This window comes from Mycobacterium sp. NGS61, assembly GCF_059812325.1.
Genome location: NZ_JCALCL010000010.1, coordinates 110,103 through 167,479, shown reverse-complemented (window position 1 = coordinate 167,479; position 57,377 = coordinate 110,103). Strand labels below are relative to the sequence as shown.

53 protein-coding genes (2 of these 53 cut by a window edge) are annotated in these 57,377 nt (G+C 67.3%); 20 read left to right on the top strand and 33 right to left on the bottom strand.

Translation table 11 applies throughout. The features are described from left to right. Both kstR2 and AC5Y3Z_RS19965 read right to left on the bottom strand, forming a co-directional pair. Positions 1–511 carry the 5' portion of a TetR family transcriptional regulator KstR2 gene (kstR2, locus tag AC5Y3Z_RS19970; RefSeq protein WP_463828605.1) on the bottom strand. The gene continues 92 nt to the left of window position 1, outside the view, so only the first 511 of its 603 coding nucleotides appear in the window; the start codon lies at positions 509–511; the stop codon falls past the left edge of the window. 56 nt (positions 512–567) lie between these two features. Next, positions 568–1,704 carry a hypothetical protein gene (locus AC5Y3Z_RS19965; protein WP_473139820.1) on the bottom strand — a complete coding sequence of 379 codons (1,137 nt, stop codon included), beginning with the start codon at positions 1,702–1,704 and terminating at the stop codon, positions 568–570. A gap of 341 nt (positions 1,705–2,045) precedes the next feature. On the opposite strand from AC5Y3Z_RS19965, the gene AC5Y3Z_RS19960 reads away from it, so the two are divergent. Further along, positions 2,046–3,659, top strand: coding sequence for a PPE family protein (locus tag AC5Y3Z_RS19960; protein WP_499919319.1), 1,614 nt, complete (start codon positions 2,046–2,048; stop codon positions 3,657–3,659). A 25-nt stretch (positions 3,660–3,684) separates the two neighbouring features. On the opposite strand, the gene ipdF is transcribed toward AC5Y3Z_RS19960, so the two are convergent. Both ipdF and ipdE1 read right to left on the bottom strand, forming a co-directional pair. Further along, positions 3,685–4,473 carry a (5R,7aS)-5-hydroxy-7a-methyl-1-oxo-2,3,5,6,7,7a-hexahydro-1H-indene-carboxyl-CoA reductase gene (gene ipdF, locus AC5Y3Z_RS19955; RefSeq protein WP_463828603.1) on the bottom strand — a complete coding sequence of 263 codons (789 nt, stop codon included), beginning with the start codon at positions 4,471–4,473 and terminating at the stop codon, positions 3,685–3,687. Further along, the gene (gene ipdE1, locus AC5Y3Z_RS19950) at positions 4,470–5,618 is read right to left on the bottom strand and encodes an acyl-CoA dehydrogenase IpdE1 (protein ID WP_473139821.1); all 1,149 of its coding nucleotides are present in this window, start codon (positions 5,616–5,618) and stop codon (positions 4,470–4,472) included. Before ipdE1 ends, ipdF begins: the two co-directional genes overlap by 4 nt. A 103-nt stretch (positions 5,619–5,721) precedes the next feature. On the opposite strand from ipdE1, the gene fadD3 reads away from it, so the two are divergent. From fadD3 to AC5Y3Z_RS19925, 5 genes are read left to right on the top strand one after another with little or no spacing between them, the layout of a single operon-like run. Further along, complete coding sequence (gene fadD3 / locus AC5Y3Z_RS19945; RefSeq protein WP_473139822.1) at positions 5,722–7,251, top strand: 3-((3aS,4S,7aS)-7a-methyl-1,5-dioxo-octahydro-1H-inden-4-yl)propanoate--CoA ligase FadD3; 1,530 nt, start codon at positions 5,722–5,724, stop codon at positions 7,249–7,251. Then, positions 7,251–8,387 (top strand): acyl-CoA dehydrogenase family protein, encoded by a 1,137-nt coding sequence (locus tag AC5Y3Z_RS19940; RefSeq protein ID WP_463828600.1) that lies wholly within the window; start codon positions 7,251–7,253, stop codon positions 8,385–8,387. Before fadD3 ends, AC5Y3Z_RS19940 begins: the two co-directional genes overlap by 1 nt. 8 nt (positions 8,388–8,395) lie before the next feature. Next, positions 8,396–9,337, top strand: coding sequence for an acyl-CoA dehydrogenase family protein (locus tag AC5Y3Z_RS19935; protein ID WP_473139823.1), 942 nt, complete (start codon positions 8,396–8,398; stop codon positions 9,335–9,337). Further along, positions 9,334–10,284 carry an acyl-CoA dehydrogenase IpdE2 gene (ipdE2, locus tag AC5Y3Z_RS19930; RefSeq protein WP_473139824.1) on the top strand — a complete coding sequence of 317 codons (951 nt, stop codon included), beginning with the start codon at positions 9,334–9,336 and terminating at the stop codon, positions 10,282–10,284. Before AC5Y3Z_RS19935 ends, ipdE2 begins: the two co-directional genes overlap by 4 nt. Then, positions 10,281–11,447 carry a pyridoxal phosphate-dependent aminotransferase gene (locus tag AC5Y3Z_RS19925; protein ID WP_473139825.1) on the top strand — a complete coding sequence of 389 codons (1,167 nt, stop codon included), beginning with the start codon at positions 10,281–10,283 and terminating at the stop codon, positions 11,445–11,447. Before ipdE2 ends, AC5Y3Z_RS19925 begins: the two co-directional genes overlap by 4 nt. On the opposite strand, the gene AC5Y3Z_RS19920 is transcribed toward AC5Y3Z_RS19925, so the two are convergent. Then, on the bottom strand, positions 11,412–12,260 hold the full coding sequence (locus AC5Y3Z_RS19920; RefSeq protein WP_473139826.1) for an arylamine N-acetyltransferase family protein: 849 nt from the start codon (positions 12,258–12,260) through the stop codon (positions 11,412–11,414). The two genes, AC5Y3Z_RS19925 and AC5Y3Z_RS19920, sit on opposite strands and share 36 nt — an antisense overlap. A 125-nt stretch (positions 12,261–12,385) precedes the next feature. On the opposite strand from AC5Y3Z_RS19920, the gene AC5Y3Z_RS19915 reads away from it, so the two are divergent. Both AC5Y3Z_RS19915 and AC5Y3Z_RS19910 read left to right on the top strand, forming a co-directional pair. Beyond that, a complete protein-coding gene (locus tag AC5Y3Z_RS19915; RefSeq protein WP_473139827.1) occupies positions 12,386–15,490 on the top strand; it encodes a Kelch repeat-containing protein in 3,105 nt (1,034 codons plus the stop codon). A gap of 107 nt (positions 15,491–15,597) precedes the next feature. Then, a complete protein-coding gene (locus AC5Y3Z_RS19910) occupies positions 15,598–16,062 on the top strand; it encodes a hypothetical protein (RefSeq protein ID WP_463828594.1) in 465 nt (154 codons plus the stop codon). 59 nt (positions 16,063–16,121) lie between these two features. Here AC5Y3Z_RS19910 and AC5Y3Z_RS19905 read toward each other — a convergent pair whose 3' ends face one another. The 10 genes from AC5Y3Z_RS19905 to AC5Y3Z_RS19860 are packed head-to-tail and all read right to left on the bottom strand — an operon-like array spanning position 16,122 to position 25,468. Beyond that, complete coding sequence (locus AC5Y3Z_RS19905; RefSeq protein ID WP_473139828.1) at positions 16,122–16,949, bottom strand: CHAD domain-containing protein; 828 nt, start codon at positions 16,947–16,949, stop codon at positions 16,122–16,124. 52 nt (positions 16,950–17,001) lie between these two features. Continuing rightward, complete coding sequence (locus AC5Y3Z_RS19900) at positions 17,002–17,676, bottom strand: hypothetical protein (protein ID WP_463828592.1); 675 nt, start codon at positions 17,674–17,676, stop codon at positions 17,002–17,004. Beyond that, complete coding sequence (locus AC5Y3Z_RS19895; protein ID WP_463828591.1) at positions 17,673–18,638, bottom strand: MlaD family protein; 966 nt, start codon at positions 18,636–18,638, stop codon at positions 17,673–17,675. Before AC5Y3Z_RS19895 ends, AC5Y3Z_RS19900 begins: the two co-directional genes overlap by 4 nt. Continuing rightward, complete coding sequence (locus AC5Y3Z_RS19890) at positions 18,635–19,639, bottom strand: MlaD family protein (RefSeq protein ID WP_473139829.1); 1,005 nt, start codon at positions 19,637–19,639, stop codon at positions 18,635–18,637. The genes AC5Y3Z_RS19895 and AC5Y3Z_RS19890 overlap by 4 nt, the downstream gene beginning before the upstream one ends. Next, entirely contained in the window at positions 19,636–20,763 is a 1,128-nt protein-coding gene (locus AC5Y3Z_RS19885; RefSeq protein WP_473139830.1) for an MCE family protein, read from the bottom strand. Before AC5Y3Z_RS19885 ends, AC5Y3Z_RS19890 begins: the two co-directional genes overlap by 4 nt. A 1-nt stretch (position 20,764) precedes the next feature. Next, positions 20,765–21,775, bottom strand: coding sequence for an MlaD family protein (locus AC5Y3Z_RS19880; RefSeq protein WP_473139831.1), 1,011 nt, complete (start codon positions 21,773–21,775; stop codon positions 20,765–20,767). After that, a complete protein-coding gene (locus AC5Y3Z_RS19875; protein ID WP_473139832.1) occupies positions 21,775–22,791 on the bottom strand; it encodes an MlaD family protein in 1,017 nt (338 codons plus the stop codon). Before AC5Y3Z_RS19875 ends, AC5Y3Z_RS19880 begins: the two co-directional genes overlap by 1 nt. Beyond that, positions 22,788–23,774 carry an MlaD family protein gene (locus tag AC5Y3Z_RS19870; protein ID WP_473139833.1) on the bottom strand — a complete coding sequence of 329 codons (987 nt, stop codon included), beginning with the start codon at positions 23,772–23,774 and terminating at the stop codon, positions 22,788–22,790. Before AC5Y3Z_RS19870 ends, AC5Y3Z_RS19875 begins: the two co-directional genes overlap by 4 nt. 3 nt (positions 23,775–23,777) lie before the next feature. Next, positions 23,778–24,650, bottom strand: a complete 873-nt coding sequence (locus AC5Y3Z_RS19865) for an MlaE family ABC transporter permease (RefSeq protein ID WP_463828585.1) — start codon at positions 24,648–24,650, stop codon at positions 23,778–23,780. Beyond that, entirely contained in the window at positions 24,650–25,468 is an 819-nt protein-coding gene (locus AC5Y3Z_RS19860; protein ID WP_473139913.1) for an MlaE family ABC transporter permease, read from the bottom strand. Before AC5Y3Z_RS19860 ends, AC5Y3Z_RS19865 begins: the two co-directional genes overlap by 1 nt. Before the next feature lie 441 nt (positions 25,469–25,909). Here AC5Y3Z_RS19860 and AC5Y3Z_RS19855 point away from each other — a divergent pair, with 441 nt between their 5' ends. Beyond that, complete coding sequence (locus AC5Y3Z_RS19855; protein ID WP_473139834.1) at positions 25,910–27,643, top strand: GMC oxidoreductase; 1,734 nt, start codon at positions 25,910–25,912, stop codon at positions 27,641–27,643. A gap of 12 nt (positions 27,644–27,655) precedes the next feature. Here AC5Y3Z_RS19855 and AC5Y3Z_RS19850 read toward each other — a convergent pair whose 3' ends face one another. The 5 genes from AC5Y3Z_RS19850 to hsaA form a co-directional block, all read right to left on the bottom strand. After that, entirely contained in the window at positions 27,656–28,264 is a 609-nt protein-coding gene (locus AC5Y3Z_RS19850) for a hypothetical protein (protein ID WP_473139835.1), read from the bottom strand. Between the two features lie 203 nt (positions 28,265–28,467). Beyond that, positions 28,468–29,034 (bottom strand): 3-hydroxy-9,10-secoandrosta-1,3,5(10)-triene-9,17-dione monooxygenase reductase subunit, encoded by a 567-nt coding sequence (gene hsaB, locus AC5Y3Z_RS19845; protein ID WP_463828582.1) that lies wholly within the window; start codon positions 29,032–29,034, stop codon positions 28,468–28,470. 2 nt (positions 29,035–29,036) lie between these two features. Continuing rightward, positions 29,037–29,939 carry an iron-dependent extradiol dioxygenase HsaC gene (hsaC, locus tag AC5Y3Z_RS19840; RefSeq protein WP_473139836.1) on the bottom strand — a complete coding sequence of 301 codons (903 nt, stop codon included), beginning with the start codon at positions 29,937–29,939 and terminating at the stop codon, positions 29,037–29,039. Beyond that, positions 29,936–30,811 carry a 4,5:9,10-diseco-3-hydroxy-5,9,17-trioxoandrosta-1(10),2-diene-4-oate hydrolase gene (hsaD, locus tag AC5Y3Z_RS19835; protein ID WP_473139837.1) on the bottom strand — a complete coding sequence of 292 codons (876 nt, stop codon included), beginning with the start codon at positions 30,809–30,811 and terminating at the stop codon, positions 29,936–29,938. Before hsaD ends, hsaC begins: the two co-directional genes overlap by 4 nt. Then, a complete protein-coding gene (gene hsaA, locus AC5Y3Z_RS19830; RefSeq protein ID WP_463828579.1) occupies positions 30,808–31,992 on the bottom strand; it encodes a 3-hydroxy-9,10-secoandrosta-1,3,5(10)-triene-9,17-dione monooxygenase oxygenase subunit in 1,185 nt (394 codons plus the stop codon). Before hsaA ends, hsaD begins: the two co-directional genes overlap by 4 nt. 172 nt (positions 31,993–32,164) lie before the next feature. Here hsaA and AC5Y3Z_RS19825 point away from each other — a divergent pair, with 172 nt between their 5' ends. Then, on the top strand, positions 32,165–33,235 hold the full coding sequence (locus tag AC5Y3Z_RS19825) for a 2Fe-2S iron-sulfur cluster-binding protein (protein ID WP_473139914.1): 1,071 nt from the start codon (positions 32,165–32,167) through the stop codon (positions 33,233–33,235). Positions 33,236–33,308: 73 nt separating this feature from the next. Then, the gene (locus tag AC5Y3Z_RS19820) at positions 33,309–33,842 is read left to right on the top strand and encodes a hypothetical protein (protein ID WP_463828578.1); all 534 of its coding nucleotides are present in this window, start codon (positions 33,309–33,311) and stop codon (positions 33,840–33,842) included. 15 nt (positions 33,843–33,857) lie between these two features. On the opposite strand, the gene AC5Y3Z_RS19815 is transcribed toward AC5Y3Z_RS19820, so the two are convergent. Then, positions 33,858–35,975 (bottom strand): acyl-CoA dehydrogenase family protein, encoded by a 2,118-nt coding sequence (locus AC5Y3Z_RS19815; RefSeq protein ID WP_473139838.1) that lies wholly within the window; start codon positions 35,973–35,975, stop codon positions 33,858–33,860. A 262-nt stretch (positions 35,976–36,237) separates the two neighbouring features. Here AC5Y3Z_RS19815 and kstR point away from each other — a divergent pair, with 262 nt between their 5' ends. Beyond that, positions 36,238–36,837, top strand: coding sequence for a cholesterol catabolism transcriptional regulator KstR (kstR, locus tag AC5Y3Z_RS19810; protein ID WP_463828576.1), 600 nt, complete (start codon positions 36,238–36,240; stop codon positions 36,835–36,837). Between the two features lie 17 nt (positions 36,838–36,854). Here kstR and AC5Y3Z_RS19805 read toward each other — a convergent pair whose 3' ends face one another. Then, entirely contained in the window at positions 36,855–37,934 is a 1,080-nt protein-coding gene (locus AC5Y3Z_RS19805) for an Rv3575c family transcriptional regulator (RefSeq protein WP_473139839.1), read from the bottom strand. Between the two features lie 351 nt (positions 37,935–38,285). Between AC5Y3Z_RS19805 and AC5Y3Z_RS19800 the strand changes: the two genes are divergently transcribed. Genes AC5Y3Z_RS19800 through AC5Y3Z_RS19785 form a run of 4 tightly spaced genes read left to right on the top strand, consistent with a single transcriptional unit; the run spans position 38,286 to position 41,948 of the window. After that, positions 38,286–38,999 (top strand): sensor domain-containing protein, encoded by a 714-nt coding sequence (locus AC5Y3Z_RS19800; protein WP_463828574.1) that lies wholly within the window; start codon positions 38,286–38,288, stop codon positions 38,997–38,999. A 24-nt stretch (positions 39,000–39,023) separates the two neighbouring features. Beyond that, positions 39,024–39,782 carry a LamB/YcsF family protein gene (locus tag AC5Y3Z_RS19795; protein ID WP_463828573.1) on the top strand — a complete coding sequence of 253 codons (759 nt, stop codon included), beginning with the start codon at positions 39,024–39,026 and terminating at the stop codon, positions 39,780–39,782. Continuing rightward, complete coding sequence (locus tag AC5Y3Z_RS19790) at positions 39,782–40,702, top strand: MBL fold metallo-hydrolase (protein ID WP_473139840.1); 921 nt, start codon at positions 39,782–39,784, stop codon at positions 40,700–40,702. The genes AC5Y3Z_RS19795 and AC5Y3Z_RS19790 overlap by 1 nt, the downstream gene beginning before the upstream one ends. Before the next feature lie 4 nt (positions 40,703–40,706). Continuing rightward, on the top strand, positions 40,707–41,948 hold the full coding sequence (locus tag AC5Y3Z_RS19785) for an SLC13 family permease (protein WP_473139841.1): 1,242 nt from the start codon (positions 40,707–40,709) through the stop codon (positions 41,946–41,948). Here AC5Y3Z_RS19785 and AC5Y3Z_RS19780 read toward each other — a convergent pair. The 8 genes from AC5Y3Z_RS19780 to carD all read right to left on the bottom strand — a co-directional run bounded on the left by AC5Y3Z_RS19780 (position 41,945) and on the right by carD (position 50,966). Further along, positions 41,945–44,566: a helix-turn-helix transcriptional regulator gene (locus AC5Y3Z_RS19780; protein WP_473139842.1), complete on the bottom strand. Its 2,622-nt coding sequence runs from the start codon at positions 44,564–44,566 to the stop codon at positions 41,945–41,947. The genes AC5Y3Z_RS19785 and AC5Y3Z_RS19780 overlap by 4 nt on opposite strands. Before the next feature lie 19 nt (positions 44,567–44,585). Then, a complete protein-coding gene (locus AC5Y3Z_RS19775; protein ID WP_473139843.1) occupies positions 44,586–45,848 on the bottom strand; it encodes a TetR/AcrR family transcriptional regulator in 1,263 nt (420 codons plus the stop codon). A 70-nt stretch (positions 45,849–45,918) separates the two neighbouring features. Further along, a complete protein-coding gene (locus AC5Y3Z_RS19770) occupies positions 45,919–46,839 on the bottom strand; it encodes a glycerophosphodiester phosphodiesterase family protein (RefSeq protein ID WP_473139844.1) in 921 nt (306 codons plus the stop codon). A gap of 90 nt (positions 46,840–46,929) precedes the next feature. Continuing rightward, a complete protein-coding gene (gene rlmB, locus AC5Y3Z_RS19765) occupies positions 46,930–47,859 on the bottom strand; it encodes a 23S rRNA (guanosine(2251)-2'-O)-methyltransferase RlmB (protein WP_463828567.1) in 930 nt (309 codons plus the stop codon). Continuing rightward, positions 47,859–49,265: a cysteine--tRNA ligase gene (cysS, locus tag AC5Y3Z_RS19760; protein ID WP_473139845.1), complete on the bottom strand. Its 1,407-nt coding sequence runs from the start codon at positions 49,263–49,265 to the stop codon at positions 47,859–47,861. Before cysS ends, rlmB begins: the two co-directional genes overlap by 1 nt. Positions 49,266–49,311: 46 nt before the next feature. Next, a complete protein-coding gene (gene ispF, locus AC5Y3Z_RS19755) occupies positions 49,312–49,791 on the bottom strand; it encodes a 2-C-methyl-D-erythritol 2,4-cyclodiphosphate synthase (RefSeq protein ID WP_463828565.1) in 480 nt (159 codons plus the stop codon). Beyond that, entirely contained in the window at positions 49,788–50,459 is a 672-nt protein-coding gene (gene ispD / locus AC5Y3Z_RS19750) for a 2-C-methyl-D-erythritol 4-phosphate cytidylyltransferase (protein ID WP_473139846.1), read from the bottom strand. Before ispD ends, ispF begins: the two co-directional genes overlap by 4 nt. Before the next feature lie 18 nt (positions 50,460–50,477). Beyond that, positions 50,478–50,966, bottom strand: coding sequence for an RNA polymerase-binding transcription factor CarD (gene carD / locus AC5Y3Z_RS19745; protein WP_065132069.1), 489 nt, complete (start codon positions 50,964–50,966; stop codon positions 50,478–50,480). A gap of 324 nt (positions 50,967–51,290) precedes the next feature. On the opposite strand from carD, the gene AC5Y3Z_RS19740 reads away from it, so the two are divergent. The 3 genes from AC5Y3Z_RS19740 to disA are packed head-to-tail and all read left to right on the top strand — an operon-like array spanning position 51,291 to position 54,437. Further along, positions 51,291–51,863 (top strand): copper chaperone PCu(A)C domain-containing protein, encoded by a 573-nt coding sequence (locus tag AC5Y3Z_RS19740; RefSeq protein WP_473139847.1) that lies wholly within the window; start codon positions 51,291–51,293, stop codon positions 51,861–51,863. A gap of 51 nt (positions 51,864–51,914) precedes the next feature. Next, complete coding sequence (gene radA / locus AC5Y3Z_RS19735) at positions 51,915–53,330, top strand: DNA repair protein RadA (RefSeq protein ID WP_473139848.1); 1,416 nt, start codon at positions 51,915–51,917, stop codon at positions 53,328–53,330. 30 nt (positions 53,331–53,360) lie between these two features. Then, positions 53,361–54,437 carry a DNA integrity scanning diadenylate cyclase DisA gene (disA, locus tag AC5Y3Z_RS19730; protein ID WP_473139849.1) on the top strand — a complete coding sequence of 359 codons (1,077 nt, stop codon included), beginning with the start codon at positions 53,361–53,363 and terminating at the stop codon, positions 54,435–54,437. Between the two features lie 21 nt (positions 54,438–54,458). Here the strand turns inward: disA and AC5Y3Z_RS19725 are convergent, their stop codons facing one another. Both AC5Y3Z_RS19725 and AC5Y3Z_RS19720 read right to left on the bottom strand, forming a co-directional pair. Continuing rightward, the gene (locus AC5Y3Z_RS19725; RefSeq protein ID WP_473139850.1) at positions 54,459–55,259 is read right to left on the bottom strand and encodes a hypothetical protein; all 801 of its coding nucleotides are present in this window, start codon (positions 55,257–55,259) and stop codon (positions 54,459–54,461) included. Positions 55,260–55,364: 105 nt separating this feature from the next. After that, positions 55,365–55,994 (bottom strand): carbonic anhydrase, encoded by a 630-nt coding sequence (locus AC5Y3Z_RS19720; protein ID WP_463828560.1) that lies wholly within the window; start codon positions 55,992–55,994, stop codon positions 55,365–55,367. Between AC5Y3Z_RS19720 and AC5Y3Z_RS19715 the strand changes: the two genes are divergently transcribed. After that, entirely contained in the window at positions 55,993–56,904 is a 912-nt protein-coding gene (locus tag AC5Y3Z_RS19715) for an iron-sulfur binding domain-containing protein (protein ID WP_473139851.1), read from the top strand. The two genes, AC5Y3Z_RS19720 and AC5Y3Z_RS19715, sit on opposite strands and share 2 nt — an antisense overlap. 4 nt (positions 56,905–56,908) lie before the next feature. On the opposite strand, the gene AC5Y3Z_RS19710 is transcribed toward AC5Y3Z_RS19715, so the two are convergent. Further along, positions 56,909–57,377: the 3' portion of an alpha/beta fold hydrolase gene (locus tag AC5Y3Z_RS19710; RefSeq protein ID WP_473139852.1), read on the bottom strand. 293 nt of this gene lie beyond the right edge of the window; only the last 469 of its 762 coding nucleotides appear in the window; the start codon falls outside the window, past its right edge; its stop codon occupies positions 56,909–56,911.

Sequence of the window (57,377 nt, the reverse complement as noted above, 5' to 3'; positions counted from 1 at the left end):
AGCGCACCGACACCCAGGTCGTGTCGCGGATGAAGCGGTAGACCAGGTCGACGTCGAGATCGGGCCGGAAGTAACCCTCCTCGATGCCCTGGTGCAGCACGTCGACCCACATCTTGCGCTGCTGTTTGTTGCGGTCCTCGAGGTAGGAGAACCGCGGCTGCGACGACAGCCGTTGCGCTTCGTCCTGGTAGATGACCACCTGGGCGTGGCGGTGCTCGATCGCCTCGAAGGATGCCATGAACAGGCCCTTGAGCCGCTCCAGCGGGTTGGGTTCGCTGTCGACGATTTCCCGGTAACGCAGAAAGAGCCAGTCCAGGAAGCCGCGCAGCAGTTCGTCGACCATTTCCTCTTTCGAGGCGAAGTGGTGATACAGGCTGCCGGACAGGATGCCCGCGCCGTCGGCGATGTCGCGCACCGTGGTGGCACGCAACCCGCGCTCGGCGAACATCACCGCAGCGAGTTCCAACAACTCGTCGCGGCGGCTGTTAGCCTGGCCGGCCACGCGCTCCACCGGGTCAGCGTATCAACCAAGCGCTTGCTCGGCCAACGGGCCTCCCCGCGAGGGGGTCAGCGCATCGTCACCACGGGTGGGCTCTGCGACACGTCAGCTTTCGCGCTCACGTAGGAGCGCACCTGACCTGACTTGGTCCCGCCGGCCTTGGTCTGGGCGGTCAGCGGAAAGATGACGTCCCCGGAAACCCGTGCGTCCAAATGATATTGGTCGAAGAACGCTACGCTCAGACCACTCACGTCCGGCTTACCCCAGACCACGGTGCCGTCGACCAGGTCGTAATCGCGTGCCCGCTGTGGGCAGCCGGGCGGCGCCAATTGCGCGGACCGCGTGCACTGAGTCAATTGCGCCGATATGGCTGACATGATCGCCGACTGCCCGGAATCGCTCAGCTCGAAATCCAAGCTGCCGAAACTGCCGGTGGACAGACTGTCGAGCAGGTACGGCTTCTTCAGCTTGACTGCCACATTCGCGTTGGTGCTGCCCGCATTCACCCAGCCTGGGAACACATACGCCGGCGACTTGCCGACCGCGGTTCCGAAGAACGTCAAGGTCTCGAACGCCTTGTTGTCGACGGAACTGACCGTGTCGATCTTGATCGCCGCTTGATCGATCTTCCATTCCTTGCCGGACCTCTTGGTCGACAACGTCACATCGGAGATGTTCTCGCCGAACTTCGCGCTCACGTGAACCTGGCCGAAACTCAGCGCGCCGGAGTCGCCGAGGATCTTGATGTCGGTGATGGGCCAATGCGCGATCTGCTTCTTGAGGATTTCGTCGGTGAGGAATTCCTTCGACCCCGGCTGATCGCTGCCGTAGCTCAGGGCCGTCTCCGCGTCGCCCCGCGCCAGTGCCTCGAGATATCCCTTCACCGCGTCCCCGGCGCTGCCCGATCTGCCGTCACTTCCGGACGACACCACCGCGATCACGACGAACACGACAACCACGACGACGACGGCGGCGGCGACACTCAGGGCGATGATGAGCGGCTTTCGGTTGCGCGGGCCCGGTGGTCCGAACTGGCCGAAATGCTGGGGACCCGACGGCCACTGCTGGTAGCCCGACTGCGGCTGCCCCGGCCACGCCGGAGGGGGCGGCACCGGCGGCGCGGACCCGGGCTGCGGCAGCTGCCAACCGGCCTGGGTCGCACCGTCAGCGGGATTTGGGGCCTGGCCCCATGGACCCGTAGTCACCACAAACCTTCTTTCCCAGCGTTGCTCATCAGCTATGTGCATCCCCCCCGTTGAACGGCCCGTAACCGATGCCAGGCCTCGGCTGATCCTAAGTCGTCTCGTTGCGGTTATTCCGCGCTCGATCCGGCCGCCGGTGGCCGGCCGTCACGGTGCGAGGCGACGTTCGGTCGCGCATTGTCGACCGGGCGGCGCCAATTCCGCGAAACACCACACAATCCGTTCGTCGCGTCGTATGTTCTCCCGGGTCGAATTTTGCTCAGTCAGTCCACAGTTGCTCCGACACAGGAAGGGCCGGAATCGTGTTGTACCTGACGTTGCCGCCGGAGATCAATTCACTGCGGATGTTCGCCGGAGCGGGAGCGGCGCCGATGCTGGAAGCGGCCACCGCATGGTGCGGACTGGCCGACGAACTGGGCTCCGCCGCGGAATCTTTCGGCTCGGTGACCGCCAACCTGGCCGGACAGGTATGGCACGGTCCGGCAGCTATCGCCATGGCCGCCAAGGCGGCTCAGTACACGACGCTCCTGAACTCGGCATCGGCACAGGCGACCGTCGCGGCCGCCCAAGCTACCGCGGTGGCAAGTGCTTTCGAAGCGGCCAAGGCGGCCACCGTCGATCCCCAGCTGATCGCAGCAAATCGCAACACCATGCTGAACCTGTTCCGCTCCAACATCTTCGGGCTCAACGCTCCGGCCATCGCGGCAGTCGAGGGAATCTACCAGGAGTTCTGGGCCGCCGACGTCACCGCGATGCTCGGCTACCACGGCGCTGCGTCCGCGGCGGTCGCACAGCTGTCGTCCTGGCAGCAGACGCTGTCGGAACTGCCCGGTATCGGCCGGCTTGTGGCCAGTGCGCAGGATTTCAACCTGGGCGTCGGCAATCGAGGCAGCGGCAACGTCGGCAGCGGCAACACCGGTGCCGGCAACTTCGGCAACGGCAATCGAGGCAACTCGAACGTCGGCGGGGGCAACAACGGCAACGCGAACATCGGCGGCGGAAACTACAGCGACCGCAACGTCGGCTTCGGGAACACCGGCGCGGGCAATTTCGGACTCGGGAATCTCAGTGTCGGTTTTGACAAAGGCGGCAACGCCGGCGCCGGTAACTGGGGCAACTTCAATTTCGGTTTCGGCAACAACGGCACCGCCAACATCGGCGCCGGTAACAACGGCGAGTACAACATCGGTTTCGGCCTCGACGGCAACAGACTGATCGGCATCGGCAATGCGTACTACAACCTGTCCACCGGACAGTTCACCTTCCACGGCCTGAACTCCGGCAGCGGCAACATCGGCTTCGGCAACTCAGGATCCAACAACATCGGCTTCTTCAATTCCGGCAGCGGCAACGTCGGCCTGTTCAACACGGGCAGCAACCCTTACGCCCCGGGCAGTCTGAGCAACCTGGGCATCGGCAATTCCGGCTTCGGCAACATCGGTTTCGGAAACTCGGCGAGCGGAAACTTCGGCATCGGCAACTCAGGCGTATTGAATACGGGCTTCGGTAACTCCGGCGGATTGAACACCGGTTTCGCGAACGCGGGCGTACTCAACACGGGGATGGACAATTCCGGCGACTACAACACCTTCGACGGAAACTCGGGCAACACCAACACCGGATTCTTCAATGCCGGCAACGCCAACACCGGCGTCGGGGTTATCACCGATAGTGGCGCAGCCACCTCGGGATTCGGTAATACGGGTCTGAACGTCAGTGGCTTCAACAACAGGGCCTCCGGCGGATTGGTGAACGGCAGCATGTCGGGCTTCTTCAACTCGGCGGGCGGAGCAGACCCCATGCTGGGTGAGAACGGCCGCGTCTCCGGCTTCTTCAATGCCGCGGTACCCGAACCGAACTCGGACCTCGTCAGCGGCTTCACCACCGGGTTATGGAATATGGGTTCGCAAATGGCGGGCCTGTTCAGCATCGCCGGACTGCTGAACACCCCGTTCTGACGACGCCCGAGAGCGGCGCCACGGTTCAGGGGTGCTGACTGGAGACCGAAATCACTTCCCCGGTCAGGTAACTCGAGTAGTCGCTGGCCAGGAATGCGATGGTGGCGGCCACCTCCCACGGCTCCGCAGCGCGCCCGAATGCCTCCCCGGCGGACAGCCGGTCCAGCAGTTCCACAGACGACGTCCTGTCCAGGAACTTGTGCCGCGCAATGCTGGGCGAGACCGCATTGATCCGCACTCCGTACTCGGCGGCTTCGATTGCGCTGCAACGGGTTAACGCCATGACACCGGCTTTCGCGGCGGCGTAGTGCGACTGCGAGTGCTGCGCCCGCCAGCCCAACACGCTGGCATTGTTGACGATCACGCCACCGTGGTCCGCGTCGCGGAAGTACCGCAACGCCGCCCGGGTGGCGCGGAACACCGACGTCAGCGATACGTCCAGGACGCGGTCCCATTCCTCGTCGGTCATATCGGCCACCGGCGTCTGACCACCCAGTCCGGCGTTGTTCACCAGCACATCGAGCCGACCGAATCGCGCTGTCGCCGTGGTGATCAGCGCGTCGACCTGCGCGGTGGACGTCACGTCGCACACGACATGCTCGACCCGGCCCAGCCCCAGCGCCGTCAACTCGTCCGCTGTCTCACCCAGGCGCCGTTCGTGGTGATCGGAGACCAGCACGTCGGCGCCCTCGACGAGTGCCCGGCGCGCGGTGGACGATCCGATGCCGGTGCCGGCAGCGGCGGTCACCACCACGACCTTGCCGTCCAGCAGTCCGTGTCCGGCAATCTCTTTCGGCGCTTCGGCCAAGCTCACCCTTTAACCTCCCGAGGCAGGCCGAGCACCCGCTCGGCGATGATGTTGCGCTGGATCTCGTTGGATCCGCCGTAAATGGTGTCGGCGCGGGTGAACAGATACAACCGCTGCCACTCGTCGAAATCACCGTCGGCCAGGGTCAGTCCCGGCTTGCCCAGCACATCCATCGCCAGCTCACCCAGGCTGCGATGCCAGTTGGCCCACAACAACTTCGACACGTTGTCCTGACCGGGCTGCTCCACATCCATGGTGGCCAGGGCGTAGGAACGCATGGCCCGCAGCCCGGTCCAGGCCCGGGTCAGCCGTTCCCGGATGAACGGGTCGTCCACCGCACCGGTGCGCTGTGCGAGCTCCGCCACATTCGAAAGCTCTCGGGCATAGACGATCTGCTGACCCAGCGTGGAAACGCCACGCTCGAAAGTGAGCGTTCCCATCGCGACCCGCCACCCGTCGCCGGGCTTACCAACCACCAGCGACGCCTCGGTGCGGGCGTCGTCGAAGAACACTTCGTTGAACTCCGCGGTGCCGGTGATCTGGATGATTGGCCGCACCTCCACACCGGGCTGATCCAACGGCACCAGCAGATACGACAACCCGGCGTGGCGTTTGGAGCCTTTCTCGGTGCGGGCCACCACGAAACACCACTGCGACAAGTGCGCCAGTGAGGTCCAGACCTTCTGGCCGTTGATCACCCAGTGGTCGCCGTCCAGCTCGGCGGTGGTCGCGACGTTGGCGAGATCGCTGCCGGCGCCCGGCTCGGAGTAACCCTGACACCACAATTCGGTGACGTCGAGGATGCGCGGCAGGAAGCGTTGCTGCTGCTCGGGAGTGCCGAACGCGATCAGGGTCGGACCCAGCAGTTCCTCGCCGAAGTGATTGACCTTGTCCGGGGCGTTGGCCAGCGCGTACTCCTCGTAGAACGCCACCCGGTGCGCGGTCGACAGTCCCCGGCCCCCGTGTTCGACCGGCCAGCCCAGACATGTCAGGCCCGCCGCGGCCAGATGCTGGTTCCAGGCTCGGCGTTCCTCGAACGCTTCGTGTTCGCGTCCCGGACCGCCGAGTCCCTTGAGTGCTGCGAATTCGCCGACCAGATTGTCGGCGAGCCACTGCCGTGCCTCGGCCCGGAACTCTTCGACGTCCTGCATAACCTGTAGGCTAACCTACCAAGCACTTGCTTTGTTAGCCTGGCGACGCAGCCCGCGATGCGGCCGTGTGCTGAGCAGGCGGGCAATCGATACAGGAGCGTCGATGACCAGCGATCCCCGGACCATACCGGCGGCGCTGGACGACCTTGCCCGCCGCTACCCCGATCACGACGCGCTGATCACCGACGACCGCAGCTTCACCGCGACCGCCCTGCGGGACGAAGTGCGCCGGGCGGCCGCGGCACTGGTGACCCTGGGTGTGGCACCGAAGGACCGGGTAGCCATCTGGTCGCCCAATACCTGGCACTGGGTGGTGGCCTGCCTGGCCATTCACCACGTCGGCGCCGCGATGGTGCCGCTGAACACGCGCTACACCGCCGAGGAAGCCACCGACATACTGGCCCGCACCGACGCTCCGGTGTTGTTCGCCGCCGGCCGCTTCCTGGGCACTGACCGAACCGCGGATCTCGATCGTGCGGCACTGCCCGCGCTGCGTCACATCGTGCGCATCGGGATCGACGAGTCCGACGGCACCTGGGCGGAATTCGTCGCCCACGGTGACGACCCCGCGGCGGTCCGCGAGGCAGCCGGGCGTGCCTCGGCCGTCACACCCGACGACGTCAGCGACATCCTGTTCACCTCCGGGACCACCGGCCGCAGCAAAGGTGTGCTGTGCGCGCACCGGCAGTCGCTGGCGGCATCGGCAGCGTGGGCGGCCAACGGCAAGATCACCAGCGCGGACCGCTATCTGTGCATCAACCCGTTCTTCCACAACTTCGGCTACAAGGCGGGCATCCTGGCCTGTCTGCAGACCGGCGCGACGCTGATCCCGCACCTGACCTTCGATCCGCTGCGCACGCTGCAGGCCATCGAGCGGCACCGCATCACCGTGTTGCCCGGGCCGCCGACCATCTATCAGGTGCTGCTCGACCACCCGGCCCGCGCCGACTACGACCTGAGTTCGCTGCGGTTCGCGGTGACCGGCGCGGCGACCGTTCCGGTGGTGCTGGTGGAACGCATGCAGTCCGAACTCGACATCGACATCGTGCTGACCGCGTACGGCCTGACCGAAGCCAACGGCATGGGCACCGCCTGCCGGCCTGAGGACGACGCGGTGACCGTGGCGACCACCTGTGGGCGCCCGTTCGCCGACTTCGAGCTACGCATCGACGACAGCGGTGAAGTGTTGCTGCGCGGTCCCAACGTGATGCTGGGCTACCTCGACGATCCGACGGCGACCGCGGCCGCGATCGACGCCGACGGCTGGCTGCACACCGGCGACATCGGCACCGTTGATGACGCCGGCAACCTGCGCATCACCGACCGGCTCAAGGACATGTACATCTGTGGCGGGTTCAACGTCTATCCGGCCGAAGTCGAACAGGTGTTGGCCCGCATGGACGGGATCGCCGACGCCGCCGTCATCGGGATCCCTGACCGGCGACTCGGTGAGGTGGGCCGCGCCTTCGTTGTGACGCGGCCCGGTGCCGATCTGGATGAGGAGTCGGTAATCGCCTACACCCGTGCGCATTTGGCGAATTTCAAAATACCGCGCTCGGTGCGGTTCGTCGACGCGTTGCCGCGCAACCCAGGCGGCAAGGTGGTCAAACCACAACTGCGAGAGATGACGTGATGGATCTAGAACTGGACGAACAGACCCAGGAGTTTCAGGCCGAGGTGCGCGATTTCCTGGCCGCCAACCGCGACTCGATCCCGACGAAGTCCTACGACAACGCCGAAGGCTTTGCCCAACATCGCATTTGGGACAAAGTGCTGTTCGATGCCGGTTTGTCGGTGATCACCTGGCCGGAGAAGTACGGCGGCCGCGACGCCCCACTGCTGCACTGGGTCGTCTACGAGGAAGAGTACTTCCGGGCCGGAGCACCCGGCCGGGCCAGCGCCAACGGCACCTCGATGCTGGCACCCACGCTGTTCTCGCACGGCACCGCAGCGCAGCTGGACCGCATTCTGCCGAAAATGGCCAGCGGCGAACAGATCTGGGCACAAGCCTGGTCCGAGCCCGAGTCCGGCAGCGACCTCGCGTCGTTGCGGTCGACCGCGACGCGGACCGACGGCGGCTGGTTGCTCAACGGGCAGAAGATCTGGAGCTCCCGCGCGCCGTTCGCCGAGATGGGATTCGGATTGTTCCGCTCCGATCCGCAATCCCAGCGCCATCAAGGGCTGACCTACTTCATGTTCGACCTCAAGGCCGCGGGCGTGACGGTACGCCCGATCGTCCAACTGGGTGGTGACACCGGATTCGGCGAGATCTTCCTCGACGACGTTTTCGTTGCCGACGAGGACGTGATCGGCACGCCCAACGACGGCTGGCGCGTCGCGATGAGCACCTCGAGCAACGAACGGGGCATGTCGCTGCGCAGCCCGGCCCGGTTCCTGGCCGCCGCCGAACGGCTGGTGCAGCTGTGGAAGGAGAGCGGCGCACCACCGGAGTTCGCCGACCGGGTCGCCGACGGCTGGATCAAGGCGCAGGCCTACCGGCTGCAGACTTTCGGCACCGTCACCCGGCTGGCCGCGGGAGGCGAACTGGGCGCGGAGTCGTCTGTCACCAAGGTGTTCTGGTCCGACCTGGACGTGCAACTGCACCAGACCGCACTCGATCTGCGCGCCGCCGACGGCGAACTGGCCGGACCGTGGACCGAAGGCCTGTTGTTCGCCCTCGGCGGCCCGATCTACGCCGGCACCAACGAGATTCAGCGCAACATCATCTCCGAACGCCTGCTCGGCCTGCCTCGAGAAAAGAAGGGGTAGAAACGCCAATGGAATTCATCCTCGACGAACAGCAGCGTGACTTCGCCGCGAGCATCGACGCCGCCCTGGGCGCCGCGGACCTCCCGGGCGCGGTGCGCGCCTGGGCCGCAGGCGATGCCAAACCCGGCTTGAAGGTGTGGGAGCAACTGGCCAACATCGGCGTCACCGCGCTGATGGTGCCGGAGAAGTACGACGGCATCGACGCATCGCCGGTCGATCTGGTGGTGGCGTGTGAGCGCCTCGGACGCTGGTGTGTGCCCGGCCCGGTCACCGAATCCATCGCCGTCGCACCGGTATTGCTTGCCTGCGATGCTCAAGCCGAGCGCTCCGCCCGGCTGGCCGCCGGCGAGTTGATCGCCACCGTCGCGCTGCCGCCACAGGTGCCGCGGGCGGTCGACGCCGACGTCGCCGAGCTGGTGCTGATGGTGGACCAAGACGTCAGCGAAGCGACCCCCGGCGGACGCCACGAGTCCGTGGACCCCAGCCGTCGCTTGTTCGACGTCACGGCCACCGGGGACGCCTGGCCGGCGGATGTCGACCGGGCCTTCGAGTTCGGCGCGCTGGCCACCGCGGCGCAGCTGGTCGGTGCGGCTGAGGCGTTGCTGGCCGGCAGCGTGGACTACGCCAAACAGCGGTCCCAGTTCGGCCGTGTGATCGGCTCGTATCAGGCGATCAAGCACAAGCTTGCCGACGTGCACATCGCGGTCGAACTGGCCCGGCCGCTGGTGTACGGCGCGGCGCTGTCGATGCAGCCCCGCGACGTCAGCGCGGCCAAAGCGGCAGCGGCCGAGGCTGGTCTGCTGGCCGCACGCTCGGCGTTGCAGACCCACGGTGCCATCGGTTTCACTCAGGAGCACGACCTATCGCTGTTGTTGTTGCGGGTGCAGGCGTTGCGATCGGCCTGGGGTACACCGCGATCGCACCGGCGACGAGTGCTGGAGGCGTTATGACCGAAGAACGCGAGATGTTGCGCGACACCGTCGCCGCACTGGTGGGCAAGCACGCCGGCCCGGCCGCCGTGCGGGCGGCGATCGAGTCCGAACGAGGTTACGACGAGTCGCTGTGGCAGTTGTTGTGCGAGCAGGTCGGCGCAGCCGCGCTGGTCGTCCCGGACGAACTCGGCGGCGCGGGCGGCGAACTGGCGGATGCCGCCACGGTGCTGCAGGAGCTGGGCCGCGCGCTGGTGCCGTCCCCGCTGTGGGGTACCACCCTGGCCGAGCTCGCGCTGCTGGCCGCGGCAGAACCCGATGCCGAGACGCTGGCGGCGCTGGCCGACGGCAGCTCGATCGGGGCGCTGGTGCTCGACCCGGACTACGTGGTCAACGGTGACGTCGCCGACGTCGTCGTGGCCGCCGCCGACGGCCGGGTGAGCAGGTGGACCGAGTTCAGCGCGGAACCGGTGACGACCATGGATCTGACTCGCCGACTGGCGCGCCTGACCCCCACGGACACCGCCGACCTGGGTGCCGATCCGGGTCTGGCGGACTTCGCGGCCATTCTGCTGGCGGCCGAGCAGATCGGTGCTGCCGAGCGGTGTCTGGACCTGACCGTCGAATATGCCAAGAGCCGCGTGCAATTCGGCCGCCCGATCGGCAGCTTCCAGGCGCTCAAGCACCGGATGGCGGACCTGTACGTCACCGTCGCCGCCGCGAAGGCCGTCGTCAACGAGGCATGCGACCAGCCCACACCCGTCAATGCCGCCACGGCCAGACTGGCCGCGACCGAGGCGCTGAACATGGTGGCGGCCGAGGCTATTCAGCTGCACGGTGGGATCGCGATCACCTGGGAACACGATATGCATCTGTACTTCAAACGCGCCCACGGCAGTGCGCAGTTGCTGAGCACTACGCGAGACATTCTGCGCGGCTTGGAATCCGAAGTTCTGCCGGCATCGTGACCCGGCACGTCGCGCTGCGCGCAGGCATCCCACCGTTCTACGTGATGGATGTCTGGCTGGCGGCCGCCGAGCGCCAGCGCACGCACGGCGACCTGGTGAATCTGTCGGCCGGCCAACCCAGCGTGGGTGCCCCGGAACCGGTGCGCGCCGCGGCCGCCGCGGCCTTGCATCGCAACCAGTTGGGTTACACCGTTGCGCTGGGCATTCCCGAGCTGCGGGCCGCGATAGCGGCAGATTATCAAGTGCGTCACGGTATTTCGGTTGAGCCGGATGCGGTGATCGTCACCACGGGATCCTCGGGTGGCTTCCTGCTGGCGTTTCTGGCCTGCTTCGACGTGGGCGACCGGGTCGCGATGGCCGGTCCCGGGTACCCTTGCTACCGAAACATCCTGTCGGCGTTGGGATGTGAAGTGGTCGAGATCCCGTGCGGACCCGAGACCCGGTTCCAGCCCACTGCCCAGATGCTGGCCGCGCTGGACCCGCCGGTGCAGGGCGTCATCGTCGCCAGTCCGGCCAACCCGACCGGCACCGTGATCCCGCCGGAGGAACTCGCGGCGATCGCATCCTGGTGTGACGACACCGGCGTGCGGTTGATCAGTGACGAGGTCTACCACGGGTTGGTGTACGACGGGGCGCCGCAGACCAGTTCGGCCTGGCAGACCTCGCGAAATGCCGTGGTGGTCAACAGTTTCTCCAAGTACTACGCGATGACGGGCTGGCGGTTGGGCTGGCTGCTGGTGCCGGCCGAACTGCGCCGCGCAGTCGACTGTCTGACCGGCAACTTCAGCATCTGCCCGCCGGTGTTGTCGCAGACCGCCGCGGTGTCGGCGTTCACCCCGGAATCGACCGCTGAGGCCGAGACGAATCTGCAGCACTATGCGGTGAACCGCGCGCTGCTGCTCGACGGACTGCGCGGCATCGGCCTCGACCGGCTGGCCCCGACCGACGGTGCGTTCTACGTCTACGCCGACGTCTCCGACTTCACTGCCGACTCGCTGCGGTTCTGTTCGAAATTGTTGAGCGACACCGGTGTTGCGATCGCACCGGGTATCGACTTCGACCCGGCACGGGGCAGCTCCTTCGTCCGGCTGTCGTTCGCCGGACCGACCGGCGACGTCGAAGAGGCGTTACGCCGGCTCGGTTCGTGGCTCCCGCGCCAGTAGCGCGTCGATGCGGGCCTCGAGAGCGGCCCGGTCCAGGTCGCCGAGGTTGATCCCGAAATCGGCGGCGAGGGTGTCCACCACCGCTGCCGCGTCGTCGAGGTCGATCTTCTCGGTGCCGCCGGGCCGGTGGATGACCAGCGTGCGCCCGCCCAGGTTCATCCGCCCCTCCTCGGTGACTCGGGCCGCCATCAAGTCGGTGACGAAGTGCGACGACGGATGCGTCGAGACATACCAGCTTCCGACCGTCAGATCGATCGGCGGCCGGGTCTTCGTGGCGAACTCGTACAACGGCTGCCACTCGTCGCGCAGCCGGGCCGCCAGGACGAGTCCGTCGCCGCCGTCCTGCAGACGGTACGGCTCGTGCCTGGTCTGCTGCGCACCGCCGGTCAGCAACCGCAGCGGCGAGGTGGGCGTCTGGCCACCGAAGCCGACATCGACGAGGTAGGGGCCGGCGCAGCCGGGGAAGGTCACCGCCAGGACGGTGTGGGACTGCGCCGGGATCGGGGCGTCCGGAGCCCTCATCCAAATCACCCGTCCGGTCAGGCGGCGCACCTTGAAACCCAGGTCGGCCAACACATATCCCAGCAAGCCGTTGTGCTCGTAGCAGTAACCGCCGCGACGCCGGTGGACGAGCTTGTCAGCCAGTGCCGCGGGGCTCAGGTCGTCCACGGGCACACCCAGGAACGGATCCAGGTTCTCGAACGGGATTGCCCGGGTGTGGGAGGCGATCAACCGTTCGAGGACCTCCAGGGTCGGCTCAGCAGCGCCGCGGTAGTCGATGCGCTCGAAGTACGCGGTCAGATCCAGTGCCATGCCGCCATTGTGGCCCCCACGACCCTCCCGGGCGATAGTTGCCGGAACGGTACCTACGCAAGGAACTGGTTCGCTACTGTTGACCTCGCGCATCATCCAACGCCGCGAAGGGGAAACGCCGAGATATGCCTGAAGACTCCCCTACCGAGGGCGCGGCAGCCAGCGGGATCGTTGCGGAGTTGGCAGCGGCCGGCTTCGAAGACGCGCAGCAGGTCGGACGCGGCGGCGCCGGTGTCATCTACCGCTGTTCGGAGACGGCGTTGGGAAGAAGCGTTGCGGTCAAAGTGCTGCCGTCTTCCTTCGACCAGGAGAGTCAGGAACGCTTCCTGCGCGAGGGCTACGCGATGGGCGGATTGTCCGGCCACCCGAATATCGTCCACATCCTGCGGGTAGGGGTCACCACCAGCAACCGGCCCTACATCGTAATGCCCTATCACGCCGCGGATTCCCTGGCGGTACGTTTGCACAACGAGGGTGCGACTCCGTGGCCCGAGGCGCTGCGGATCGGTGTAAAGCTCTGCGGGGCACTGGAAACCGCCCACCGCAACGGCACGTTGCACCGCGACATCAAGCCGGCGAACGTGCTGATCAACGATTACGGCGAACCGCAACTGAGCGATTTCGGCATCGCCCGTATCGAGGGTGGCTACGAGACCGCAACGGGATTCTTCTCCGGCACCATCGACTACACCGCGCCAGAGGTGATGACCGGCAACCAGGCGACCGTCGTCTCCGATGTCTATTCGCTCGGCGCCACCATCTTCGCGCTGATCGCAGGCAATGCCGCACACGAGCGCAGGAAGGGCGAAGACCTCATCGCCCAGTATCTGCGCATCAGTTCCAGCGGCGTCCCGGATCTGCGCCCCGAAGGAATCCCCGACTCGGTGTGCGCGGCGATAGAGCACGCAATGTCGATCGAGCCCGCGAAACGCCCGTCGTCGGCGGAGGCGTTCGGACGCGAGTTGCAAGCCGCGCAGCGCGCCAACGGCCTGAAGCCCGACGCGATGGCCATCACCAGCGCGCCGGACGGTACCGGGCGCACCGCAATACTGACCCCGGGCGTGTCGGTGACCCCGCCGGGCGCGACCGGCGATACCCGGCAGACTCCGCCGCCCAGCCCGGACACGTCGAACATGCATTCGCCGACCCGGCAGATCCCACGCCAGGACGGGCCGACGTCGTTCATCGGTCAGCCCCCCACATCCCAGGGCGACCCTGGCCGGGACGAGTTTTCCGAGGCCGCGCAGGTGCTGCGGACCGCGAACGCCGCACCTGCCCAACCGCCGGCCGGCACCGGCGGCACGCCGCCACCACACCGCCCTGAACCGGCCGGCACGGCGGGACGATTCGGGCCGCCGGGTTCCAACAAGCGCCGCCTGCTGATAGCGGCCGCGGTTGCCGCGGCGTTGCTGTTGGTCGCCGGCATCGTCCTGATCGCGCTTCCCCAGGCCGAGAAACACGAGAACGCGTCGTCCCACCCGCCGACCCAGGCGCCGGTGCAGTGGAAATCGATCACCAATGCGCGCATCGCGCGCGATGCCGCAGCGACCACGCAGTCCGACGGCACGATATGGATCTTCGGCGGCGTCGGCAGCAACGGCACGGTCACCGCCCGGCACGAGGGTTACGACCCGGCCGTCGACGAATGGAAGGGTGGCGACGACCTTCCCGTCCCGATTCAGCGTGCCTCGGCAGTGACCTGGCAGGGCAATCCGGTGATACTTGGCGGCTGGAAGACGACGGGCGCGAAACCCGTTGCCAGCGACCAGGTTTGGCGTGTAGTCAACAGCCACTGGGTGGAGCTGCCGCGGATGTTGCAGCCCAGGGCGGCCGCGGCCGCGGTAGTGATCGGCGACCGCATCATCGTCGCCGGCGGTGTGGACGCCAACGGCGCACTGGTGAGCACCACCGAGATTTTCGACGGCAACTCCTGGATCCTGGGCACCCCCCTTCCGACGCCGCGGCAGCTGCCCGCCGCCGCCTCGGACGGCAAGCTGATGTACGTGGTCGGCGGAGCCAGTGCAGGCACCGATTCGGCCGCCGTCGAGGCCTACGACCCGGATGCCAAGACCTGGACCACGCTGCCGTCGCTGCCGCAGCCGCGGAGTGACCTGGGGGTGGCCATCGCCGATGGACGTCTGGTGGCCGCCGGCGGTTTGTCCGGTGGTCAGGTGCTCAAGAGCGTGTCCGTGTTCGACCTGACCGCCAAGTCTTGGGACAACCTGCCCGACATGGCGTCGGCCCGGCACGGCATGGCGGTCGCGGCGGTGGCCAAGACGGTGTACGCGATCGGCGGGTCGACCGACGCCACAGATCAGCAGGTGGTGTCCACGGCGGAGTCGCTGACCTTGCCGGCTCGCAAGACGCAACCCGCGGCCCAATGGCGCACCCTGCCCCCGGCCAAGAGCCCCCGGCTGATGATGGCGTGGACGGTGCTCAACGACAAGATCTGGCTGATGGGCGGCCTGTACAACGGCGGCGTGCTGACCACCGTCGAGAGTTACCAACCGAGCACCGGCGTCTGGGAAACCGGACCTCCGTTGCCGATACCGCTGCACCATGCGGCTGCGGCCACGTATCGGGGTGAGGTGATCGTGCTGGGCGGCGCGAGCGACAACATCGCGGACGCATCCAATAAGGTCTTCGCGTTGCGCGGCAACAACTGGGTCGAGTTACCCAGCCTGACCCATTCGCGGGCGGCACCGGCGGCCGCGGTGGTCGGCGACAAGCTCGTCGTGATGGGCGGGCAGAGCGCCAAGCAGTTGGTGCCCCAGACCGAGGTCTTCGACGGTACGTCGTGGAAAGACTCCGCCAACATGCTGACCCCGCGCGAGCACCTGGCCGCGGTGTCGGACGGCACCTACGTCTACGCCGTCGGTGGGCGGTTCCTGTCTGCCGACAAGAATTCCGCGGCGTTGGAGCGGTTCGACCCGGCAGCCGGGAGCTGGGCCAAGCTGGTCGAGATGCCGACACCGCGCGGAAGCTACGGCGCCACGTTCATCGACGGGCGGGTGGTCGCCGTGGGCGGCGAAGAACCGACCCAGGTGCTGGCCGTCGTCGAGGCCTATGACGTGGCCGAGGCGAAATGGTCGACGCTGACCCCGATGCCGACCCCGCGGCACGGTGAGGCGGTGGCCGCGGTGGGCCACACCATCTACGTCATCGGTGGGGCGAATCGCCCCTCCCACGAAGGCGGCACCGCGACCGTCGAGGCCCTCGACTTCAATTAGCACCATTCCGGGTGCGGCGTTCGCTTGTTTTAGCTCTGTGGAATATGGGGACTCGTTACAGACGTTCGCCCACACCACCGCAGATCGATCGAGCAACGGAGCTGATCATGAGTGACAACACCGTCCGGATTGTGATCGCCGCACTGGTAATCATCGCTTTGATCGCGCTGATCGCCGCCCTCGCGGCCAGGGCCAGACGCCGCCGCCGCGTGCAGCAGGCCGAGGAGATCCGCGAGCAGGCCCGGGTGGAGACTTCGCGGGTGGAGCGGCGCGAGGCGCTCGCCGAAGAGACTGCGGCCAAGGCGCGCGCGGCGCAGGCCGAGGCGGAGGCGAAAGCCGCCGAGGCGGCCCGACTGCAGGACCGCGCCGCCGCCCACCAGAGCGAAGCGGCCACCTCGCGCGAGAAACTCGACGAGCAGTGGCAGCGCGCCGAGCAGCTGCACCCGACCGGCGGCGTAGAGCAGCCGGACGCAGCCCGCACCGATCGCACCGCGGCGACCGGTGCAGAGGCGTGGGCCGGCGAATCCGGAAATTACCAGGACGACGAGCATTTCCGTGGGGCCCGCAACTGAACTCCCCGGTCAAGTAACGCTGCTGCGAAAACTCCCTCCAAACTCCTTTCGCAGCAGCGTTACCCATGCGGCTTGACCGCCCGCCGGGACTCGGCGGCGACCTGCCGCTCGCGCGCGTACAACAACCCGTAGGTGAAGCCGTTCTCGCCGGCGGTGGTCCCTGCCGAGACCGCCATTCGACGCAGCACCCCGGTGGCCACCTCCGCGTCCTGATGATCGCCCAGTATCGACTGAATGCGCTTGTAGCGCTTGACGGTGCGCTTCGCCGACTTGTCCAACGGCCGGCACAGTTCAGCGGCGTACCGGGCCCGCTTGGCGGCCTTGCGCGCTCGGTGCAACGACTCCCCCGACCCCTGTCGCACCGCAGATGCCAGCCGGCGGTTCGCTTTACGCTGTGCCCGGCGCGCCCGCTGCTGCAGCGTCTTTGATGAAATATCTTGTGCTAGAGGTGGTTTGGCCCGCATATCGAGCAACGCCGACAGCAGGGCCGCATACCGGTCGGATTCCATCGCCTCGCGCACCCGGGTGCGGGCGGGTAGCTCGACGGCCTTGAGGTCATTGCGGATCCGTGACTTGACCGGACCCAGCACCAGCTCTGCGGGAAGCTCGTCGATTGCCGCGGCAAACCGGCCGAGCTGAACCTGGCAGTCGCGGACCTCGCCGAGCAGGCCCGCGAACCACTTCAGTTCCCCGTCCAGCTCGCCGATCGCGGAACCGTCCAGCACCTTGCTGAAGACGCGCAACGTGCTGCGCAGCCGCCGGATCGCCACCCGGGTGTCGTGGATGGGATCTGCCCCGCTGCGCAGACCGGTGTCACCGGCCAGCACCGCGTCGATCTGGGTGCTCAGATATCCGACAAGGGCGTTGGTGGCATGTTTTCCGGGCATACCCCACCGCATTTCCAGTCGCGCACCGGTCAAACCTGCGGCCGGACCGACCTCACCGACCCGGCATCGGACCCGGACCCGGACCCGGACCCACCGGACCCGCCGGGTCAGCGGCAAGGTGAGTGCCGGTCTTCGGGCCGATATCGGATACCTGCCACTTGTCGCCGGCTTTGTTGACCGTGACCTGCAGCAGGATGACCGATACCCGCGCCTTCGGATTCTGCACGTTGCGGGTGGTCTGCGCAGCGGACACCACCACCTGGTAGACCTGCCCGGGCTGGGCCACGGCGTCGGTGGCGAGTACCTCGCCGGACGATGTGACCTGCGCCTGCGTCATGATCCCCCTGAGCAGTTCGCTCGCGTTGACGTACTTGTCCTTCAACGACTGCGACACCCCATCCTCGACCGAGCGGAAGAAGGCGTCGGGGTCCTCGAAGGTGTACGTCAGCGATTTCAGCGCATAGTCCCGGGCCAGGTTGGCCGCGGCATCCCGATCGGCCGCGCTGTGCCGCATCCCGGCCAGCTGAGCGGACACCGCTCGGTACTTGTCGAAGCAGAGCCATCCGGCCACCGCCACCGCAGCGACCGCGACGACCAGCATCCACCTGCGCACTCTTCTCTGCTGCGGCTGCGGCCGCGGCCGCGCGGCGGGCACCCCCGACTCCTCGACCTCATCGGCCGTGGTGTCAGCGACGTCCTCGACGATCTCCTCGGTCACGGTACTCATCGGTGTCCTTCCGGGACGGTCACCTGAACGCGGACCGCGCCCGCATCGGTGAAAGTGGATTCCCAAATGTCGACGAAATGCCCAGCGTCGACCTTGAATCCGCGCAACGGCGCGGTCGCCGGCTCCAATGCCGCAGCGAAGGTACTCAACGGCCCCGACAACATCTCGAGGTACTGCTTGAGGTTGGCCACCAGGGTGGGAATGGGAGCGCCCGGGGCGAAGGCGCCGTCCCCGGTGTGGGCGTAGGCGTCCACATCTCGGGTCAGCCGCGCCAGTGCGAGCAACGAACCGGGCAGCAACCTGCCGCTGCGACTCAGCACGCCGCCGACATCCTGATCCCTGAGGTTGTCGGTCAGCGTCGCAAGATTGCCGAACAGCGTGGACAGCTCCTGCTTGTTCGCGCTCTCCATGTTCGCGGCCGCAGCCGCGGTGGCCGCCAGCGAGTCGACGGCGGCATCGTTACCGGCGAACGCCTCCGACACGTTGCTGACGATGGTGTTGACGTAAGTCGGATTGAGCACCGAGAGCAGCGCATTGGCCTTGTTGAGCAGATCACTGACCGTAACCGCGGCGGCCACCCGGCCGGGTGGGATCACCGTACCGTCGCTGAAGTACGGCGGGGCGAGGCGCTTGGGTGTGAAGTCGATGTACTGTTCGCCGACCAGCGACAGGTTTTGGATACTGATCCCACTGTCGGCCGGAATCGGATGATGGCGATCCAGATCAATTGACACCGTCAATCCGCTTGCGGTGGTGTGGATTCCGGCCACCCTGCCGACCCGGATGCCACGCATGGTCACCTGCGAGGTGGGCATCAGGCCACCGGAGTTGTCCAGCAACAGGGTGAGCCGGCACGGCTGGGCCGTCGGATCGGCGCCGAGCACACCGAACGTCAAATACCCCGCACCCAGCAGCGTCGCGACCGCGAGGATCGCTGAGGTGACAACGGCGTTGAACTTCATGGCAGCATCCCCATCGACTGCAGCACTGAGATCGCCTCGTCCGCGCGAGTTCTGGGGGTGACCGACACGCTGAGCCTGGGCCCACCACTGCTGTAGAACGGGATCAGGCGGTCGCGGATCAGAGCGATCATCTTGTCGGCCATGGCAGGCAAGGTGATATCGGCCGAGGCGATGGTCCGCACCGTCGGGGTGATGTAGGACAGCATCTGCAGGAGGTCGGGGGTGTTGGGGACCAACAACTGTCCCCCGTAGCGACCGAGATCCTGGGCGCAGACCAGCAGCGCAACGATGCCGGGCAACACCGCCGACATCGCTCGCAGTCGTACCGGTCCTTCGTTGATCAACCGGTCGAATGCCCCGGTGTCGGCCAGTAGTTCGGCGCTGACCCGCTGCGTCCCGGTCAGGATTTCGTCGATAGTGCCCTGGTTGGTTGCCAGGTCGTGCAGCATTGCGGCGAGTTTGTCGCGCATCCGGTCCAACTCGGCCGGGTCCTTGGAGAACGCCGTGTTGAAGTTGACGACGGATTCTTCGAGCGTGCCGAGCGAGCCGCCGGAGACCAGGGTGGACACCGATCGCAACACGTCCTCGATATTGTCGGCGGGGACGGTGTTGCGCAGCGGTATGGTGTCGCCATCGTGCAGTGCGGCAGCGGCCGGATTCTGCTCCGGTAACAGCGCAATGTAGATGTCTCCCAACACCGTTGCCTGACGCAACTCGGCCCGGGTGTTCTTCGGCACCCTGATGTTCTTGTCGAGTTCGACGTAGGCCACCGCGGTGCGGCCCACCAACCGGACCCGGTCCAGGACTCCCACCTGCACTCCGCCCAGATCGACTTTGGCTCTGGCCGGCAGATTCAGCACGCTGGAGAACTCGATCTTGATGGTGTACTTGTCCTCCGGCACAAAGGCGCCGGGCACCGGCAATCGGCTCGGGTCCAGCGAGCAACCTGGCAACAGGCCGATCACCGTGCACGCCAACACCGTCAGGATCCGCCGCTTCACGAGACCGCCGCCCCGAGCAGCAGATCGGTCAGCCCCAGAGCGGCCGCCTCGGAGGTGGCGCCGGGCGCACAGGCCACCTCAGCGCCCGGTGTCCTGCGCTGCTGCAACACGCTGCAAATGGCGTCGGCCTGTGCCGGCGACACCGACACCTGTGGTGGCAGGTAGGTGACATTGTGGGTTCCCCAGGCCGGCCGGTACTGCGTCGCAATCCAATTGGTGATCGGCGGCAGAGCGTTGATGAGACCGACGATCTGCGGGGTGTAGGCGGTGAGCACATCACGCAGCCACGGGATCAGCTTGTCTCCGATGTTGTTGTAGGCCCTGGGGCCGAACCGATTCAACGCATCGACCAATAACGGCAACGAATGCGCAAGGTGGGCCAGCGCCGTACCGAACCCGGTCGACAGACCTTCGATCATCCGCAGGCTCTCCGGCAGTGTCTGCAGCACACCGGCCAAGGTGTCCCAGTGCTGCAGCAGATCGGAGGTGAGAACCTCGCTGTTGGACAGCAATTGGCGATATTCGGCATCGGCGTGGTTGGGGTCGCCGATCAGAGTGACCAGATCGCGCAAGGTCTGGTTGATTCCCGGCCCGGTGCCCTCCAACGAGCGACTCAGCGCACCCAGACTCTCGTTGATCGCCTCAGCACCCGGCGCATGCATCGGATCCTGGCCCGGGGACGTTCCCAACACCGCACCGGCGAGTTTGTCCACGGCAGAGAAGGTTTGGCTCACGCTGATCGGTGTTTTAGTGGACTCCAGCCGGATGCACTGCGAGCCGGCGAATTTCGGCCCGGCAGCGTACGGTTTGGTGAGTTCGACGTGCCGGTCGGCGACGATCGACTGAGAATAGGTGAGCGCGCCGACGTCGGCCGGCAGGTCGAGGTCGCCCGGTACGGTGAAGTCGACCTGGACGTGGTCGGTTGTGTTGGTGATCCTGGTCACCGAACCCACATCGACGCCCAGCAGTTGCACCTTGTTCCCCGGATAAAGCCCCACGGCATCAGTGAATTCCGCGCACAACGTCCTGGTGGTGGGCGCCACCATCGTGGCGCCGGTGACGACGGCGACAACGGCCACCAGGACTACAGCGGCGGCCCCGATCCAGGCGGACTTCTTCGTCATATCAGCACCGCTTCGCCATGCTCGGCAGGCAGATGTCCGGTGCCCGCGCCACCCGGTTGCTCTGGTCCACGACGAGAGTCTTTCCTTGCAGCATCGGCAACAGGACGTTGGCGATCTGCGTCAGTCCTTCGCTGGCCTTGCCGACCCGCTCCGGGTGGCCGACCAGCGCGGTGACGATGTCGTCGATGCCGTTGACCGAGGGGGCCAGCTCGCGGTGGTAGAACACCATGACGCGGTCGATGATGCGGGTCAGTTCACCCAACAGCGTGAAGAACTCAATGATGTCGACGGACTTCGAGGTGTAGCGCTGCCCGACCAACGCGAACTGCTCGATCAGCGCGGTGAGCTGGTTCCGGCCCGCCGCGAAGGCACTGCTGGCGTCGTTGATGAAATCCATGCCGCGGTGGAAGTCACCGCTCATCTTGCTCATCGAACGGGTCAGTTCGTTGGCGGACTGCAGGATTTCCCGCAAGGCGTTGGGGTATTTGTTGGTGGCGTCGGCGAGCTCGGTGAAGGTGTCGTGGATGACCCGGCCGTTGACATCCCTGATGAAGGGCGTGACGGCCTGGATGATGTCATTTCCCTGGAACGGCGTCTTGACATGATGCGGGGGAATCACGTTGTCCCCCAACGGTTTGCTGCCCTGCGGGTCGAGAGACACGTAGTGGCCACCCAGTGGGGTCAGCAGCCGGATGTCCAGGGTGGAGTCCGAACCGATGGCCACCGAGCGCTTGATGTCGAACTTCACCTCGACCAGCGCCCGGTTCAATGCGACACTGGTGACCTTTCCGACCGGAACCCCGGCGATGCGAACCTCGTCGCCGGACCGCACCCCGCCGGAGGTGCTGGAATGCGCCGTGTACCCGGCTTGCCCGGTCGGATTGACGTAAGCCAGGCCGGTGGTGACCAGTGCCACCAGGATCGCGCAGAGGCCGACGACTCCCAGCCGTCGGGTGCGGGCTGCTTCGGCGCGATCGTCAAGCGCGCGCCGGTGACGGAACCAGAGTGCCACTATCTGCACACCACCAAATCCTGTTGCGCGAAGGACACTTCGCCGATGCCGGGGAGGTGGACCTCGCCGTTGGAGCAGGAGTAGGCGGGCCGCTGGTCGTCGACCAGGGAGTCACGCAGGCCCTGGATCAGGGTGGGCGTCAGGGACAGGCCGGCGATCACCGTCGGGGTCTGCGGGAACAACCGGGTGGCGAGCCCGTACAGCGGCGATGTCGACGCGTCGAAACCTTGTTCGGCGCTCTGCAACAGGTGCACGAGGCTGCGCATCATGGGTAGTTCGATGTCGATCGAAGTGCGGAACGCCTCGGCTTTGGCAGTGAAGGTGGTCAGCGCATCGTTGAGCGCGTCAATGAGATTGAACAGCTGCTGCGACTTGCCGCCGAGGTCTCGGGACAAATCGCTGAGGTTGCGCAGCAGCACGGTGATCACGGCCTGGCGGTTGACCGCGTACTTGGAGATGGTGTCGAGATCGCGCAACACCGGCCCGATTCCGGTCTCGTCGCCCTGGATCAACCGCAGCAGATTCTCCCCGAACTGATTGAGTTGCGCGGCGTCGAGGGTCTGGAAGACGGGGCGAAACCCGTTGAACAGCTTGGTGATGTCGAACGACGGCACGGTCTGTCCCACCGGGATGGTGGAGCCGTCGGGTAGCCGGTCGCCGGGCGTCACACCCCCCGGTGACGTCTGGACCAGTTCCACGTAACGCTGGCCCAGCAGGTTCTGGTAGCGCACCGCCGCAATGGTGTTGCGGTATAACGGGTGTTCGTCGAGTGAGCTGAAGGAGACCTGGGCATTGCGGCCGTCGAGCCGGATGGCCTCGACTTTTCCGACCTGGACCCCCGAGATGCGGACGTCGTTGCCGACGTCGAGTCCGGAGACGTCGGTGAACGTCGCCGTATAGTGCGATACCGCTCCAGTGACCGGGTTGCGCAGCGCGCTGAGCAACAGAATGGCACACACCGTGGCCACTGCGGTGAACAGCGTCACCCAGAATGCGGGTCTGGCAAGGTTTCTCATCGGCCCGGCGCCACACTGACTTCGGTGCGCAGCTTCACCTGTCCGTCGTCGATTACGAATGCGCCACCGAAGCGGTCGAGCAGCCCGGAAAGCCGGTCATAGGCGGGCGCCAGGCTGCCGGCGGCGAACGAGGCCGGGATTCCGACATTCATGATCGCGTTGACCAGCGCAGCGATCCAGGTGTTGTGTCGCGCCGACAGTTGACCGACGTCGATCAACAGCTGACCGGTCTGGGTGAAGACCCGGTTGGTGCGATCAACACCGCCGGCCGCTACCAGCGGCGTGAGCCCGTCGAGCAGGCCGGTCGTCTGACCGACCGCGGGCAGCGTGTCGTTGAGACCGCTGACGAACGACGCCAGTACCGAAAGTGATTGTGCGACAGGCATGGTCTTGGTATCGGAGATGATCCTGGCCAGGTCTGAGCCGGCCCTGGCGACCGGTTCGATGATGCCGGCGTGCCGGCGCAGCACCTCGACGACGTGCTCGAATTCGGGGGTGTCGAAGCTTCGACTCAGTTTCTGACCCTGCCGCAACAGCCCGGTGATGGAGGCAGCCTGCGCATCGACGCTCATCACCAGGGTTTGATCGGGCCGTAGCGGGGGACCATTGCCGTCGCTGACGAGTTCGACCGCTGCGGTGCCGAACACGTTCGACGAGGTGAACCTGGCTTTGGTGGCGGTGGTCAGCGCCCGGGCCTGTTGCGGGTCCAACAGCACCGTCATGCGTTGCCGGTTGTAACCGGCCGATTCCAGTTCCTTGACCGACCCGATGGCCAGGCCGTGGAACTTCACCTCGGCGCCGGGCGCCAGGCCCTCACCGATCGTGTCGGCGACAACGGTCAGCCGAAAGGTGTTGTCGTAGGCCCCGTCTGCGGTCTGGTAGAGCAGGACGCCAATGCCGGTGAACACGGCGGCGACCGCCACACCGCGGATTCGCAACGTCCGCGCAGTTGCTCCCAGCGCGATCAGTTCTCGAAATGTCATGTGCTACCCCGACAACCGTAGGCCCGGGTTGTTGCCCCAGAAGACCAGCGTCAGCACCATGTCAGCGATGACGACGGAGATCAGGCTGGCCCGGATGGCGCGACCGGATGCCTGCCCGACGCCTTCGGGCCCACCGCCGGCGTAATAGCCTTCATAGCAGTGGATGGCGACGATGAGCAGGACGAAGATCGCCGCCTTGAGCACCGACAACAGCACATCCGACGGTTGGATGAACGCGTCGAAGTAGTGGGAGTAGGTGCCCGTGGATTGGTGGTGCACGACGTTGACGACCAGCGCGCAGCACAGGTAGCTGAGCACCAGCGCCATCAGATACAGCGGAACGATGGTGATCACGCTGGCGATGACGCGTGGAGTGACCACAAACGGAATCGACTGAATGCCCTGTACCTCCAGGGCATCGATCTCCTCAGAGACCCGCATCGCGCCGATCTCGGCGGTCATCCGGGTGCCGGCCTGCGCACCGAAACCGATGGCCGCGATCATTGGCGCCATCTCCCGCGTGTTGGCGTAGGCGGAGATGAAGCCGGTCAGCGGCCCCATGCCGACCATGTCGAGCGCCGCGTAACCCTCGATCCCGACCGACGCCCCGATCGCGGCGCCCATGAAGACCAGCACCCCGACCGTTCCGCCTCCGACGATGAATGATCCGTTCCCCCAGATCATGTCGACCAGCACAACCCCGATGTGGCGGCGGTAGCGGGTGAGGGTCCGCGGGATGGCAGCCAGCGCAAGCACCACGAAGCTGGCCTGATGCCCGAGGCGCTCGAACACCGACATACTTCTGGTCGCGGCGGCCAGGGGCAACCGGACCGCGGTCGCCAATCCGTGCGGCAGGTATCTCGACGGGGTAGCCATCAGCCCACCTTCGTCGGCATGAACATGGTGACGAATTCGGTGATCACCAGATTGAGCAGGAAGACGGTGACTACGCCGAGCACCACCGCTGCGTTGACCGCGTCGGCCACCCCGCGCGGGCCACCGCTGGCCTCCAGGCCGCGCTGGCAGGAGATCAGCGTGACGATCACCCCGAAGAGCCAGGTCTTGAGCAGCGCCACCACGAGATCGGCTGTGCTGGCGAAGGATCCGAACGAAGCGATATAACTGCCCGGGGTGCCGGACTGGTACCCGACGTTGATGACGTAACCGGCCGACAGGCCCATGAAGATGATGAAGACACACAACAACGGCGCCACCAGGATCATCGCTGCCAGCCGGGGCGTGACGAGGCGCTGCACCGGGTCGATGCCCATCACCCGCAGCGCGTCCACCTCGTCGCGGATGCTGCGCGCGCCCAGGTCGGTGGTCACCGCTGCGCCGGCCGCTCCACCGAGCAGCAGCGCCGCCACGATCGGCGCGGCCTGCCGGATGACACCCAGACCGCCGGCCGCCCCGCAGATCGACGTCGCACCGACCTGCTGGATCAGGCTGCCCACCTGCACCGCGACGATGACCCCGAACGGAACCGAGATCAGCAGCGCCGGAACGGCGGTGACACTGACGATGAATGCCGCCTGCTGCAGGGTGTCTCGCCACGGGTGGCGCAGCCGGCACAGGTCGGTGAGCAGGTACCCGACGGCCTGCGCCGCCAGCTCGAAGAACCGGCCCAGGGACTGCACCGAGCCGTCAGCCTTGCCCACCACGCGGCGGGCGCCCCTGGCGAACGTGCCGAACACCGGCGAGCGACGGCGCAGCGGGGACGCCGGGGGCCGGGGCGGCACCGTCAGCACTTGCGCACTAGCGACCACCGGCCGTCTCCTTCCGCACGCCGGCCCGGGCAGTCCGGCAGGCAGCTGAAAAAGGCATGACAAATCCCCGATCACATGGATGCATTGGGAGGGCTGGACGATTGTTGTTGAGTTCGCAGAGTACACACCAGGCATTACTAATGCGAGCCTTCTTTTCAATTTTTTTGCGGTGTAAAGCAGCTCGACAAGCACCGCGCGAATGCGGCTGTCAAACTTCTTTACAAAAGCCGCAGTCGGCGCCGGTGAACACCGCTGAGTCAACACGGAAAGATTGGTCGATTAATTTGCTTCGAACCATGGTGGAGAGGTGGTAGCGGGGTTTACGCTGCGCTACACATTTAGCGGTCCCCGAAATTGGAGGTTGTCGTCATGGTGGATCCGGCCCCGCTCACCGCTGCCCGTCTGGCGACACCGCCGGAAGCGATGCGCAGCGAGTACGACGTGGTGATCCTCGGTTCGGGCTACGGAGGCGCGATCACCGCCGCGCGCCTGGGTGTGGCGAATGCGCGCGCCGGCCGCAAGCTCGACATCGCCGTCTTCGAGCGTGGGTCGGAGCGGCCGACCGGCACATTTCCGGAGTCGGAGAAAGCGGCGGCGGCCGAGCTGCGGTCGCCGCTGAACCCGCTCGGTCTGATCGAGCTCGAACGTTTCAAGACCATCGACGTCATTCACGCCAACGGCCTTGGCGGTACCTCACTGATCAACTTCAATGTGGCGATCGTGCCCGACCGGGAGGTCTTCCTGGCGTCGTGGCCGAAAGAGTTCCAGCGGTTGGTCGAGCGGCAGCGCGCTGGCGTGGGCGGCCTCGAAACGTATTACGGTCGGGCCCGCAAGATGCTCGGCGCCTTCCCCTACGCCGAGAATGTGCCGCTGCGCCGCGTCGAGGCGTTCACCCAGATCGCCAAGAACGCCGGCGCCCAACTGGAGCTGCTCAACATCACGGTCAGCACCGAGGACCGGGTCACCAAGTACGGCGTGCAACGCCGGCGGTGCCCCAACCACGGCGGCGACGGGACCGGTGACAACACCGGTTCGAAGAACACGTTGATGACCAACTACCTGCCAATGGCCGCCCACTACGGCGTCGAGCTGTTCGCCGGTTTCGAGGCACAGCGCATCGAGGCAACCGACGACGGACGGTGGCGGGTGATCACGCGCCGCACCGGCAACAAGGGTGCCGGTGGCGTCACCGCCGTCGTCGCGCGTCGCGTAGTGGTCTCGGCAGGCACCCTCGGCAGTAACGGAATCCTGCTCAGGTCCGCTCAGGCCGGGTTGCAGCTCTCGACGCGGGTGGGCAAGAACTTCAGTGGCAATGGCGACAACTTCGGTATCGCCTACAACACCGACATGCAGACCGACACCCAGACCTGGGCCACCACCGACGGACCACCACGCTCACTGCTGGCGTGCGGACCCAGCATCACCGCGGCGATGCGCTTCGGCGCCGACCAGTCGGACCTGCGCAAACGTTTCACCGTCCAGGACCTTTCGCTGCCGCGCGCCCTGATCGACAGCTTCCGGTTCGGGCTGATGGGGCTGGCCGCGACCAGCTACCGCGACTACCGCAAGGCCAAGCTGGAGCGGTGGCGCCGCGACATCGCGTTCAACACCGACGGGGCGATGAACCATTCGCTCGGCTTCCTGATCATGGTGCACGACAACTCCGACGGAGAGCTGGTGCTGCGCAAGAACGGCACCGTCAAGGTCGACTGGCCGGGTGCCCCCACCGAGCGCGTCTACAAGGACGTGGACGCCGTGCTGCAGCCGGCGGTGGAGGCCATCGGCGGCACCTACATCAAGAACCCGCGCTGGGACACGCGCTTTCTGGGCAAGCACCTGATCACCGCGCACCCGATGGGCGGCTGCACCACCGCCGACAACGTCGACGCCGGCGTGGTCGACCACGCCGGACGGGTGTTCCGGCCCGACGGCGGCACCTACGACGGGCTCTACGTCTGCGACGCATCGGTGATCCCGCGGGCTATCGGCGTCAACCCGTTCCTGACCATTTCGATGTTCGCCGAACGCACCGCCGAACTCATGCGCGAGGAGCTGGGCCTGCCCGGCTACGACCCGGCCGTCGAAGCCGACGACCGGGCCTGAGCCGGCCGAGGGCTAGGTCCGCAGGGCGAAGAAGCCGATCATCTCGTACCGCTCGCGGGGCAGCCGGTACAAGATCTTGCCCAGATAGGTACCGGGCACCACCTCGACCAGCTCGTCGCGGATGCTGCGGATGATGACGTAGGGGTTCTCCTTGACGTCGGCGTAGTCGATGACCATGACCTGCACGTCCGGGTCCAGCTTGCCGGCGTCCTGGTAGGTCTTGAAGTCGAAGGCGAGCTTGCCGCCGGCCGTGTCCTTCATCTTGTACAGCGGCCACAACAGCTTGGACGGCAGCTTGGCGTTGTTGGTCATGCGGTTGTCGCCGGTGCCCGCGGACAGGTCGAACCGTTTACCCTGCCACGGCATCCACAGGCTGGTCACCAACCGGGCGGCCGCATCGACGACGGCGTTGGTGGTGGTCATCACCAGGATCCCGTCGGTGGGTCCGTCCAGGTCACCGGGCGCGGTGCCGTGGCGGAAAATCGCGTCGAGTTCGGCTTCGGCGGCGGCACTGTCTGTTTTCGCCCGCTCTTTGAGGTCGACGATCCAATCCCACGCCTCCTGCGCGGCCTCCCGTTCTCGGAGTTCGCTGACGCGGCCTTCAGTTGCTTCGATTGACATGTCATACCTTTTCTGGATCGGACCTGTGGGGTCGGTTAATGCGACGTTCCGGACACCATGAACGCCGCACCACGAAAATTAAAACCCGATTTCGAAAAAGGCAATGGTGAATATTTTCTTGTCGAATACTACTGAGGAAAAGTCCAATCATTTGACACCGTATTTGATTTTCCCAAGTTTTGGGAATGGCCCGACAGGGTCTGTCAGAGCCAGGTGTCGTCGGTGGTGGTGGTGAGGAACGCTTCCAGGTCGTCACGCCATTGGGCCGGTGTGGTCTTGTCCGGTTCGATGCCGGTGTAATCGCCGCGATAGAACAACAACGGCCGCGGCTTGATCTCGGGGACCTCAGACAGCGAGTTGACCGCACCGAACACCACGAAATGGTCACCGCCGTCGTGCACGGACGCGACAGCACAATCGATGTAGGCCAGCGACCCTTCGATGATCGGAGACCCGAGCTCTGATGGGCGCCAGTCGATTCCGGCGAACTTGTCCGGCTCTTTGGAGCCGAACCGTGCCGACACGTGCTGCTGGCCCTCGGTCAGCACGTTGACGCAGAACCGTCCGCTGGCCTCGATTGCCTGCCAGGAACGCGACACCTTGGTCGGACAGAACAACACCAGCGGCGGGTCCAGCGACAGCGCCGCGAAGGACTGGCAGGCGAAGCCGATCGGCACGTCGTCGTGCACGGTGGTGATGATGGTGATGCCGGTGCAGAACTGACCCAGCACGCTGCGGAACGTTCGCGGGTCGATCGGCGCAGCGCTCACGGCTAGCTCTTGAACCCGACCGAGAAGTCGTGACCCCACAGACTCACCGCGGTGCTCTCCCGCGCGATCCAGTCGTGATCCTCGACTTGTCTTCCCTCACAACCGAATTCGACATCGAAGCCACCGGGTGTCTTCATGTAGAAGGACAGCATCAGGTCGTTGACGTGGCGGCCCAGAGTCGCCGACATCGGCACCTTTCTGCGCAATGCCCGATCCAGGCACAGCCCGACGTCGTCGGCTTCGCCCACCTCGACCATCAGGTGCACGATGCCGCTGGGGGTCTGTCCCGGCATGAACGCCAGGCTGTGATGACGGGGGTTGCAGCCCAGGAACCGCAACCACGCCGGCGGGCCGTCGGCCGGCCGGCCGACCAGCTGTGGCGGCAGCCGCATCGAGTCGCGCAGCTTGAAGTCCAGCACATCCCGGTAGAAGTGCAACGTCTCTTCGTCGTCGCGGGTGGTCAGCACCACATGCCCCAGACCCTGCTCCGCGGTGACGAACGTGTGCCCGTACGGGCTGACCACCCGACGGTGCTCCAGGGCGGCGCCGTGGAAAACCTCCAGGCAGTTGCCGGACGGGTCGGCGAACCGGATCATCTCGTCGACCCGGCGATCGGCCAGTTCGGCGGCGGTCGCTTCCTTATAGGGCGTGCCCTCGATGTCGAGCCGGTTGCGGATCTCCTGCAGCCCAGCGGCATTCGCGCATTCCCAGCCGGCTTCGATGAGCCGGTCCTGCTCGCCCGGGACGATCACCAACCGGGCCGGGAAGTCGTCCATCCGCAGGTAGAGGGCGCCCTCGGTAGCCCCTTTGCCCTCGATCATGCCGAGGACCTTCAGCCCGAACTCGCGCCAGGCGGCCATGTCGGTGGCCTCGATGCGCAGATAGCCCAGTGACCGGATGCTCATCTCGCACCTCCCAGGAAATCGATTGTCAGCTTGTTGAATTCGTCGAACTTCTCCACCTGGGCCCAGTGTCCGCACTGCCCGAACACGTGCAGCTGAGCCCGCGGGATCGTCTTGAGTGCCACCAGTGCGCCGTCCAACGGGTTGACCCGGTCCTCGCGGCCCCAGATGAGCAGTACCGGCTGACGCAGTTTGTACACCTCGCGCCACATCATGCCGAGCTCGAAATCCGCGCCGGAGAACGACATTCCCATCGCGCGGGTCGCCGTCAGCGACTCCGGGGTGCTGGCCAGTTCGAAACGCTGGTCGATCAGTTCGGGGGTGATCAGCTTCTGGTCGTAGACCATGACGCGCAGAAATGCTTCGAGGTTCTCCCGGGTCGGCTCGACGGAGAATTTGCCCAGCCGTCTGACGCCCTCGGTGGGGTCGGGCGCGAACAGGTTCACGCTCAGACCGCCCGGACCCATCAGCACCAACCGTCCGGCCAACTCCGGATAGTCCAGCGCGAACCGCACCGCAGTGCCGCCGCCCAGCGAATTGCCAACCAGCGGAACGCGTTTCAAGTCAAGTTGCTCGAACAGTCCGTGGAGCGCCCGGGCCGCATAGCGGTTGAACTGGCCGTGCTCGGCACGCTTGTCGGAGTGCCCGTACCCCGGCTGATCGACCGCCAGCACGTGGAACTGCTCGGCCAGCACCGCGATATTGCGGGAGAAGTTCGTCCAACTCGACGCACCGGGCCCGCCGCCGTGCAACAGCACCACCGTCTGCCCGTTGCCGACCCCCGCCTCGTGGTAGTGCAGCCGCAGCGGACCGTCGACGTCGACTTCGGCAAACCGCGAGGTGGACTCGAAGGTGAGCTCGTCCGTTGTGCTCATACCATCGTGTCGCCGGGCGGCAACCCGAACGCGTGGTTACCGAAGATCTGGTAGGCCCGCTCCGGGTCGTTCGCCGCGTGCACCCGGCCGGCGTGCGCGTCGCGCCAGAAGCGTTGCACGGGTTGCTCAATTCCCAGCGCGGTCGCACCGGAGGCCTCGAACAGCCGGTCGATCGACGCGATCGCGCGACCGGTGGCACGCACCTGGTCCCGCCGCGCGCGGGCCCGCAGGTCGAACGGAATCTCCTTGCCGGCGGACAGCAGCGCGTACTCGTCGGCAACGTTGCCGCTGAGCTGACGCCAGGCCGCGTCGATGTCACTGGCCGCCTCGGCGATCCGCACCTTGGCGAACGGGTCGTCCTTGGCCTTCTCGCCGGCGAACGCGGCACGTACCCGCTTGCCCTGGTGCTCGACGTGCGCCTGGTAGGCGCCGTAGGCCATACCGACGATCGGCGCCGAAATGGTGGTGGGATGCATGGTGCCCCACGGCATCTTGTAGACCGGGGCGGTGTTGCGCTCATACCCGCCGGCGGTGCCGTCGTTCATCGCCTTGTACGACAGGAACCGGTGCCGGGGCACGAAGACGTCTTTGACCACGACGGTGTTGCTGCCGGTGCCCTTCAAACCGACCACGTGCCAGACGTCGTCGATGCGGTACTCGCTGCGCGGGATCAGGAAGCTGCCGAAGTCGACCGGACGGCCGTCCTTGATGACCGGCCCGCCCAGGAATGCCCACGTGGCGTGGTCGCAACCGGACGACCAGTTCCATGAACCGTTGACCAGGTAGCCGCCGTCGGCGACGACGCCGGCGCCCATCGGGGCGTAGGACGACGAGATCCGCGTCGCGGTGTCCTCGCCCCACACCTCTTCCTGGGCCTGCTGATCGAACAGCGCCAGGTGCCAGTTGTGCACCCCGAGGATCGAACTCACCCAGCCGGTGGAGCCGCAGGCGCTGGCGATCCGGCGCACCGCCTCGTAGAACAGGGCGGGGTCGCACTGCAGGCCGCCCCACTGCTCGGGCTGCAACAACGTGAAGAAGCCAACCTCGGCGAGTTCCTGCACCGTCTCGTCCGGCAGCCGGCGCAGATCCTCGGTCGCCTGAGCGCGTTCGCGGATCCGCGGCAGCAGATCGTCGATGGCAGCTAACACCTGCTGCGCATCACGCTGTTGAATGGTGGTCACTTACGTTTGCCTCCTGTGGGAGCGCGGGCTGAGTCGCACGTAGAGAAAAGACTAGAACACGTTCCGATTTGTGTCGAGCAGGGTATTCCTGCGGCTGGTAGAGATGCGAATCGGGTTTTCTATAACATGTTCTAGTTGACCGAAGAGAGGGCGCGCCTTGACCCAGGCGGATCTGGACCGAGTACCCGACGAGCCGCTCGGCGACCATGTCCTGGAGCTGCAGATCGCCGATGTCGTCGCCGAGACCGACGACGCGCGATCGCTGGTATTCGCCGTTCCCGACGACGCCGCCATCCCGGCCGAGCGGCTGCGCTACGCACCCGGCCAGTTTCTGACCCTGCGGGTACCCAGCGACCGCACCGGGTCGGTGGCCCGCTGCTACTCGCTGTGCAGCTCGCCGTTCACCGACGACGCGCTGACGGTGACGGTCAAACGCACCGCCGACGGCTACGCATCCAACTGGCTCTGCGACAACGCCCACAAAGGCATGCGCATCCATCTGCTGGCCCCGTCGGGCACCTTCGTGCCCACAACCCTGGACGACGACTTCCTGCTGCTGGCCGCCGGCAGCGGGATCACCCCGATCATGTCCATCTGCAAGTCGGCACTGTCCGAAGGCAGCGGTCAGGTGACCCTGGTCTATGCCAACCGGGACGAGAACTCGGTGATCTTCGGTGCCACGCTGCGCGACCTGGCGGCGAAGTATCCGGATCGGCTCACGGTGCTGCACTGGCTGGAGTCCCTGCAGGGACTGCCGGGTGCCGCCGCGCTGGCCCGGCTGGCCACCCCCTTCACCAGCCGGCCGGTCTTCATCTGCGGGCCGGGCCCGTTCATGGAGGCGGCGCGCCTGGCCCTGGAATCGTTGAATGTCCCTGCGCGGCAAGTGCATATCGAGGTGTTCAAGTCGCTGGAATCCGACCCCTTCGCGGCGGTCACCCTGGACGACAGCGCCGACGACGACGCCGGACCGGCGACCGCGGTGGTCGAACTGGACGGCGAAACCCACACGGTGTCGTGGCCGCGCAGCGCCAAACTGCTCGATGTGCTGCTTGCCCGGGGGCTCGACGCCCCGTTCTCCTGCCGGGAAGGGCACTGCGGTGCCTGCGCGACCACCCTGCGCACCGGCAACGTCACGATGGAAGTCAACGACGTGCTCGAACAGCAGGATCTCGACGAGGGGCTGATCCTGGCGTGTCAGGCCCACCCGGCTTCGGACTCGGTGGAAGTCACCTACGACGAGTGATCGCGCCCTGTCAATCTCACCCCAAATCTGCTTCGGTAGACGAGACTGTGCTGGACCGGGAAGGGGAAGCGGGATGAAGCGTCTGGTACCGGCTCTGGCGACCGCAGGCGTGCTGCTGACGTGGTCGCCCGTTCCCGTCGCGGCGGCCGGCGACAACGCCGCCACCACCCTGTTCCCCGTCGACGAGGCGAGCCAGATCGAGACACATTCCTACGTCAATTGCCACGGTGGCGGCACCTGCGACTTCGTCGCCGGGGCCAACCTGCGCACACCCGACGGCCCGGCCGGGTTCCCGTCCGGCCTGTGGGCCCGCCAGACCACCGAGATCCGGTCGAACAACCGCCTGGCGTATCTGGACGTGCACGCCACCAGCCAGTTCGAGCGGGTGTTCAAAGAGGGCGGAATCGACACGATCACCACGCAGTACTTCGGTGACGGCCCGCCCGACAAGTACCAGACGACCGGCGTGATCAACTCGACGAGCTGGTCGACGGGAAAGCCGATGTCGGCGAACACGCTGGTGTACGTGTGCACGCACATCCAGGTCGTCTATCCCGGCGTCAACCTCACCTCGCCCAGCACCTGCGCGCAGACGCCGATCACCTGACGGTCCGCCCCCGCCTCAGCGCGGCAGACCCAGCAGCCGCTCGGCAGCGACGGTCAGCAAAATCTGCTCCGTGCCGCCCGCGATCGTCAGACACCGGGTGTTCAGGAAGTCGAAGACCGCCCGGTTGTGCACCAGCCCGCCACCCTCGGACACATCCATCATGAATTCGGCCAGCTCCTGGCGGTAGCGCACACCGATCAGCTTGCGCACGCTGGACTGCGCCCCCGGATCCTGGCCACCCACTGCCAGCACCGCGATGCGCTGATCCAGCAACGCCCCGGACTGGGCCAACAGGATCAGGCCGGCCAGCCGGTCCTGCTGGGCGACGTCGAGGTCGATCTCGGCCAGGACCCGCAGCAGCTCTTCCATCGGGTTGCCCAGTGCGGTTCCGCTGGCCATCGCTATCCGCTCGTTGGCCAAGGTGGTGCGGGCCAGCCGCCAACCGTCGTTGACCTTGCCGACCACCATCTCGTCGGGAACGAACACGTTGTCCAGGAACACCTCGTTGAACAGCGAGTCACCGGTGATCTCGCGCAGCGGCCGGATCTCGATGCCCGGCGCCTTCATGTCCACCAGGAAGTACGTGATGCCCTTGTGCTTGGGGACGTCCGGGTCCGTCCTGGCCAGACACACCCCCCAGGCGGCTTTGTGGGCGGCCGATGTCCACACCTTCTGCCCGGTGAGCAGCCAACCGCCGTCACCGCGCACCGCCTTGGTGCGCAGCGACGCGAGGTCGGAACCGGCTCCCGGCTCGGAAAACAGCTGGCACCACAGGAAGTCGCCGCGCAGGGTGGACGGCACGAACCGTTCGATCTGTTCCGGGGTGCCGTGCTCGAGGATGGTCGGCGCGGCCCACCAGCCGATCACCAGGTCCGGACGCTCGACGCCTGCCGCTGCCAGCTCCTGATCGATCAGCAGCTGTTCGGCCGGGCCGGCCCCACGCCCGTGCGGCGCCGGCCAGTGCGGCGCCTGCAGGCCGGCCTCGGCCAGCGCGGCCTGCCGCTGCTCCACCGGCAGTTGCGCCACTTCGGCCACCGCCGCGGCGATCTCCGCCCGCCGACCTTCTACCTCGGTCAGGTCGATGGACAGTTGCCGGCGGACCCCGTCCTGGGTCAGCGCCGCGACCCGGCGCAACCAGCGCTGCGCACCGCCCAGGAACCGGCCGATGCTGTGCGCCCGCCGCAGGTAGAGGTGCGCGTCGTGCTCCCAGGTGCAGCCGATGCCGCCGAGTACCTGAATGCAGTCCTTGACGTTGGCCTTCGCGGCGTCGATGGTCAGACCGGCCGCCAGGGCTGCGGCGATGGCGAATTGCCGGGGGTCCGGATCGGAGGCCGCGCGGGCTGCGTCACCGGCGGCCACCTCGGCCTGCTCGGCGCGGCACAGCATCTGCGCGCACAGGTGTTTGACCGCTTGAAAGCTGCCGATCGGCTTGCCGAACTGCTCCCGCACCTTGGCATAGGCGACGGCAGTTTCCAGGGCGTATCGGGTGATGCCCGCGGCTTCGGCGGCCAGCAGCGTCGCTGCCAGGTCCTCGACCCGCCCGCGCGGGGCTTCGAGCGGGACGGCCCGGGCGGACGTCAGCTTCACCCGGGCCAGCGGGCGGGAGAAGTCCGCGGCGCGCAGCGGCTCCAGCGTCACCCCGTCGGCGTCGGAATCGACGAGCACCCACTTGCCGTCGGCCGGCACCAACAACAACCCGCCCGACGCACCGCCGAGCACCCACGGCAGCGTGCCGGAGGCCGCCTCGCCGTCGAACTGCACGTCGCCGTCCAGCGCCAGCCCGGCGAAACGTTCACCAGACATCAACGCGCCCAACAGTTCCGGGTCGGCGACCAGCAGGGTCGCCAACGCGGTCGTGGCGACCGGCCCCGGCACCAGCGCCTTGGCGGCCTCCTCGACCATGGCGCACAGATCCTCGATGCCCGCCCCGGCGCCCCCGGCCTCCTCGGACACGGCGACCCCGAACAAGCCGAGGTCGGCCAGGCCCGAAAAAACCGGCCGCCAGGCGTCGGGATCCCCCTGCTCCACCGCTCGGGCCGGGACGACGGCGGGCTCCCCCGCGGCCGCGCTGCGGGCCCAGTCGCGCACCAGCTCGCGCGCGGCGAACTGTTCGTCGGTGACGGTCGCTACCACGAGCACTCCTCAGCGTCATCAAGTTCACCGGGCACACAGTCTTTCATGCCCACTAGAACGTGTTCTAATAGTGGAAACGATCAACCGTCAAGTCGACGGTAATCAGGCCAGGACACGTCGCTGTCCCGACTGCGGGGAGGTGGGAGATGCACGCCGAGAATGCGTATCGTTTGCGAACAGATCGCCCACACCAGGAGTCGCCAGCCACATGTCGCCAGCGAATGCCAGCGGTTCCGTCAACCAACCTCGCGAGGTGCTGAACGTGGCGGTACTTGCTGAGTCGGAACTGGGTTCGGAAGCGCAACGCGAACGGCGCAAACGCATCCTGGACGCCACCATGGCCATCGCGTCGAAAGGCGGGTACGAGGCCGTGCAGATGCGCGCGGTGGCCGATCGTGCCGACGTCGCGGTCGGCACCCTGTACCGGTACTTCCCGTCCAAGGTGCACCTGTTGGTGTCGGCCCTGGGCCGCGAATTCAGCCGCATCGATGCCAAGACCGATCGCTCCGCAGTGGCGGGCGGGACCCCGTTCCAGCGACTCAACTTCATGGTCGGCAAGCTCAATCGCGCGATGCAGCGCAATCCGCTGCTCACCGAGGCGATGACGCGTGCCTACGTGTTCGCCGACGCCTCGGCGGCCAGCGAAGTCGACCAGGTGGAGAAGCTGATCGACTCCATGTTCGCCCGGGCGATGAGCGACGGTGAGCCGACCGAGGACCAGTACCACATCGCCCGGGTGATCTCCGATGTGTGGCTGTCCAACCTGCTGGCGTGGCTCACCCGCCGCGCGTCGGCCACCGACGTGAGCAAGCGCCTCGACCTCGCGGTCCGACTTCTGATCGGCGATCACGAGAACTGCTAGTCGGGCCGTCCGGTCGGCTAGGCCGGCGGACCCGAGGTACGTCCCCGGATCAACTCGGTAGCAAGCAGTTCCACCACCGGCAGGCCCGAGCGCGGCGGCTGCAGCACCAATTCGCCTGCGCGCCGGCCCTTGTGCAAACTCGGCTGCGCCACCGTCGTCAGCCCCCGGCCGATCGCCTCGTCGACCCCGTCAAAGCCGGTGACCGTCATCTGACCCGGCACATAAATGCCATGTGCGCGAAGGTAATCCATGGCCGAGAGGGCCAGGATGTCGGCGGTGCACAGCAGCGCGGTGATGCGCGGATTGGCCTGCAGCGCCACGCTGGCCGCGTCGCCGCCGGAAGTGGGCAGGTGCTCGTAGCTTTCCACCACGGTCAGCGACTCCCGGTCGATGCCGGCGGCCGTCATCGCCTCCCACACCCCGATGATGCGTTCCCGCTGCACGTCGAAGATCGGCGACTGCAACCGGTCGGCAGTCACCAGGCCCTGGCGCCGGTCGCGGCCCAGCCGCATGGTCAGCAGGCCGATCTCACGGTGACCCAGGCCCAGTACGTATTCGGCGAGCTCGCGCATAGCCGCGCGGTCGTCGATACCCACCCGGCAGACCGACGGCAACCCGATCGGCTGGTCGACCACCACTACCGGCAACCGGCGCTGCAGCACGACCTGCAGATAGGGATCGTCGTCGCGCACCGAATAGACCACGAACCCGTCCACCCCGGCACCCAGCACCGCCGTGGTGCCGTCCTCGATGCTGCGTCCCGGCCCGACAGCCACCAGCAACAACCCCTGACCCAGTTCCTCGCACGACTGGGCCAGTCCCGCAACGAAATCCCGGGCCGCCGGGTCGCTGAACGAGTAGGTCAGCGCTTCGGTCATCACCAGTCCGACGGCGCCGGCCTTGCGGGTGCGCAACGATCTGGCCACCGGGTCCGGCCCCGCGTAACCGATCCGCTTCGCCGTGGCCAGCACCCGCTCCCGGAGTTCAGGGGAGAGCTGGTCCGGTCGGTTGAAGGCGTTGGAGATCGTGGTGCGAGATACCTTGAGCTCGGCCGCCAACGACGCCAGAGTCGCCCGCCTGCGCGGTGTTGGACTCACATTCGGTGACGCTACCGCGCCGTCCCGACCGCCGCTGCGGGACAGTGCCGCTCAACTTTCTGATGGAAACGATTTTCACTTATGTCTCTGTGTGGGAATCACCCGCCGCAGCGCGTTGGCCGCGGCACTGTCCGGTGGGTCCGCGCCGGCCCGCGGGCGTTTGCCGAGACTGCCACCGTCGGGGGAATCGTGCTGTCCCTGGCGCCAGGAGTGCCTGTTTCGGTGTTCCTGGCCGGCATCTCTTGCGTCATCCATCATTTTTGCTGGCTACGCGGGCGACATCGGCACCAGCACCGCATAAGCTGATTACGCGCCAGCCCCGTGCGGCCGGCGAGGCGGGAAGGGGGAACAGTGCGTCAGCAGATCGTCGCGGTGGCCGCGCTGGTAGGAGCATGCACCCTCGTCAGTGGTTGCACCGACGTCGTCGACGGTAAGGCCCTGGCAGGTGACAAGGCCGGTCTGGCAAATCAGACTCCGATATCGGTGAGCGCGCTGGACAACCTGCTGCTCGACCCGAGCCAGATCAACAGCGCCCTGGGCGCGACCTCGATGAAGGTGTGGTTCAGCGCCAAGTCCATGTGGGACTGGAGCAAGAACGTGACCGACACGAACTGCCTGGCAGTCGACAGTGCCGCGCAGGACAAGGTGTATGCCGGCACCGGGTGGACCGCGATGCGGGGACAGCGGCTCGACGACAGCGTCGACGACACCGGCGACCGCAAGTTCTACACGCTGCAGGCGGTCGTGGCGTTCCCCAACGCCCAGGACGCCAGCAACTTCTACAACTCCTCGGTGCAGAGCTGGAAATCGTGCGCCAACCGGCGCTTCAACGACGTCAGCCCCAACCAGTCCGACATCACCTGGACCGTCGGCGACGTGAACAACGAGAACAGCATGTTGAGCACCACCAAGGTCCAGGAACGCGGGGACGGCTGGACCTGCCAGCACGCCCTGACCGTGCGCAACAACATCGCCATAGACATCGTGACGTGCGCCTTCAACCAGACCGGCACCGCGGCCGTGGACATCGCCAACAAGATCGCGGGCAACATCGCCAAGCTGTAGGAACGCCGCGCCTAAGCTGAGCCCGTGGCCAGCATCGACCTCAACGCCGACCTGGGGGAAGGATTCGGCATCTGGCGATTGGGTGACGACGACGCCATGCTCGGAATCGTCACCAGTGCCAACGTCGCGTGCGGCTTCCACGCCGGCGACCCGGCCGGGCTGCTGCGGGTGTGCCGCACGGCCGCCGAGCGCGGTGTGCGCATCGGTGCTCAGGTGAGTTACCGCGACCTCGCCGGGTTCGGCAGACGCTTCATCGACGTCGCCGCCGAAGACCTGCGCGCGGACGTGATCTATCAGATCGGCGCCTTGCAGGCGCTGGCGCGGGCAGCCGGCTCGACGGTGTCCTACGTCAAACCCCATGGCGCGCTGTACAACACCATCGTCACCCACCGCGAGCAGGCCGCTGCGGTGGCGGACGCGGTTCAGCGCGTGGACGCCGCGCTACCGGTGCTGGGCATGACGGGTTCGGCGTTCTTCGAGGAAGCCGAACGCCGCGGGCTGCGCACGGTCGCCGAGGCTTTCGCCGATCGCGCCTATACCCCGGATGGCCGGTTGGTGCCCCGCCGCGAACCGGGTGCGGTGCTGCACGACCCGACGGCGATCGCGCGGCGGGTCGCGGCGATGGTGACCTCGGGTGAGGTGCCGGCCGTCGACGGCACCCCGATCGCGGTAACGGTGGAATCGGTTTGTGTGCATGGCGATTCGCCGGGCGCGGTGCAGATCGCGACCGCGGTGCGCGAGGCGCTGATCGCCGCCGGCGTCGAGTTGAAGGCCTGCTGCTAGTGCGGCTCAAACTGGGGCGTCCCGACCTCAGCCGATATTCACATCGGTTCGATGTGCCTGTCGCAGCACCTGACTCGCCACTGTCAGTGATGTGGATGGGGGTGGCGACCCTGCTCCTGGACGACGGATCGTCGGCATTGCTGACCGACGGTTATTTCTCCCGCCCCGGACTGGCGCGGGTGGTGGCCGGCAAGGTGGCGCCTTCGCCTGCGCGCGTTGACGGTTGCCTGGCGCGGGCCAAGATCACCCGACTCGCCGCCGTCATACCGGTGCACACCCACATCGACCACGTCATGGATTCCGCGCTGGTCGCCGAGCGCACCGGTGCCCGGTTGGTCGGCGGTGAATCGGCGGCCAATGTGGGCCGCGGGCACGGGTTGGCCGACGACCGCCTGACGGTGGCGGTTTCCGGTGAGCCGATCATGTTGGGCGCCTTCGAAGTAACGCTGATCGAGTCGCATCACTGCCCGCCCGACCGGTTCCCGGGAGTGATCGATGCCCCGGTGGTGCCGCCGGTGCAGGCGTCGGCCTACCGGTGCGGCGAAGCGTGGTCCGCGCTCATTCACCATCTGCCGTCCGGCCGGCGACTGCTGATCCAGGGCAGCGCCGGTTACGTCGCCGGTGCGCTGCACAACCGACCGGCCGACGTTGCCTATCTGAGCGTCGGCCAGCTGGGTCTGCAGCCGCGGTCCTATCTCGTCGAGTACTGGAACCAGACCGTGCGGGCGGTCGGGGCACGACGGGTCGTCCTGATCCACTGGGACGACTTCTTCCGTCCGCTGTCGAAACCGTTGCGCGCCTTGCCCTATGCGGGCGACGACCTGGGTGTGTCGATCCGCGTCCTCGACGAGCTGGCCGCCGAGGACGGCGTTGCCGTGCAGATGCCCACGCTGTGGCGGCGCGAAGATCCCTGGGTCTAGACCGTTGACCCTGACCCTCTCGCTGGTGCTGCTGGCTGTCGTGCTCGCGTGCGCGGTGGCACGCCCCCGGGGCCTGCCCGAGGCGGTGGCGGCCGTACCGGCGGCAGCGATTCTGGTGGCGGTCGGCGCGATCTCGCCACACCAGGCGGGCGCCCAGGTGTCCGGCCTCGGCCGGGTGGTCGCCTTCCTGGGCGCGGTGTTGGTGCTGGCCAAGCTGTGTGACGACGAAGGGCTGTTCGAAGCAGCGGGTGCGGCGATGGCGCGCACCGGTTCGGGGTCCTACGGGCTGCTGCGGCAGGTATTCGTCATCTCGGCGATCATCACCGCGGTCCTCAGCCTCGACGCCACCGTCGTGCTGTTGACCCCGGTGGTGCTGGCCACCGTGCGCCGGTTGCGGACCCCGGTCCTGCCGTATACCTACGCCACCGCGCACCTGGCCAATACGGCCTCGCTGCTGCTTCCGGTGTCCAACCTGACCAACCTGCTCGCCTACCGCGGTGCCCACCTTTCGTTCGTCAAGTTCACCGAACTGATGGCGTTGCCGTGGCTGGCCGCGACGGGCACGGTGTACGTGGCGTTCCGGCTGTTCTTCGTCCGCGACCTGCGCACCCAACCCGACCGCGCGGATCTCGGACCGCCACCGCGTCCACCGGTGTTCGTGCTGGTGGTGGTGGGTGCGACGCTGGCCGGTTTCGCGGTGGCCGAGTACCTGGACATCCCGCCGGCATGGGCTGCGCTGTGCGGTGCCGCGGTGCTGGCTACCCGCAGTCTGCGGCACCGGCGCACGACGGTCACCGAGATACTGCACTCGCTCAACATTCCGTTTCTGGTGTTCGTGCCCGCGCTGGGCATCGTGGTACAAGCCGTCATGCTCAACGGCATGGCCGCCACGATGTCGGCCCTGGTCCCGGCCGGTTCCGGGTTGGCGGCCCTGCTCGGCGTCGCGGCCCTGGCGGCCGTGCTGGCCAATGTGGTCAACAACCTGCCGGCAACGCTGGTGTTGGTGCCGCTGGTCGCCGCCGGCGGACCTGCGGCCGTACTGGCCGTGTTGATCGGCGTCAACATCGGACCAAACCTGACCTACGTGGGTTCGCTGTCCAACCTGTTGTGGCGACGGGTGCTGCGCCAGTACCGGGTCGAGCCCGGTGTCGGGGAGTACACCCTCCTGGGGTTGTGCACAGTGCCGGCCGCATTGCTGGTGGCGGTGCTGGCGTTGTGGGCAGCCGTGCGGGTACTGGGTATCTAACCGCCGCGGTGTGGCCCGCCCGGGCCGGATCGGATGATCGCCGCCAGTTCCTCGCGGGACTGTGCCCCCACCCGCTGACAGGCGCGGTAGATGTGGCCTTCCACGGTGCGTATCGACATGACCAGCTTCTCGGCGATCTGCCGGTTGGACAGACCGGCCGCGACGAGTTCGGTGACATCGCGCTGCCGACCGGACAGCTTGAGCCCGGCCGGAGTTCGCAGCGCCGGCGTGTGCAGTCCGCCGCACTCGACCGCCAGTTCCTTGGCCAGTGCCGCCGCATAGAGCCCGCGTCGCTGTTGCTGACTGCCGGTGAATGCCACGGAAGCCTGCGCCGCGGTATCGGCGGCGGCGGCCCGGTCACCGATGGCGCGGTAGGCCGCCGACGCCGCCAGCAGAGCCGTACCGTCACCGGCCGCCAACGCCGCCGTGTGCGCCGCGACCGCATCCGCCAGTGGCAGCGACAACGTCTCGGCCAACTCGCGGGCGCGCCCCGCACCCGCGGTGTCGCCCCACTGCGCCGCAGCCTGGATACAGGCCAGTTCATGGGTGGGTTGCCCGCGGTCGCGGGCAATTTCCGCAGCCCGCCGCACCTCGGTCACGGCTGCGCGCAACTGCCCGTCGGCAGCCAGCCCCCAGCCGACCGCCACCGCCAGCCCGGTGTGCATGAACAGGAAGTCCGGCGGTACGCAGGACCGCGCCGACGCGACCGCTTCGGCGGCGTCAGCTGCCTGACCCAGTTTGGCGTGCGCCTCGGCCAACGCGAAAAAGGTGGCCGGCCGCAGACCGGTGGTGACGGCATGCTTATGCACTCCGGCAAGTGCTTCGTGACCCAGCCGGGCGGCGTCGGCGACCGCTCCGCGGGCCAACTCGACGTTACTCAACAGGCACGCCAGATTTGCATAGGCCAGGCCGGGAACATCGCGCGCCGAATCAGCCAATGTCGTTGCCATGTCGACGAATTCGGCGATCCGACCGGTCAGCCGGCACGCCCGGCCGTACACCGCTCCGAACCAGAACCTCATGTGCGAGGCCTCGAACGACGTCGTCGCACGCCGCAACGCCTGATCGGCCAGCACGGTGAGGTCGTCGACCTCACCCAGCGCTCCCCTGGCCATGATCAACGCCAGCGCCGCCATCATCGCGTGGAAGTCCGGCAGTACGGTGGATTCCAAGGCGGCGCAAGCATTTTGGGCAGCATCCCGGCAGCGCGCCGATACCGCATCCAGACAGGCCTGCACCGCCAGGCGCTCGGCTGACTGAGCCGGCGTTTCGGACCCGGCCGCCAGGCCGTCCAGGACGGCGGCCGCCTCCGCAGGCCGGCCCAGCATCCAGACCAGGTTGGCTGCGCGCACGGTCGCCCAGTGCTGACCGTCGGGCAGGTCGGCGAGCTGACGCAGCGCCTCCTCCGCCTGATCGCCACTGCCCAGCAGAACCAGGTTCATCGCCCGCACCGCCGCCGCACCGGGTGCGCCTGCCCGGGTCGCCGCGGCGGCGAACCGGTCGGCCAGATCGAGGTCCAGCAGCGTCATGGCGTGACGCGCCGATTCCAGATAGAGCACGGGATCCGGACCGAGATCGGACTCGAGGCGCAGCAGCGCCCGGCGCACGGTGGCCTGCATGTCGGCGTCGCTGTCGTCGGCCAGCCGCGTCGCGAGCCGGCCGCGGATCGCCGACAGGTGCATCTCGCCCGCGACGGCACGGCGCAGTTCGCCGAACAACGGGTGCGCCAGCCGGACCGTCAATGCGGCACCGGTGCGCTCGACGGTGACCAGTCCCATCCGCTCGGCGGCGTGCAGATCAGCGCGGCTCACCAGGTCGCACAACACGTCGACGGGCAACGGCTCGCATTGCGACAGGACGTCGACCACCATCGCCATCGGCGGATCCAGCCGGCCCATCTGGCGCATCACGGTGTCGGACAGGCTCGCCGACACCGCAACATCGTCGTCCCAGATCCAGACCCCGGCCAGGTTCCGCATCCGACCGGCCGCCAGCTGGTCGGCGAGCAACTGCCGCAGGAACAGGCTGTTGCCGCCGGTGAGCTGCCGGAACCGGGCGGCACTGCGGGCGTCCACGGGGCCGCCGAGCGTGGTCTCGATCACCTCGCGGGTCGCCTCGGCCGAGAGCGGCTCCAGATCCAGGCGGGTCAGCAGGCCGTCTTTCCACAACGCCGTGACGGCGTCGGGTTCCGCGCCGCCGGTACGCATGGTGACCACCAGCCGCGCCCCGCCGGACTGGGCCAGCTGGTGGACAACCAGGGCCGACAACCCGTCGAGCAGGTGCGCGTCATCGACACCCACCAATACTCGGCCTCGATCCTGTTGCAGCACAAAGGAATCGATTACCCGTCGCACGCTCTGCCACGGGTCGACCGGCTCACTCAGCACACCGATGAACGCGCCGAGCGGCAGCGCCCGCGCCGACTCGGTGCCTACGATCCACTGGGTACGCCCACCCGCGATCTTGGCCTGTCGCAACACTTCGCGCGCCAGCCAGGTTTTTCCCACCCCCGCCGCCCCGGCGATCAGCACGCCCGCCTGCGCACCGGTCCCGCTGAGGGCACGGCGGATGGCTGCCAATTCGCTGGCACGCCCGGTCAACGGCGCGGCGCCGATCACCCCGCGACTATAACGTTCGTCAGCGCTGTCGGATGGTGGCGCGGCCCGCCTTCGGTGGCACGACGGCCGGCCTGCCCAGCAAAGTGACCTCCATCAGCCGACGGACCGTGAGGCGTGCGGCTTGGTCGGTGTCGAAGTGTATGAGCCGGCCGATGTCGACGGCGAGTGCGAACGCGGCGTGCACGGCGTATCGCGCCCGCCCGATCTTGAGCTCCGGTCGCGCCTCCACCGCGAGGCGCGCCCAGGATTCGACGGTGGACCGCTGAATGTTGTACAGCAGGATCGCATCGGTCTCGGGCAGGTTGTGTCGCTCGGTGTAGTACACGCACGCCAGTTCGGGATTGGCCAGCGACCGCGCCACGTAGGCGTCGACCAGCTGTGCAAGCGCCTGTTCCGGGTCGCTGTTGGCGGCCAGGCTGGTGGACAGATCGGCGAGCAACTGATCGGCCATCCGCCGATACGACACGGCGAGGATGTCGGCTTTGCCGGGGAAGTAACGGTAGATGCTGCCCACCGGCAAGCCGACCGCGGAGGCGATGTCGTCCATCCCGGTTTCCCGGTAGCCACGTTCGTAGAACAACCGCATCGATTCGCGCAACAACAGTTCGTACTCCCCGCCCGTGCCCGAGAACGGGGCCGGCGGCGCCGTGCGGGCCGCAGTCCCGCGCCGGGTCGGCAGGTCGGTCAGCAGCACCGCGGCGCAGATGTCGTTCAGGGTCTCCCGAATCTCGCCGTTGCTGAGGCGGGAACGGTGGTCGGTGATGCTGCCGATCACGCTCAGAATCGCGGCCGACAAGCTCCAGCGTTGGTGCGAGGTGAGTTTCGGCCGCAGCTCCATCAGGGGTCGCTGCAGGCGGCGGTTGACCAACTTGAGTTGATCGGCAAGTGCGCTCTGGTCGGCGCCGTGCAGGTAGCGGCCTTCCCAGCGGTACAACCCCCCGGCGGTGCGGTTGGCGATGGTGGTTTCGATCAGCGCACCGATCAACAGCCGGACGGTCTCACCGGGATCGGCGTCGTCGGACAGGTTCTCCGCGAAATCGGTTGCGTCGACCAGGTGCTGCCCGAGTGCCAGCACAGCATCCCGGAACAGGTCGTACTTGCCTTGGGAGTGCCGGTAGAGAGCCGCCGCGGAAATCCCCACCCGGGCGGCGATGTTTTCCATACTCACCGCGTGATAGCCCAGTTCGCTGAACGCGTCGGAGGCAGCGCGGGCTATCTGCTCCTTGCGGTCCTTCGGACGCCGCTTGACTTCCTTGGCGGAGGTGCGGCGCGCCTGGGGCATGTAGATCACCGTAGCCGCGCGGCCTGGGTACGGAGGGACGAACGTGCTCATTCGGCTCCGGGCGCCTCGATCAGGAACCGCGGGGTGCGCGGTCGCGCCACATCACCGGCAGTGCGAGATCGGCCAGGACGGTACGCAACAGCGTCGGATAGTTGGTGATGAGCCCGTCCACCCCGGCGCCGATCTGCTCGCGCATCGCCTCGGCGTCGTCGACGGTCCAGGGAATCACCTTGAGTCCCAACGCGTGCGCTCGAGCAACGAAGGCGGTGTCGACCAGACGGTAGTCCGGCGACAGGATGTCCGCCCCGACCATCGCGGCGCCGAGCATCGGGTCACCCACGATCCCCGGATCGATGTGAGCGGTCCACGGTGAACCCGGCACCCAGGTTTGCGCACTCCACAACGCCACCAACGGAATCGACGGCTCGGCCTGGCGCACCAGCGGCAGCGTGCGCCAGTCGAAGCTCTGGATCTGCACCCGGTCCGTGGTGCCGGCGGCCCGGACCGCGGCCAGCACGGCGTCGACGAACTCCTGCGGGCCGGCGGTGGCCCCCGGCCGATCCGCCTGCACCTTGGTTTCGATGTTGTACCCGACACCGGCCGACCCGGTGTCGGCGAACACTTCGGACAAGGTGGCGATCTTGTTGCCCCACACCACTTCTGCTGCGGGAAACTGCGGGTCGGGCCGGCCGCAGTCCAAGGTGCGGAGCTGCGCCAGGGTCAGCTCGTGCACCTGGCTGCCCACGTACGGATAGGCCGGGTCACCGGTGAACGCCGGCGCGGTGTCGGCACAGGCAGTGGCCTCGATGACCGCGTCGTGCCACACCACAGGTTGGCCGTCCTTGGTGATCCCGACATCCAATTCGATTGTGCTGACCCCTGTTTCGACCGCCTTGCGGAAGGCACGCAGCGACTCGCCGGTGGTCTCACCGCGGCCCCCCGCGTGGGCCTGCACATCGAAGCCGACCGGTTGCGCCGACGCCACCGGCACCCACGCCGCCCCCGCTATTGCCGAGCAGACGCAAAAGCCCGCGACACGCCGAAGATTCCGGAGCTTTTGCGTCTGCTCGGCCAGGGAAAGTCACCCCCGGCGCTGGCGCGCGATCTCGGCGAGCACCACCCCGGCGGCGACCGCGGCGTTCAGCGATTCGGTCTGACCCGCCATCGGGATGGACACCACCTGATCGCAGTTCTGCCGCACCAGCCGCGACAGTCCCTTGCCCTCGGAGCCGACGACGACCACCATCGGATCGGTGCCGTCCAGATCGTCGAGCACTGTGTCGCCCCCGGCGTCCAGACCCACCACCCGCAGGCCCCGTCCGGCCCAATCCTTCAGCGTCCTGGTCAGATTGGTCGCCCGGGCCACCCGTATCCGGGCCGCCGCCCCGGCGCTGGTGCGCCACGCGACCGCGGTCACCGAGGCGGAGCGGCGCTGCGGGATCAGCACACCGTGGCCGCCGAACGCCGCCACCGAACGCACGATCGCGCCGAGGTTGCGCGGGTCGGAGATATTGTCCAGCGCCACCAGCATTGCCGGTGGCGTGGCGAGTGCGGTGGCGACCAGATCGTCGGGATGGGCGTAGTCATAGGGCGGCACCTGCAACGCGATGCCCTGGTGCAGGTGGTTGGCCGTCATGCGGTCCAGGTCGGTGCGCGGCACCTCGAGAATCGCGATGCCCGAATCGGCGGCGCGGGATACGGATTCGGTCAGTCGCTCGTCGGCCTCCGAACCCAGTGCGACATAGAGCGCCGTCGCCGGGACCCCCGCACGCAGGCATTCCAGGACCGGATTGCGGCCCAGTACCGTTTCGGTCTCGTCGACCTTGCGGGCCGGGCGCTGGGCTTGCGGCTTGGCCCGCTTGGCCGCCGGATGGTGCGGGCGCAGATGCGCCGGGGGCGTGGGTCCGCGCCCCTCCAGTCCGCGGCGACGCTGGCCACCCGAGCCGACGGTCGGCCCTTTCTTGGAGCCGGATTTGCGGATCGCCCCGCGGCGCTGCGAGTTGCCGGCCACTACTTGCCGCCACCGCTCAGCGTCCACTGCGGACCGTCGGCGGTGTCGGTGACCTCGATACCGGCCAGCTTGAGCCGGTCCCGGATCTCGTCGGCCAGTGCCCAGTTGCGCTCCTCGCGCGCCTTCTGCCGATTCTTCAATTCGGACTGGACCAGCACGTCCACCGCCGCCAGCGCGGCCGATGTCTCGTCTTTGGATTCCCAGCGCTCGTCGAGCGGATCGCAACCCAGGATGCCCATCATCGCGCGGATCGAGGACGCGCTGCGCAGCGCGCCCTCGTGGTCACCGGCGTCCAGCGCGCGGTTGCCGTCGGCACGGGTCTGGTGGATCTCGGCCAGCGCCATCGGCACGGACAGGTTGTCGTCGAGCGCGGCGGCGAAGCGCGGGGTCCATTCGCCGGGTACGACGGCGCCGACTCGGCTGCGGACCCGGTGCAGGAAGTCCTCCAACCCGACATAAGCGCTGACCGCGTCCTGCAGTGCGGTCTCGGTATATTCCAGCATCGAGCGGAAATGCGCGCTGCCCAGGTAGTAGCGCAGTTCGGCGGGTCGCACCCGTTGCAGCATCGCCGGGATGGCCACCACGTTGCCCAGCGACTTGCTCATCTTCTCGCCACCCATGGTCAGCCAGCCGTTGTGCAGCCAGTAACGAGCGAACCCGTCGCCGGCGCTGCGGCTCTGCGCGATCTCGTTCTCGTGGTGCGGGAAGATCAAATCCATTCCACCGCAATGGATGTCGAATTCCGGTCCGAAATAGGTGCGGGCCATCGCCGAACATTCCAGGTGCCAGCCGGGACGCCCGCGCCCCCACGGCGAAGGCCACGACGGCTCGCCCGGCTTCTCCCCCTTCCACAGGGTGAAATCGCGCTGATCGCGCTTGCCGGTGGCCACGCCCTCGCCCTGGTGCACGTCGTCGATCCGGTGCCCGGAGAGCTGGCCGTACTCGGGGTAGCTGAGGACGTCGAAGTACACATCGCCGGCGGCGGCGTACGCATGACCGGTTTCGATCAGGCGTTCCATTAATTCGACCATCTGCGTGATGTGACCGGTGGCCCGGGGCTCCGCCGACGGCGGCAGCACACCGAGCGCGTCGTAGGCGGCGGTGAAGGCTCGCTCATAGGTGGCCACCCACTCCCACCAGGGCCGGCCCGCCGCGGCGGCCTTGGTCAGGATCTTGTCCTCGATGTCGGTCACGTTGCGGATGAACGAGACCTCGTAGCCGCGAGCGATCAACCAGCGGCGCAGGATGTCGAAGGCCACACCGCTGCGGACGTGCCCGATGTGCGGCAGCGTGTCCGGAGTCGCGCCACACAGGTAGATGGAGACGTGGCCGGGCCGGATCGGCACGAAATCACGCACGGCACCTGTTGCCGTGTCATGGAGCCGCAGGACGGCACGATCGGTCACGACGTGCCAGCTTACTGCCTGCACCGCGGCCGGGGCGCCGCGCGGCCTAGCGGAGCGGAATGACCATCGCGGTCGCGATGGCGGCCAGACCCTCGCCGCGTCCGGTGAGACCGAGCCCGTCGGTAGTCGTGGCCGACACCGATACCGGCGCGTTGAGCAACCGCGACAACACCGCCTGCGCCTCGGAACGGCGCGGGCCGATTTTCGGCCGGTTGCCGATCACCTGGACCGCCGCATTGCCCACCCGGTAGCCCTCCGCGGCGAGCAGCTGGACGACGTGCCTGAGCATGTCGGCGCCGCTGACGCCCTGCCAGCGGGGATCGTCGACGCCGAAGACGCCACCGATGTCACCTAGCCCGGCGGCAGACAGTACCGCGTCACACAGCGCATGCGCCGCGACGTCGCCGTCGGAGTGTCCGGCGCAGCCGTCCACGCTGGGGAACAGCAGGCCAACCAGCCAGCACGGCCGCCCGGGTTCGATGGGGTGCACGTCGACACCCAACCCGACGCGTGGCTGCTGAATCACGTCCGCACCACCGACCTGGCCAGCTGCAGATCCAGCTGGGTGGTGATCTTGAAGGCCAGCGGGTCGCCGTCGACCACCTGGATCCGGCCGCCGATCTGCTCCACCAGCGATGCATCATCGGTGAAGCCGGCAGTGCCGGCGTGCTGGTAGGCGCGCACCAGCAGCTCGGTGGCGAAACCTTGCGGCGTCTGCACCGCGCGCAGACCGGCCCGCTCCGGCGTCCCCAGCACCACGCCGTTGGCGTCGACGGCCTTGATGGTGTCCGCCAACGGCAGGCCGGGTACCACCGCCTGATGACCCTCCCGCAGCGCTTCGACGACCCGCGCGATCAGCGACGGCGGTGTCAACGGCCGCGCCGCATCGTGCACCAGGACGAACTCCGGCGGTTGGCCGAGCGCCGACAACGCCAACTGCACGGTCTCGGTGCGGGTCGGCCCCCCGGCCACGATCGTGGCGAGGTGTCCCAGGATCAGCTTGGCCTCGTCGGTGCGATCGGGCGGGACCGCGACGATCACGGAGTCCACCACGCCGGAGGCCCGCAGACCCTCGAGGGTGCGCTCGACCAGCGAACGGCCTTCGAGTTGATAGAACGCCTTAGCGACGCCGGCGGCCAGACGCTGCCCGGACCCTGCGGCCGGGACTATCGCGACGACCTTTCCCGCGCTCACCTACGAGCTCCGGGGAATTCAGGAGGCGGCGGCCAGGACCTCGTCGAGAATGGTGTCCGCCTTGGCCTCGTCGGTGCTCTCAGCCAGGGCCAATTCGCCGACCAGGATCTGGCGCGCCTTGGCTAGCATCCGCTTCTCGCCCGCCGAGAGACCGCGCTCCTGATCGCGCCGCCACAGGTCGCGCACGACCTCGGCCACCTTGTTGACATCGCCGGAGGCGAGCTTCTCGAGGTTGGCCTTGTACCGGCGGGACCAGTTGGTGGGCTCTTCGGTGTGCGGAGCACGCAGCACCTGGAAAACTTTGTCGAGGCCTTCCTGGCCCACGACATCACGGACACCGACGTACTCGGCGTTGTCCGCCGGGACTCGAACGGTCAGGTCGCCCTGCGCGACTTTCAAGACGAGATACTCTTTTTGCTCCCCTTTGATGGTTCGAGTTTCGATCGCCTCGACTAACGCAGCACCGTGGTGTGGATAGACAACGGTGTCACCGACCTTGAAGATCATCTGATTCGAGCCCCTTTCGTTAGTTGAGTCTAACACGCGGGCCCGACGCGTGGGGAACAACGGTGCAGGTCAGAGGCACGCCGGGTGCATATTAGGTCTTGACAGGCGGGCCAGGACGTGCAGGGGGACCATCTTCGGTGGCGCATTCAGTCCCTTGGGCACGGGCCCGAATCCGCCCTCCGAGAATATCTGGCCGGCCCCTGCCGGAGTTCAGCGGGCACCGGGCACAAGCTGGCCGGCACTCGATATCGGGTGTCCCCGCTACCGCCGACGATGCGTTGCTACTACTGTCCATAGTTGAAATCCGGGACCAGGAGGCATTGAGTGAACCGCTTCAACATCCGACTGCCGCTGCGCCTGGCCAAGCTGACCACCTGGGTGGCAACCGCTGGTGTGGCGGCGGCCGTGCTCAGTGGTTGTGGGACCGGCCAGATCTCGCAGACCGCCGCCCAGGAACCCGCCGTCAACGGCAACCGGCTCACCATCGGCAACGTGGCGCTGCGCGACATCCGGATCCAGGCCGCGCAGACCGGTGACTCCCTGCAGCCCGGCCGCACCGTGGAGCTGGTGCTGGTGGCCGTCAACAGCTCGCCGTACGAGGCCGACCGGTTGACCGGCATCACCAGCGACATCGGGCAGGTGACGTTGTCCGGGGACCCCAAGCTGCCGGCCGCCGGGATGCTGTTCGTCGGGACACCGGACGGTCAGACCGTGGCGCCGGGGCCCCCGGGAGCCAACGGCGTCGCGAAAGCGACCGTGAACCTGTCCAAGCCGATCACCAACGGCCTCACCTACCAGTTCAGCTTCAAGTTCGAAAAGGCCGGCGAGCGCAGCGTCCAGGTACCGATTTCGGCCGGTGTGGAGCAGGCGCAGGAACGCGCGCCGCACCACTCCTGAATCAGCCTGTCGATACCGGGATCTGTCACCCCCCGGCGATAGCGTCACGGCGTGGCTAATGCGCGTTCGCAATACCGCTGCTCGGAATGCAGTCATGTCAGCGCCAAGTGGGTGGGCCGCTGCCTGGACTGCGGCAGCTGGGGCACCGTTGAAGAATCCGCTGTCCTGACTGCGGTCGGCAGTGGCCGGCGCTCGCCCCCGTCATCGTCGCGTGCCGTGCCGATCAGTTCGGTCGAGCCCGACAGCAGCCGGCATCGTCGCACCGGGGTCGGCGAACTGGACCGGGTACTGGGTGGCGGTGTCGTGCCCGGCTCGGTGACGCTGCTGGCCGGGGACCCCGGGGTGGGCAAGTCCACCCTGCTGCTCGAGGTGGCCCACCGCTGGGCGCAGCGCGGGCAACGCGCGTTGTACATCTCCGGCGAGGAGTCCGCCGGGCAGATACGGCTGCGCGCCGACCGGATCGGCGGCGGCGGGACGTTCGACGAGGTCTATCTGGCCGCCGAGTCCGACCTGCACGCCGTCCTGGCCCATATCGAGACGGTGCGGCCGGCGCTGGTCATCGTCGATTCGGTACAGACGATGTCGACCAGCGAGGCCGACGGCGTGGCCGGCGGGGTCACCCAGGTGCGTGCCGTGACGGCCGCGCTGACCGCCGTCGCCAAGACCAGTGGCGTGGCGATGATTCTGGTCGGTCACGTCACCAAGGAAGGGGCGATCGCCGGGCCGCGCTCGCTCGAGCACCTGGTGGACGTGGTGCTGCACTTCGAAGGCGACCGCAACGGATCGTTGCGGATGGTCAGAGGGATCAAGAACCGGTTCGGCGCTGCCGATGAGGTCGGCTGCTTTTTGATGCACGACAACGGCATCGAAGGCGTCTCCGATCCCTCACACCTCTTCCTGGACCAGCGGCCGACCCCGGTGCCCGGCACCGCGATCACGGTGACCTTGGACGGGAAGCGTCCGCTGATCGGGGAAGTCCAGGCCTTGCTGGCCGTCCCGAACGGCGGTTCGCCGCGGCGGGCGGTCAGCGGTATCGACCATTCCCGGGCCGCGATGATCACCGCGGTGCTGGAAAAGCACGCCGATTTGAAGCTGGGCGTCACCGAGATCTATCTGTCGACGGTGGGCGGCATGCGGTTGACCGAACCGTCGGCGGACCTGGCGATCGCCACGGCGCTGGCCTCGGCGTACCACAGCCTGCCGCTGCCCACCACCGCGGTGATGATCGGCGAAGTGGGCCTGGCGGGCGACCTGCGCCGGGTCCACGGCATGGAGCGGCGGCTGACCGAGGCTGCCCGGCAGGGCTTCACCGTGGCGCTGATTCCACCGGGTTGCGCTGCCGTCCCGACGGGGATGCGGGCGCTGAGTGCGGCCACCATCGGCGAGGCGATGCACCACATCGTCGCCATCGCCGATCACCGCGCCGCCCGGCCGCGACCGAACCCGCCGACGGGCGGCTCGGCATAAGGGTCCCGCCGAACCGCGCGGCATAGCAGAATGCACGCTGTGACCCGTCCGACCCTGCGTGAAGCTGTCGCCCGTCTAGCCCCCGGCACCGGGCTGCGCGACGGCCTGGAACGCATTTTGCGCGGCCGCACCGGCGCCCTGATCGTGCTCGGCCACGACGAGAGCGTCGAAGCCATCTGCGACGGCGGCTTCTCGCTCGACGTGCGCTACGCACCTACCCGGCTGCGCGAACTGTGCAAGATGGACGGCGCCGTCGTGCTCTCGACCGACGGCAGCCGCATCGTGCGGGCCAACGTCCAGCTGGTCCCGGACCCGTCGATACCCACCGACGAGTCGGGGACCCGGCACCGCTCGGCGGAACGGTCCGCGATCCAGACCGGCTACCCGGTGATCTCGGTCAGCCACTCGATGAACATCGTGACGGTGTACGTCGGCGGCGAACGCCACGTCCTGGCCGATTCCGCGACCATTTTGTCCCGGGCCAACCAGGCCATCGCAACCCTGGAACGGTACAAGACACGCCTGGACGAGGTCAGCCGGCAGCTCTCACGGGCCGAGATCGAAGATTTCGTGACACTGCGCGACGTGATGACGGTGGTGCAGCGGCTCGAGCTGGTCCGCCGCATCGGCCTGGCCATCGACTCCGACGCTGTGGAGCTGGGCACCGACGGCCGCCAACTGCGCCTACAGCTGGAGGAACTGCTGGGCGGCAACGACACCGCCCGCGATTTGATCGTGCGCGACTACCACGCCAACCCTGAACCGCCGACCACGGCACAGATCGCCGCCACGCTCAACGAGCTGGACGCGCTGTCGGACACCGACCTGCTCGAACTGACCGCGCTGGCCAAGGTCTTCGGGTATCCGACGACCGCCGAGGCACAGGATTCGGCGCTGAGCCCGCGCGGCTACCGCGCCATGGACGGCATCCCCCGGCTGCAGTTCGCCCACGTCGACCTGCTGGTGCGGTCATTCGGAACGTTGCAGGGGCTGCTGGCGGCCAGCGCCAACGATTTGCAGTCCGTCGACGGCATCGGGGCGATGTGGGCCCGACACGTGCGCGAAGGACTCTCGCAACTGGCCGAGTCCACGATCGCGGATCACTGAGAAGTCAGTGCTCCCCGGCGGCTATCCTCCCGACGGCGGCGCCTCGGGTTGCGGTGCCTGGGCGGGTCCCGGTGCGGGGGCAGGCCCGGGTGGTTGCGGTGGCTGGTTCAGCACGAACGGAACCGGTTGTGAGCGCAGATTTCCGAGCTGGACGACCAGGTTGTAGGTGCCGGGTCCGATCGCCGGTCGTGGCAGCGGGCAGTGCTGCGCGGACCCCATGCCGGTCCAGGTCACCGCGGTGGTCACCTGCTCGCCCGGGGTGAACGTCTTGACCAGGGTCTCGTTGGACGGCGCGCAGTCCAGGTTGGACCACAGCCGCTTGTTGTCCAGCGAGTACACGTAGGCGGCCAGCACGGCGGCTCCGACATCGCGTTTGCAGGACACCAGCCCGATGTTGGTGACCACCATCGTGAATTTCGGCTGGTCGCCGATGAAGTACTGCGGCGCGTTGGTCAGTCCTTTGACCGCCAGCGTCGAGTCCGGGCAGTCGTCACCCTCTTTGAGCACCGGTGGCGGCTGCACCGCAGCCGTCGGCGTGGGCGACTCGGGGTTGATCGTTCCCGGCGGCGCGCCGGCCGGGGCCTGCGTCTGTCCGGCCGGCTGCGGCGACTGCGCCCCCGGCGCCTGGGGTGCGTCCGACCCCGGGTGTCCCTGAGCCGAGGTCGGCTTGTCAGCAGGCTTCGCTCCGGCGTTACTACTGACGAATGCGATGACGATGGCTACGGCGATCCCGACCGCGACGACCGCGATGCCCAGGGCAAGTCCCCTGCGCCGCCAGTAGATCTCGGTAGGTAGCGGGCCTCGTGGTTCCAGATCCAGCACATTCCCACGGTAGGGCCAGGTCACGCCGACTCGCTTGACCTGCCTCGGCGTGTCGCCGAGTTAGCTGGCCGATTGCCGTGTAGTGGCGGCCAGCGCATCGAGCGATCAGCTCTGCGGCTCGGCCCCGATGTCGCCCTCGTGATGCACCAGCACCGCCCGTCCCTCGGCCAGGCGATAGGTCACACCGGCTATCCCCACCGTGCCGGCCGCCACACGGTCCGAGATGACGGTCGAACGCTCCATCAGCTGCGCAGCCGTCTCACGTACATGGCGCGCCTCGAACTCGTCGACCCGGGACAGCCCGTCACGACGGCCCATCAGAATCGTCGTCACGACCCGCTCCACCAGATCCCGCACGAAACCGACCGGTATGTCACCGTCGTCGAGGGCGCTCAATGCGGCCTTGATCGCGCCACAACTGTCATGGCCGAGGATGACGACCAACGGCACTTCCAGAACTGCCACCGCGTACTCGATCGATCCCAGCACTGCCGCGTCGATCGCCTGCCCAGCCGTACGGACCACGAACACGTCGCCCAAGCCCTGGTCGAAGATGAGCTCGGCGGCCACCCGACTATCCGAGCAACCGAAGATGACCGCGGTCGGCTTCTGGCCGGTCGCCAGGCTGGCGCGGTGATCGACGCTTTGGCTGGGGTGCAGAGGCTTACCGGCGACGAATCGCTCGTTACCCTCACAGAGTGCTTTCCATGCGGAGATCGGGTTGCTGTTGGGCATGTCTGACATTGTGCCGCACCGCCCGGTGATTGACTCCGCGTACATATCAGTCGCCAATCTTTTGAGCTGGTATGAGAAAACCCAGCGTGACCTGCCGTGGCGGCAGCCCGACGTCAGCGCCTGGCAGATCCTGGTCAGCGAGTTCATGCTGCAGCAGACACCGGTGGCCCGGGTGCTGCCGATCTGGACCGAATGGGTGCAGCGCTGGCCCACCCCGTCGGCGACGGCCGCCGCCACCGCTGCGGACGTGCTGCGGGCGTGGGGCAAGTTGGGTTACCCGAGGCGGGCCAAGCGCCTGCACGAGTGTGCGGTTGTCATCGCACGCGACCACGGGGATGTGGTCCCCGACGACGTCGAGGTTCTGTTGACGCTGCCGGGTGTCGGCAGCTACACCGCGCGGGCGGTGGCGTGCTTCGCTTATCGCCGGCGGGTGCCGGTGGTGGACACCAACGTGCGCCGGGTAGTGGCCCGCGCCGTGCACGGGCGCGCCGATGCGGGGACGCCGTCGGCCGTCCGTGACCACGCCGACGTGAGTGCATTGCTGCCCGATGACGAACGCGCGCCCAGGTTTTCGGTGGCGCTGATGGAACTGGGCGCCCTGGTGTGCACGGCCCGCGCCCCGAAATGCGGGGTGTGCCCGCTCGACGCCTGCAGGTGGCGACGGGCCGGCTTCCCGGCTGCGACCGGGCCGGCGCGGCGCGTGCAGAGCTACGCCGGGACCGATCGTCAGGTCCGGGGTCGGCTGATGGATGTGTTGCGCGACAACGACTCTCCAGTCACCCGCGCGCAGTTGGATCTCGCTTGGCAGAGCGACCCCGCGCAACGAGACCGGGCGCTGTATTCGTTACTGGACGACGGCCTGGTGACCCAGACCGCCGACGGCCGTTTCGCGTTGGCCGGCGAGGAGTGAGTTTTCAGGCCACACCGGTCACGAATGTTTCGACCGCACGCCGGTACACTTCCGGCGCCTCGTCGTGCACCAGGTGGCCGGCTGCAGGGACATACACATACGTTGTCGGCACGTCACTTTCGTGCATTTTCCGCATCTGTCCCGGCGGGGTAACGGAGTTGCCGGCCTCGATCAGCAGGCTCGGCGCGCGCACCGCCCGCCACTGCGCCCAGTAGTCGCGCAGTCCCCACTGCGCGGCGATCTCGATCCACCGTGCCGTGTGACCGTGCAACCGCCAACCCGTCTCGGTGCGGTCGAACGCTTCCAGGAAGTACTGTCCGGCAACAGGACCGAATTCGGCGAATACCCGCTCCGCAGAGTTGAATTCGACCGGTAGGGCGTGCAACCACGGCTCCCAGGGACCGGTGGTACGCCCGACGAAGTCCGGTGCCATGTCTTCCACCACCAGCGCCGCGACCAACTCGGGGCGCTCG

Bases quoted from the DNA above. Each gene is read 5' to 3' on its own strand.
- AC5Y3Z_RS19960 (WP_499919319.1), top strand. From the start codon at position 2,046: ATGTTCGCCGGAGCGGGAGCGGCGCCGATGCTGGAAGCGGCCACCGCA.
- ipdE1 (WP_473139821.1), bottom strand. From the start codon at position 5,618: ATGCAGGACGTCGAAGAGTTCCGGGCCGAGGCACGGCAGTGGCTCGCC.
- fadD3 (WP_473139822.1), top strand. From the start codon at position 5,722: ATGACCAGCGATCCCCGGACCATACCGGCGGCGCTGGACGACCTTGCC.
- AC5Y3Z_RS19940 (WP_463828600.1), top strand. From the start codon at position 7,251: ATGGATCTAGAACTGGACGAACAGACCCAGGAGTTTCAGGCCGAGGTG.
- AC5Y3Z_RS19935 (WP_473139823.1), top strand. From the start codon at position 8,396: ATGGAATTCATCCTCGACGAACAGCAGCGTGACTTCGCCGCGAGCATC.
- ipdE2 (WP_473139824.1), top strand. From the start codon at position 9,334: ATGACCGAAGAACGCGAGATGTTGCGCGACACCGTCGCCGCACTGGTG.
- AC5Y3Z_RS19920 (WP_473139826.1), bottom strand. From the start codon at position 12,260: ATGGCACTGGATCTGACCGCGTACTTCGAGCGCATCGACTACCGCGGC.
- AC5Y3Z_RS19915 (WP_473139827.1), top strand. From the start codon at position 12,386: ATGCCTGAAGACTCCCCTACCGAGGGCGCGGCAGCCAGCGGGATCGTT.
- AC5Y3Z_RS19910 (WP_463828594.1), top strand. From the start codon at position 15,598: ATGAGTGACAACACCGTCCGGATTGTGATCGCCGCACTGGTAATCATC.
- AC5Y3Z_RS19905 (WP_473139828.1), bottom strand. From the start codon at position 16,949: ATGCCCGGAAAACATGCCACCAACGCCCTTGTCGGATATCTGAGCACC.
- AC5Y3Z_RS19900 (WP_463828592.1), bottom strand. From the start codon at position 17,676: ATGAGTACCGTGACCGAGGAGATCGTCGAGGACGTCGCTGACACCACG.
- AC5Y3Z_RS19895 (WP_463828591.1), bottom strand. From the start codon at position 18,638: ATGAAGTTCAACGCCGTTGTCACCTCAGCGATCCTCGCGGTCGCGACG.
- AC5Y3Z_RS19885 (WP_473139830.1), bottom strand. From the start codon at position 20,763: ATGACGAAGAAGTCCGCCTGGATCGGGGCCGCCGCTGTAGTCCTGGTG.
- AC5Y3Z_RS19875 (WP_473139832.1), bottom strand. From the start codon at position 22,791: ATGAGAAACCTTGCCAGACCCGCATTCTGGGTGACGCTGTTCACCGCA.
- AC5Y3Z_RS19870 (WP_473139833.1), bottom strand. From the start codon at position 23,774: ATGACATTTCGAGAACTGATCGCGCTGGGAGCAACTGCGCGGACGTTG.
- AC5Y3Z_RS19865 (WP_463828585.1), bottom strand. From the start codon at position 24,650: ATGGCTACCCCGTCGAGATACCTGCCGCACGGATTGGCGACCGCGGTC.
- AC5Y3Z_RS19855 (WP_473139834.1), top strand. From the start codon at position 25,910: ATGGTGGATCCGGCCCCGCTCACCGCTGCCCGTCTGGCGACACCGCCG.
- AC5Y3Z_RS19850 (WP_473139835.1), bottom strand. From the start codon at position 28,264: ATGTCAATCGAAGCAACTGAAGGCCGCGTCAGCGAACTCCGAGAACGG.
- hsaC (WP_473139836.1), bottom strand. From the start codon at position 29,939: ATGAGCATCCGGTCACTGGGCTATCTGCGCATCGAGGCCACCGACATG.
- hsaD (WP_473139837.1), bottom strand. From the start codon at position 30,811: ATGAGCACAACGGACGAGCTCACCTTCGAGTCCACCTCGCGGTTTGCC.
- AC5Y3Z_RS19820 (WP_463828578.1), top strand. From the start codon at position 33,309: ATGAAGCGTCTGGTACCGGCTCTGGCGACCGCAGGCGTGCTGCTGACG.
- AC5Y3Z_RS19775 (WP_473139843.1), bottom strand. From the start codon at position 45,848: ATGCCCCAGGCGCGCCGCACCTCCGCCAAGGAAGTCAAGCGGCGTCCG.
- carD (WP_065132069.1), bottom strand. From the start codon at position 50,966: ATGATCTTCAAGGTCGGTGACACCGTTGTCTATCCACACCACGGTGCT.
- disA (WP_473139849.1), top strand. From the start codon at position 53,361: ATGCACGCTGTGACCCGTCCGACCCTGCGTGAAGCTGTCGCCCGTCTA.
- AC5Y3Z_RS19715 (WP_473139851.1), top strand. From the start codon at position 55,993: ATGTCTGACATTGTGCCGCACCGCCCGGTGATTGACTCCGCGTACATA.
- AC5Y3Z_RS19720 (WP_463828560.1), bottom strand. From the start codon at position 55,994: ATGCCCAACAGCAACCCGATCTCCGCATGGAAAGCACTCTGTGAGGGT.